53 protein-coding genes and 1 tRNA gene (2 of these 54 cut by a window edge) are annotated in these 57,671 nt (G+C 31.2%); 21 read left to right on the forward strand and 33 right to left on the reverse strand.

The window, feature by feature from the left end:
- From tssO to GFV01_RS08650, 13 genes are all read right to left on the reverse strand, one after another.
- A protein-coding gene (gene tssO / locus GFV01_RS08590) for a type VI secretion system TssO (RefSeq protein ID WP_160557350.1) crosses the window boundary here: on the reverse strand, positions 1-435 show its 5' portion. It extends 81 nt beyond the left edge of the window; 435 of the gene's 516 nt are visible here — the first part of the coding sequence; the start codon lies at positions 433-435; its stop codon lies beyond the left edge, outside the window.
- An 11-nt stretch (positions 436-446) separates the two neighbouring features.
- On the reverse strand, positions 447-1,607 hold the full coding sequence (locus GFV01_RS08595; RefSeq protein WP_160566525.1) for a hypothetical protein: 1,161 nt from the start codon (positions 1,605-1,607) through the stop codon (positions 447-449).
- A gap of 15 nt (positions 1,608-1,622) precedes the next feature.
- The gene (locus GFV01_RS08600) at positions 1,623-2,597 is read right to left on the reverse strand and encodes a TssN family type VI secretion system protein (RefSeq protein WP_160557352.1); all 975 of its coding nucleotides are present in this window, start codon (positions 2,595-2,597) and stop codon (positions 1,623-1,625) included.
- Complete coding sequence (locus GFV01_RS08605) at positions 2,594-3,541, reverse strand: type VI secretion system baseplate subunit TssG (RefSeq protein WP_160566527.1); 948 nt, start codon at positions 3,539-3,541, stop codon at positions 2,594-2,596. The genes GFV01_RS08600 and GFV01_RS08605 overlap by 4 nt, the downstream gene beginning before the upstream one ends.
- A gap of 2 nt (positions 3,542-3,543) precedes the next feature.
- Entirely contained in the window at positions 3,544-4,194 is a 651-nt protein-coding gene (locus GFV01_RS08610; protein WP_160557354.1) for a C40 family peptidase, read from the reverse strand.
- Positions 4,191-6,041 carry a type VI secretion system baseplate subunit TssF gene (locus GFV01_RS08615; protein ID WP_160566530.1) on the reverse strand — a complete coding sequence of 617 codons (1,851 nt, stop codon included), beginning with the start codon at positions 6,039-6,041 and terminating at the stop codon, positions 4,191-4,193. The genes GFV01_RS08610 and GFV01_RS08615 overlap by 4 nt, the downstream gene beginning before the upstream one ends.
- 3 nt (positions 6,042-6,044) lie before the next feature.
- Complete coding sequence (locus GFV01_RS08620; protein WP_160557356.1) at positions 6,045-6,479, reverse strand: GPW/gp25 family protein; 435 nt, start codon at positions 6,477-6,479, stop codon at positions 6,045-6,047.
- Positions 6,480-6,492: 13 nt separating this feature from the next.
- Positions 6,493-7,206, reverse strand: a complete 714-nt coding sequence (locus tag GFV01_RS08625) for a hypothetical protein (RefSeq protein WP_160557357.1) — start codon at positions 7,204-7,206, stop codon at positions 6,493-6,495.
- A complete protein-coding gene (locus GFV01_RS08630; protein ID WP_160566533.1) occupies positions 7,207-7,701 on the reverse strand; it encodes a hypothetical protein in 495 nt (164 codons plus the stop codon).
- Positions 7,702-7,847: 146 nt separating this feature from the next.
- Positions 7,848-9,221, reverse strand: coding sequence for a DUF5458 family protein (locus GFV01_RS08635; protein ID WP_160557359.1), 1,374 nt, complete (start codon positions 9,219-9,221; stop codon positions 7,848-7,850).
- Positions 9,222-9,223: 2 nt separating this feature from the next.
- The gene (locus GFV01_RS08640) at positions 9,224-9,670 is read right to left on the reverse strand and encodes a hypothetical protein (RefSeq protein WP_160566536.1); all 447 of its coding nucleotides are present in this window, start codon (positions 9,668-9,670) and stop codon (positions 9,224-9,226) included.
- A 29-nt stretch (positions 9,671-9,699) separates the two neighbouring features.
- Positions 9,700-12,138 carry an ATP-dependent Clp protease ATP-binding subunit gene (locus GFV01_RS08645; RefSeq protein WP_160566539.1) on the reverse strand — a complete coding sequence of 813 codons (2,439 nt, stop codon included), beginning with the start codon at positions 12,136-12,138 and terminating at the stop codon, positions 9,700-9,702.
- Positions 12,139-12,192: 54 nt separating this feature from the next.
- Positions 12,193-13,284 carry a PKD domain-containing protein gene (locus GFV01_RS08650; protein ID WP_160566542.1) on the reverse strand — a complete coding sequence of 364 codons (1,092 nt, stop codon included), beginning with the start codon at positions 13,282-13,284 and terminating at the stop codon, positions 12,193-12,195.
- Positions 13,285-14,215: 931 nt separating this feature from the next.
- On the opposite strand from GFV01_RS08650, the gene GFV01_RS08655 reads away from it, so the two are divergent.
- The 6 genes from GFV01_RS08655 to GFV01_RS08680 all read left to right on the forward strand — a co-directional run bounded on the left by GFV01_RS08655 (position 14,216) and on the right by GFV01_RS08680 (position 20,788).
- Positions 14,216-15,058 (forward strand): hypothetical protein, encoded by an 843-nt coding sequence (locus GFV01_RS08655; RefSeq protein ID WP_160566545.1) that lies wholly within the window; start codon positions 14,216-14,218, stop codon positions 15,056-15,058.
- Positions 15,059-15,755: 697 nt separating this feature from the next.
- Positions 15,756-16,112, forward strand: a complete 357-nt coding sequence (locus GFV01_RS08660; RefSeq protein ID WP_160566548.1) for a YciI family protein — start codon at positions 15,756-15,758, stop codon at positions 16,110-16,112.
- Positions 16,102-17,307: a sigma-70 family RNA polymerase sigma factor gene (locus tag GFV01_RS08665; RefSeq protein ID WP_160566551.1), complete on the forward strand. Its 1,206-nt coding sequence runs from the start codon at positions 16,102-16,104 to the stop codon at positions 17,305-17,307. Before GFV01_RS08660 ends, GFV01_RS08665 begins: the two co-directional genes overlap by 11 nt.
- A 26-nt stretch (positions 17,308-17,333) precedes the next feature.
- Complete coding sequence (locus GFV01_RS08670; protein WP_160566554.1) at positions 17,334-17,537, forward strand: hypothetical protein; 204 nt, start codon at positions 17,334-17,336, stop codon at positions 17,535-17,537.
- Between the two features lie 645 nt (positions 17,538-18,182).
- Complete coding sequence (locus tag GFV01_RS08675; protein WP_160566557.1) at positions 18,183-20,615, forward strand: excinuclease ABC subunit UvrA; 2,433 nt, start codon at positions 18,183-18,185, stop codon at positions 20,613-20,615.
- Positions 20,612-20,788 carry a hypothetical protein gene (locus GFV01_RS08680; RefSeq protein ID WP_160566559.1) on the forward strand — a complete coding sequence of 59 codons (177 nt, stop codon included), beginning with the start codon at positions 20,612-20,614 and terminating at the stop codon, positions 20,786-20,788. The genes GFV01_RS08675 and GFV01_RS08680 overlap by 4 nt, the downstream gene beginning before the upstream one ends.
- Positions 20,789-20,873: 85 nt before the next feature.
- Here the strand turns inward: GFV01_RS08680 and GFV01_RS08685 are convergent, their stop codons facing one another.
- The 6 genes from GFV01_RS08685 to GFV01_RS08710 form a co-directional block, all read right to left on the reverse strand.
- Positions 20,874-21,122, reverse strand: coding sequence for a hypothetical protein (locus tag GFV01_RS08685; protein ID WP_160566562.1), 249 nt, complete (start codon positions 21,120-21,122; stop codon positions 20,874-20,876).
- Positions 21,100-22,740, reverse strand: coding sequence for a phospholipase effector Tle1 domain-containing protein (locus tag GFV01_RS08690; protein WP_160566565.1), 1,641 nt, complete (start codon positions 22,738-22,740; stop codon positions 21,100-21,102). Before GFV01_RS08690 ends, GFV01_RS08685 begins: the two co-directional genes overlap by 23 nt.
- A gap of 1 nt (position 22,741) precedes the next feature.
- Complete coding sequence (locus GFV01_RS08695) at positions 22,742-23,851, reverse strand: DUF2931 family protein (RefSeq protein WP_160566568.1); 1,110 nt, start codon at positions 23,849-23,851, stop codon at positions 22,742-22,744.
- Positions 23,852-23,887: 36 nt separating this feature from the next.
- Positions 23,888-24,595, reverse strand: coding sequence for a DUF2931 family protein (locus GFV01_RS08700; RefSeq protein ID WP_160566736.1), 708 nt, complete (start codon positions 24,593-24,595; stop codon positions 23,888-23,890).
- Between the two features lie 71 nt (positions 24,596-24,666).
- Positions 24,667-24,912 carry a type VI secretion system tube protein TssD gene (gene tssD, locus GFV01_RS10300; RefSeq protein WP_370513742.1) on the reverse strand — a complete coding sequence of 82 codons (246 nt, stop codon included), beginning with the start codon at positions 24,910-24,912 and terminating at the stop codon, positions 24,667-24,669.
- Between the two features lie 743 nt (positions 24,913-25,655).
- Positions 25,656-25,729: transfer RNA gene (locus tag GFV01_RS08710), tRNA-Asn, on the reverse strand.
- A 190-nt stretch (positions 25,730-25,919) separates the two neighbouring features.
- Here GFV01_RS08710 and GFV01_RS08715 point away from each other — a divergent pair.
- Genes GFV01_RS08715 through GFV01_RS08730 form a run of 4 tightly spaced genes read left to right on the forward strand, consistent with a single transcriptional unit; the run spans position 25,920 to position 29,292 of the window.
- Positions 25,920-26,429 carry a hypothetical protein gene (locus GFV01_RS08715; protein ID WP_160566575.1) on the forward strand — a complete coding sequence of 170 codons (510 nt, stop codon included), beginning with the start codon at positions 25,920-25,922 and terminating at the stop codon, positions 26,427-26,429.
- Between the two features lie 12 nt (positions 26,430-26,441).
- Positions 26,442-27,119, forward strand: coding sequence for a DNA repair protein RadC (gene radC, locus GFV01_RS08720; RefSeq protein ID WP_160566578.1), 678 nt, complete (start codon positions 26,442-26,444; stop codon positions 27,117-27,119).
- A 15-nt stretch (positions 27,120-27,134) separates the two neighbouring features.
- Entirely contained in the window at positions 27,135-28,391 is a 1,257-nt protein-coding gene (locus GFV01_RS08725; protein ID WP_160566581.1) for a polysaccharide deacetylase family protein, read from the forward strand.
- A complete protein-coding gene (locus tag GFV01_RS08730; RefSeq protein WP_160566584.1) occupies positions 28,375-29,292 on the forward strand; it encodes a hypothetical protein in 918 nt (305 codons plus the stop codon). The genes GFV01_RS08725 and GFV01_RS08730 overlap by 17 nt, the downstream gene beginning before the upstream one ends.
- Before the next feature lie 135 nt (positions 29,293-29,427).
- Here GFV01_RS08730 and GFV01_RS08735 read toward each other — a convergent pair whose 3' ends face one another.
- A complete protein-coding gene (locus tag GFV01_RS08735; RefSeq protein WP_160566587.1) occupies positions 29,428-31,464 on the reverse strand; it encodes a M3 family metallopeptidase in 2,037 nt (678 codons plus the stop codon).
- Positions 31,465-31,543: 79 nt separating this feature from the next.
- Positions 31,544-32,236, reverse strand: a complete 693-nt coding sequence (locus GFV01_RS08740; RefSeq protein WP_160566590.1) for a metal-dependent hydrolase — start codon at positions 32,234-32,236, stop codon at positions 31,544-31,546.
- A gap of 84 nt (positions 32,237-32,320) precedes the next feature.
- Between GFV01_RS08740 and GFV01_RS08745 the strand changes: the two genes are divergently transcribed.
- Together GFV01_RS08745 and GFV01_RS08750 are read left to right on the forward strand one after the other, a co-directional pair.
- Complete coding sequence (locus GFV01_RS08745) at positions 32,321-32,923, forward strand: outer membrane beta-barrel protein (protein WP_160566593.1); 603 nt, start codon at positions 32,321-32,323, stop codon at positions 32,921-32,923.
- Positions 32,924-32,975: 52 nt separating this feature from the next.
- The gene (locus GFV01_RS08750; protein ID WP_160566596.1) at positions 32,976-34,382 is read left to right on the forward strand and encodes a hypothetical protein; all 1,407 of its coding nucleotides are present in this window, start codon (positions 32,976-32,978) and stop codon (positions 34,380-34,382) included.
- A gap of 124 nt (positions 34,383-34,506) precedes the next feature.
- On the opposite strand, the gene GFV01_RS08755 is transcribed toward GFV01_RS08750, so the two are convergent.
- Positions 34,507-35,823, reverse strand: a complete 1,317-nt coding sequence (locus GFV01_RS08755; protein WP_160542655.1) for a YihY/virulence factor BrkB family protein — start codon at positions 35,821-35,823, stop codon at positions 34,507-34,509.
- Positions 35,824-35,922: 99 nt separating this feature from the next.
- Positions 35,923-37,212, reverse strand: coding sequence for a tRNA lysidine(34) synthetase TilS (tilS, locus tag GFV01_RS08760; protein WP_160566598.1), 1,290 nt, complete (start codon positions 37,210-37,212; stop codon positions 35,923-35,925).
- 215 nt (positions 37,213-37,427) lie between these two features.
- Here tilS and GFV01_RS08765 point away from each other — a divergent pair, with 215 nt between their 5' ends.
- The 3 genes from GFV01_RS08765 to GFV01_RS08775 are packed head-to-tail and all read left to right on the forward strand — an operon-like array spanning position 37,428 to position 40,155.
- On the forward strand, positions 37,428-38,174 hold the full coding sequence (locus GFV01_RS08765; RefSeq protein ID WP_160542657.1) for a (Fe-S)-binding protein: 747 nt from the start codon (positions 37,428-37,430) through the stop codon (positions 38,172-38,174).
- Positions 38,175-38,183: 9 nt separating this feature from the next.
- Positions 38,184-39,581 (forward strand): lactate utilization protein B, encoded by a 1,398-nt coding sequence (locus GFV01_RS08770; RefSeq protein WP_160566601.1) that lies wholly within the window; start codon positions 38,184-38,186, stop codon positions 39,579-39,581.
- Positions 39,568-40,155 carry an LUD domain-containing protein gene (locus GFV01_RS08775; RefSeq protein WP_185150342.1) on the forward strand — a complete coding sequence of 196 codons (588 nt, stop codon included), beginning with the start codon at positions 39,568-39,570 and terminating at the stop codon, positions 40,153-40,155. The genes GFV01_RS08770 and GFV01_RS08775 overlap by 14 nt, the downstream gene beginning before the upstream one ends.
- An 85-nt stretch (positions 40,156-40,240) precedes the next feature.
- Here the strand turns inward: GFV01_RS08775 and GFV01_RS08780 are convergent, their stop codons facing one another.
- Entirely contained in the window at positions 40,241-41,368 is a 1,128-nt protein-coding gene (locus GFV01_RS08780) for an endonuclease (RefSeq protein WP_160566604.1), read from the reverse strand.
- Between the two features lie 101 nt (positions 41,369-41,469).
- On the opposite strand from GFV01_RS08780, the gene GFV01_RS08785 reads away from it, so the two are divergent.
- Both GFV01_RS08785 and GFV01_RS08790 read left to right on the forward strand, forming a co-directional pair.
- Positions 41,470-42,477, forward strand: coding sequence for an o-succinylbenzoate synthase (locus GFV01_RS08785; protein ID WP_160566741.1), 1,008 nt, complete (start codon positions 41,470-41,472; stop codon positions 42,475-42,477).
- An 81-nt stretch (positions 42,478-42,558) separates the two neighbouring features.
- Positions 42,559-43,554: an AMP-binding protein gene (locus GFV01_RS08790; RefSeq protein WP_160566607.1), complete on the forward strand. Its 996-nt coding sequence runs from the start codon at positions 42,559-42,561 to the stop codon at positions 43,552-43,554.
- Between the two features lie 148 nt (positions 43,555-43,702).
- Here the strand turns inward: GFV01_RS08790 and GFV01_RS08795 are convergent, their stop codons facing one another.
- The 6 genes from GFV01_RS08795 to GFV01_RS08820 all read right to left on the reverse strand — a co-directional run bounded on the left by GFV01_RS08795 (position 43,703) and on the right by GFV01_RS08820 (position 52,346).
- A complete protein-coding gene (locus GFV01_RS08795) occupies positions 43,703-44,839 on the reverse strand; it encodes a porin (protein WP_160566610.1) in 1,137 nt (378 codons plus the stop codon).
- Between the two features lie 6 nt (positions 44,840-44,845).
- Entirely contained in the window at positions 44,846-45,907 is a 1,062-nt protein-coding gene (locus GFV01_RS08800; protein WP_105297285.1) for a type II asparaginase, read from the reverse strand.
- A gap of 29 nt (positions 45,908-45,936) precedes the next feature.
- Positions 45,937-47,577: an aspartate 4-decarboxylase gene (gene aspD, locus GFV01_RS08805; protein WP_160542661.1), complete on the reverse strand. Its 1,641-nt coding sequence runs from the start codon at positions 47,575-47,577 to the stop codon at positions 45,937-45,939.
- 47 nt (positions 47,578-47,624) lie between these two features.
- A complete protein-coding gene (gene aspT / locus GFV01_RS08810; protein ID WP_160566613.1) occupies positions 47,625-49,328 on the reverse strand; it encodes an aspartate-alanine antiporter in 1,704 nt (567 codons plus the stop codon).
- Between the two features lie 268 nt (positions 49,329-49,596).
- The gene (gene aspA / locus GFV01_RS08815) at positions 49,597-50,997 is read right to left on the reverse strand and encodes an aspartate ammonia-lyase (protein ID WP_160566616.1); all 1,401 of its coding nucleotides are present in this window, start codon (positions 50,995-50,997) and stop codon (positions 49,597-49,599) included.
- 41 nt (positions 50,998-51,038) lie between these two features.
- Positions 51,039-52,346 carry an anaerobic C4-dicarboxylate transporter family protein gene (locus tag GFV01_RS08820; protein WP_160566744.1) on the reverse strand — a complete coding sequence of 436 codons (1,308 nt, stop codon included), beginning with the start codon at positions 52,344-52,346 and terminating at the stop codon, positions 51,039-51,041.
- 208 nt (positions 52,347-52,554) lie between these two features.
- Between GFV01_RS08820 and GFV01_RS08825 the strand changes: the two genes are divergently transcribed.
- From GFV01_RS08825 to GFV01_RS08835, 3 genes are all read left to right on the forward strand, one after another.
- On the forward strand, positions 52,555-53,205 hold the full coding sequence (locus GFV01_RS08825) for a Crp/Fnr family transcriptional regulator (protein ID WP_160566619.1): 651 nt from the start codon (positions 52,555-52,557) through the stop codon (positions 53,203-53,205).
- Between the two features lie 90 nt (positions 53,206-53,295).
- Positions 53,296-54,960, forward strand: a complete 1,665-nt coding sequence (locus GFV01_RS08830) for a DEAD/DEAH box helicase (protein WP_160566622.1) — start codon at positions 53,296-53,298, stop codon at positions 54,958-54,960.
- Positions 54,961-55,025: 65 nt separating this feature from the next.
- Entirely contained in the window at positions 55,026-55,361 is a 336-nt protein-coding gene (locus GFV01_RS08835) for a heavy-metal-associated domain-containing protein (protein WP_160566625.1), read from the forward strand.
- Positions 55,362-55,569: 208 nt separating this feature from the next.
- Here the strand turns inward: GFV01_RS08835 and GFV01_RS08840 are convergent, their stop codons facing one another.
- From GFV01_RS08840 to mnmD, 3 genes are all read right to left on the reverse strand, one after another.
- Positions 55,570-55,773, reverse strand: a complete 204-nt coding sequence (locus tag GFV01_RS08840) for a hypothetical protein (protein ID WP_146105565.1) — start codon at positions 55,771-55,773, stop codon at positions 55,570-55,572.
- A gap of 179 nt (positions 55,774-55,952) precedes the next feature.
- The gene (locus GFV01_RS08845; RefSeq protein WP_160557390.1) at positions 55,953-56,378 is read right to left on the reverse strand and encodes an NUDIX domain-containing protein; all 426 of its coding nucleotides are present in this window, start codon (positions 56,376-56,378) and stop codon (positions 55,953-55,955) included.
- Positions 56,366-57,037, reverse strand: a complete 672-nt coding sequence (gene mnmD / locus GFV01_RS08850; RefSeq protein ID WP_160566627.1) for a tRNA (5-methylaminomethyl-2-thiouridine)(34)-methyltransferase MnmD — start codon at positions 57,035-57,037, stop codon at positions 56,366-56,368. Before mnmD ends, GFV01_RS08845 begins: the two co-directional genes overlap by 13 nt.
- A 100-nt stretch (positions 57,038-57,137) precedes the next feature.
- On the opposite strand from mnmD, the gene GFV01_RS08855 reads away from it, so the two are divergent.
- On the forward strand, positions 57,138-57,671 hold the 5' portion of the coding sequence (locus GFV01_RS08855; RefSeq protein ID WP_160566631.1) for a branched-chain amino acid aminotransferase. 516 nt of this gene lie beyond the right edge of the window; the window shows 534 of its 1,050 coding nt (coding positions 1-534); the start codon lies at positions 57,138-57,140; the stop codon falls past the right edge of the window.

Genomic DNA, 57,671 nt, shown 5'->3' on the forward strand with positions numbered 1-57,671 from the left:
AGCAAGTAAGGTATCAATTTCTGCTTTACTTTTTCCATACGTTTTTATAGTCTTTTTAGATTCGATAAGGGCTCGACTTGTCAACAAAAAATTCTTATATAACAAACCTCTTCGTACGCTATCTTTACCCGGGATATTTTGTTCCATTTTTATAACCATATCAATGGCTTTTTGTTGATAATAATACATATCATGGTTGGGCATGTCAATGGAATCTATATATTTTTTCAAAATTTCCATTTGATTTTCAAACTTTTCCTGATATCTAAATTCATTAATAATTGCAGTATTTTCTTTCCTGAGTTCATAATTTTCTCTCCAAGGTAACTGATAATTAAAGAATATTGATGTAACAATAATTATTATTGTTAAAGTAAATAAAGATATAAAAAGTAGAAAAGCTATCCATCTATCTTTTTTATTTAATACTTCCATATTATAAATTTTTAATCGTCAAAAAATCTGCTTTTTTTTGTTTTTTCAATTGGATTATTTTCCAATCTTTCTTTAATGAATATTCCGGTATCATTTCTTTTTCCGATGTAATCTAATCTATTTAATGCGGCAAACAATTGATCTAGCGTTCGCATAAAAACATTTACCTTTTTAATAGTTTTATCAACTTGTGAATGATTGTAGCCGGCATTAACCAGATCCGTAAACAAAACTTCAAAATCACCTTGTGATAATCCACACCATTCTGCCAAATAATTCAATAGTTCTTCTTTACCTGCTCCAGATCTGGCATCAACAAAGTTTTTCATGATTCTGGCTAATCGAACTACTTTATCCAACATGTAAGCCGGTGTAGTATACAACCCAAGCCATCTTAAAGAATTGATTTCATTACCCAAATAGGTAATCACCAACTCCGAAAGCTTTAATACCATAATAGCTAATTCATTTGTTTGATTTTTCCTGTTAATTTTTTGAGCTATTTGAACTGCATATAATTCCAATTGCCCCATAAATTTATCAATTTGAGTATGTACATCAATCAATTCTTTATGACTATTCGTTGAGGTACACGGAGGTATATAACCCGGTTGTAAATACGTTTCCTCCTTAGTTACAACAATTTTTCCAACTGTTAGCTGATAACCAATGTTAGAAGTTTGTTCTGATATTTGTCCCTCTTGAACTAAATGCAATTTATAAGTAGGAGTTAGATATGGATACCTTGGTGGGTTTTCATCAGAATTTAAAACTCCAAAAGGTATTTGTTCAAACGGATTAACCACTATATTGGCTAATAAAATGATTTCTTGTTCCTCATCTAAATTGTATACGGCTTCCGGATAAGGCATCTGTATATCAATCGAATTATTTAAAGGGGTAATTTCTATTCTTGCTCCGTTAGGAGTAACTGCATGACATTCTTCAATTTTTACTCGCAATAATTTATGATTATCTATAATTAAAGAAATTTTTATTGATTCCATCGTGTTATGCACCGGTAGAAGACCATAGCTTATGGGGGTTACATGACTACCAATGGCATCACGCATCATATCAACAAAATTATCTTGCATGGCTATGAAGTGGGATTTGTTTATCTTCATCCCATCAATCCAATTAACTGGAAAATAATTTAACTTTTCTAACATAGCGAAAGATTTATTTTAAAAATTATCATTATTTTTTTCATTTATATTTTCATATTCATCATTTTGATCATTATCAAAATTATATTTCAACTCTTCTTCAGAATTGATTAATGGCGGAGTACGTTGACATATGATGACACTATTCTCTTCAATTGAATTTACATACAATGGATAATCAGGCTTAATAAATTTTGGTAAGCCTAAATATTTAGATTTTAAATAAAATACCCAATGTTGTTTTTCACCGTTTATATCCATCAAATTAATAGTTGAATCAGGATTTCTTAAGTTATAATCATTTACAAAATGATAAAATAACCTTCCAAAATCCATACGTATTGGAGCTTTTGCTCTAAATTCCGTTCGTATATCTGAATTAGGATCTCTATGGAAAATAAAAGTAATGACTACCATGTCTCTATATTCGCTGTCCGGTGGATCAGGATAGGCATGTTCTTCCGGAAATTGCCAAGTTTTATAAATTTTCGGAGGAATTGAAATAGATGCTTGAAAAGTTAAAAATATAGATGTCGGAATGATAAAAACTAATGATGAAAACATCATGTTATATACAAACGTATTACCTTTTACCAGTGTATACACGAATAGAAATGGTATAAGAATGTATATCACCATTGTTATACTAAAAAGTAATTCAATCCAGGGAGATTTAGAATCAAACTTATCAAAGTAATTTCTGTATACGAAACAATGGATAATTCCTAGTACAAAAAAAACTACTTGATAAAAAATAAAAATACTAAATATCTGATTGTTAAAAACTTCCGAAGAACCTATAAAAACCACTAATGCAGTTACTAAAACTAATATAATGGTGTATGCTATAAATTTGTTTTTATATTTTTGTTTGAACCCTTCTACTTTTGAGCTAAAAAAAATATAGACAATTATAGATACAGCCAATATTATCAATACTCCTGTTATAATTGAAGGATCTATTAAATCCTTAAGATATGTTTTAAATTTCATATTCTCGATGTTATTCCTAAAATTGTATTTTCAGTTAAATTAAAAACTTCTGTTTCTTTTTCTAATAATATGGTTGTTTTTACATCTACTTCCATAGGTAGAAAATATTCATAAAATAATTCTATAAATTTCTTTAGCTTACCTTGATGTATATAATCTAAAAATGAAGTCTTTTGTAACGGTCCGATTTTAAATTCTAAGTATAATGAGTAATCCATATAGGCACTTCCTGAAATCATATCTAATCCAAGTCTGCAATTTCCCAGATTTATTTCTTCCTCAGAACTGGATTGTTCTTTATATCCTTGCTCTGCTATTTCCACTTCTTCTTCCAACAAATAGCTTAAGCAATGCACGGTCATATCAAGATTTCCAACAATTTTATGGAGATAAGGCAAGATTCTAATTAATTTAGAAACTAATACGGGGGGCAATTTTCGATCAATATGCCAAAAATCGTAAAAGAAATCCAGTGGTTTAGATCCATTAAGTTCCAGTAAAATTTCTTTCTCAATATTTTCTCTTTCTATAGCTTTAAGAAAAAATTCATTTTCAAAAGGAAAGAAAAATTTCCTTGCATATTCTTCTTCCTTTTTATGGATTTTATATTCTTTGGTCATATCAGAGACCATTTTTTGGGGTTTATCGGCACCCAGTTGGTGAGTTATTCCTTCGGGAAGAGTATCATAAATACCATCTCTAGATAAATTAACTTTTACATACTCTGTTACGTCATAATTATAATTAACAATTTCCGCCCCTAAAACATCCTTCCTAAAGGGTCTTTTAAATTGTCCTTTGTGATCTACTAAAATGTTTTGTTCTTTACTATCTACTTGCTCGAGTATTTCTGAAATAATTACTTCGGCTTTTAGATCAAATTTAAAATTGTTTATCCTATTTTTTATTTCATCCGATAGGATATTTGTTTCTATAGCTTCCATATTTATTCAGTCTCTTTATCAATAATTAGTCTTCCGGCACTGACATATCTAAGTTGAAAGTAATCTAAATTAAAATCACTTATTATTAAACCTTTACTCCTGGTACTCACCAATATTCTATTATTTCTTAAATATATTCCTATATCGCCAACCGGTATATCTTTTTGATATCTAAAAAAGAGAATATCACCTTCTTTAAGGAAATTTCGTCCCGTAAAGAGATTAATTTCCGGAGAATTAAAAATTCCCAGAGGGGTGGAAGGTATTTTTCTCTTATAAGTTAATTGAAACAAAGCACTTGTAAACGCTGCAATATTCAAACTATCAATGGTAAAACCTTTAGTTGCATAAGGTGTTCCGATCCATTTATCTATAAAATCATAAAACTTATAATTGGTTAATTCCTCAGGCTTAATACCTAAGGTTATTGAATATTTTTCTTTAAGATAAATTTGTCTATCTGTTAAATTTTTTTCATATTGTTGATCTAAAGTATCTAAGATAGGCAGGTAATTAGTTGTGATTCCTAATTTTAATTTTATATCATCTTCATTGTATTTGAACTTATAAGGTATTTCATTATAATACTTATTTTGACATGCATAGAACAAAAAAAACGTCAATACAGATAGTGCAAGTATATTCTTTTTCATTTTATTAATAATCTATAAGGATAAATATTAGAGGAAACTTTATCTAATTTATAAAGCATGTTATCACATAAATATTGCCATTCAAAATCAGTGATTGTAGAGTCCGGTGTTAAATTTCTTTCTAAAATTATATCAATGGTTCGGACAAATCCTTTATTTGTGGAAGTATCGATTTTGGTACCTTTTCTTATTTCCACCCCGGTAATAGTAAACTTAAAATGGTTTTGACAAAAAGTTTTTATATCAGCAAAAGTTACTATTCTTCCTCGAGTTAAAAGGGCTTCTCTATAAGAATCAATCTTACCTTTAGTATCCATCCTGGACTTGCCTCCTACTGATGTATTAATCAGCATGATAGAATCTTGCTTGAAATCACTAGTACCTATCCCGTCCAAATGAGTTCCTACTTTCATATCGTTGGCTTCCTCCCCATTTGTAACCCAATAACTTATAGTAAAGAAATCATTATCATTTTTTATAGCTGCAGATTTTGGACGAATAATGGCATAAGGAAAATTAGATTTTGTGAATTTCTTTTCTTTTATGTGCTGCTCCAATGTTGCAATCGATTTGTTGATCTCTTTAATCGTCCCGTCAATAAAATCGCCACCAATAACGGTAAAGGAAGCACTTTCATCTTTTAATAATTCAATCAGATATTGTATCAATTCGGAAGCATTCCGTTCATCAAATCGAGTAACACCAGTATGTCTCAACGTGGCATCTCCTATATCTAAATTTCCTTCCGAAAATTCCTTAATATGATATTGGTAACCTCTCGAATCATTTATGCTGTCTAAATCTAAAAATATATCTTCAGAAGCTAAAGGAATATAATTAATAAAAGAACCAATGGTTTGATTTTGAGTAAGTAATCTTTTATTAATAACAGGAATCGCATTAATGTAAAACATTACATTCTCAAAAGCATCATTGATAACAACCTCCGGAAATTGAATCTGAATCCAAATTACATTTTCAGCATCATTAATTTTTGTGACATTGCTACCAAATAAATCCATTAATTCATCCGGGACTTTAAATACTTCATCTTTGATGATAATATCTTGAGTAAAATGGAAAAATTTATCTGAATAAAAATTATTTACATCTGTATACAATTGATTGATTTTATTATAGTTCTTATTTACAACTGCATCAATATCAATTGTATAATTTTCGACATTAAATCCTTCTTTGTAAGGTATTTCTTGATTGTTAATATAAAATTTTGCTTGTTTTAAATAATTATAAAAAATTTCCCTTTGAGATATATTCCTTACATCCGTAAAAAACATAAGCTTTTCCAGTTTATCAATCCCATCCGGACAAGTTAATCCTAACCATAAGTATCCCGGTTTCATAAATCTAGTTTCTTTTGCAATAGGATCTTTGTGAATAGTTCTTTTTAAAGAATATAATGAATTGCCAAAAGCGATATAGTCTAATTTAGCTTTTGTTAAAATAAAGGGTAAAGTTGTTCCAAAATAAATATCTTTAACAATAGGTTGTAACGGGTCATAAATATTTTGTATTGTCTTTTTACATCTAAATTGATGTTCCAAGGATATGGTAAAATTATTTTCAATAGGCTCTAAATGAAGAATTGATCTGGCAGGTATAATTCCAGTATTAATCTCAGGAGACATTATTTCCAATAATCTTTCAATAATACGTGATCTGGAATTATTTAATTCAGCAGATATTTTTTCTAATTCTGATGCGCAAGCTTCTAATAGCAGAGCAACTATAGGATCAAAGGATGTTTCTAGTTCACTATCCGTATAACCCCACGTTTGGGCAGCCCTTCTAAGTATTCTGTCTTTTATTTTTTCTTGAGTATCCATTTTCTAAATTTGTGAAAGGGGTCCAATAAAAAAATATCCTTGAAAATTGAAGGGTCTATTTGTTTTCTTAATCAGTCCATCGATTTTCATCGTTACTTTTTTCTTTAATCGTATTGAATTATTATAAGAAGGATTCTGACCTACGCCAATCGCAACATCTACTTCTAATAAATTTAATCTACTCTCATTCATCATTATAGCATCTTTAATATCATTTTTGAATTTGTCTCTTAAACTATTGGTGTCTGATAATAAATCAAAATCCATCTCCCAAATTTTACATCCTAACATCTCATTGAATTTACATTCACCAAAGGAAGAGGTTACAATCAAATTAATATATTTAGCTATTGATTGATCTAAATTTGTTTTTTCAACATCTTTTTTTTCAATGAGATGTTGAAAATTTATGGGAATATTATAATAAATTCCATACATATCAATTTCTTATTTATAAATAAATGATTTTATTTATTTTACCTGATTTGTCTAATTCATACTCTTTAATATTATTTAGACGTTTAATAAGGTGTATTTCAACTTTAGGAATAGTTTTTATAAATTTTTCTCTATATGAAATATCTCCTATGAATTTTTGCCCTTGATGGTGATCCTCAATATAAAAAAAATGTTCACAGCTTGTAGAATTAATAAAGCTTTCCGGAGGTAAACCTGAAACTAATAGTGCTTTTTCATTATTTCTGTGTAGAGTATAATATAAATAATTATCTTTTTTTGTACGGTATTTGGAAACTTCAAATACTTCTTTAACGGATTTTAATGGCTCAAAAGCGACTACAGGTAACATATAAACTGTTTTTTTTAAAATATTTAATCCTAAAAATGAAAATCCACCTGTTTTATTAATTTTTAATTCATTGAGCAATAAAGAGTCACGAGTTACTTCATAATAAGTTTTTTCTTCTGTTTTGTCATCAGTTACCATCATTTTATAGGTAGGTAACATAATTTTATGTAAGTTTTTATCACTTACATTCAGTTCAATTTCATTGACTTTTTCATCAGTAATAACAATTGTAATAGTATGTTGTCGTATAGCCGAATCAAAATCAGACATCTTCTCCCTCTCACCTTTTCCAGAATACATAGGTGACCCGGGATTATCTGTTATAGATAACGATAAACCTAATTGAGGTAATGGCATTTATTTGAATTTAAAACGTTTACTTTTCAAGCATTGAAATTCATCTTTTATTTGATCGGCCTCGGCGGATTCGAGATGAAATTCATAATCTCTATCAAAAGTTATTATTTTAATACTGCTTATATCACTTCTGGTTAGATTTTTAATATCTTTTCTCCTTATTTTTCCTATTAAATATCCGTCGCAGTTTGGTTTATAACTATTTTTTATTCTATATCTATAACCGTTATTTGTAATAAATTCCATAATCTCATCTTTTTTAAGACAGGTATTAAATCTAAAAATTTTAACAAATAACAGAGGGCGCCTTCCTTTTCTTTTAATCGTTTGAAATACTGCAAAATCTTTTTTATTATTAAAAACTCTTTCATAATAAGGTTCGGTATAGATATAAGGTTTACCACCTATTAAGTCAACTTTTCTATTATTGAGTGTAAACAAGGCATTGCAATCAACTATTTTTGTTAGCAAAGTGTCTTCTGTTATTTTTTTCATTGGTAAACTTGACTGTCCATATGACATATTATATCCAAAGAGGATGCATCCGCTTATAAAAAATAATTTAAAGATTTTGCTTTTTATATTCATATTATAATTTTTAAAAAGAGAGGTAAAATATTTCCCTCTCTTGGTACTATCAATTATTTTTGTTCATATTCAGTATCCCAATCATTTCCTTCATCTCCTTTATGTCCATCCATTTTTATAAGAAAGTTCTTAGCCGGAAAATAAGGTTTTAAATGTATATCTAAATAAATTCGATCTTTCTGCACTGCATCTTGTTCGAATCTTCTTACTTCAAAATTTTCAATTAATTTATCCGGACCGGTAATACCATCTAAAAAGCGTACAATTTGATTCATAATTTCTTTTCGTGTTTTTGCTGTAAAATTTTCAAATGCTCTACGATTTAAAAAATCCATTAATACCTTAGTAACATAGTCAAATACTCTCACCACTGAATAGGTCTGAAGCCCTAAATTATCTCCATTGAATAAGGTTTTACCTGAGAAAGCCATTACTTTACCGTATTCATTAACCATTGGTATTAAACCCATATTCTCTAAATTAGCTATTTCGCTTTTTTTAAGATCGAATTTAACTCCTTCTATTTCATTAATTCCTCCAAATTTTTTACCTGCAGTAACTTGCGACATTAAAGTACCGTATATCTTACCGGCTAATGCAGCGGATGGAGGTATGTACAGATCGTTTTCTTCTTGAATTTCATCAAATTTTCCTCTACCTACTAACCAATTACATGTCATTAGTACATTGGAACGATAAATGTCTCCACCAGTAAGATATGCTTCATCAAACATCTCCATTACATCATCCGGTTCATCAAGGTGAGCAAAATCTGTTACCAACATTACTTTATTTTCATGAGCAATTTTTGCCCATTTTTCAACCACTCTATTACTACCTAAATAACCGGGTATAACTAATAACCCATAATTATTTTTTAAATCCAGTCGATCATAATTATCTACTAATTCTGTATGTATAGCATCTATAAATCGAGTGTTATCTAAATCAGTTAATTGGTCTAGTTCTGCATTAATTATTGAAACATTTTTTACCTTATCTTGATCTGTATTTTTATAAAATAAAGCTACGGTACGATAGGCCTTTTCTAGCTCTTCAGTCTCTCTTACCGCATTAGCTAAATTCTTTTTTAATGTTTTATCGGCAAGTTTACTCTTATCTTCACTAAGTGCCACCATATCTGTAAGACTGGTATTATTCTTCAATACATTAAGCCAAAGTTCTAACGTTTTCTTAAGTGCATTGCGTTCATTTTCTTTATTGGAATCTCCTAAAAATATTTGTCGTCTGGCCTTACGTTCCGGATTTAAATTTTGAACATTTTCTATAGAGGCTTCTAATAAATCAAATCCACCAAATTTGGCTAATTTATCTAAACCACTTTTAATATCATTTTTTTTATTAGCTTGTTCTGATACCGCAACATCTACCGGCTGGATTTGCGCTTTTACATTTTCTTTAGCCATAATTATTTTTGATTTAATTCGTTAATAAGCCCTTCTATACTATCCATTAAAGCTTCTCTGGCTTCCGGATCTTCAAGTGCTGCTTTTAAAATTTTATTGGTTTTAAGCTGTTTAATAATTTTTTGGTATTGGTCTTTTTCAACCCGTAAATCAGTTAAAAACTTACTTTGAGCTGTAATCCCTTTTATTCCAAAATCCCCAAGATTTTTAAATTTTAGCTCTTCAAATTGAGTTACTCCGTCTGCATCTTCAAAATTCACTTTTACTTCCGGTTTAAAGTGTTCGAAAACTTGTTCAACGGTTGTTAACCCTTCGATTATTTCAGGTCTGATTGGAGTTTGACCTGTTAATTTTTGAGCTATTAAAGTTCGGTTTTGTGCAATTTCCAGTATTGCTTCATTTGCATCTAAAGGAACTTCGTTTCCTCCAATGCCATAATTTGATAACATATTATTTAAATTTTAATTAATAATTTATTTTAATTGATTATCCATTGTAATTTATCATCCAGCATATCTACAGTAACCTTATTCCCTTCTTTAATTTCTCCGGAAATTATTTTTTTAGCCATAGGTCTTCGTAAAGCTGAACGAATTATTCCTTTTAAAGGTCTTGCTCCATACGTTGCATTAAATCCGTTATCAACTAAAAAGGACTTAGCATTTTGCGACAAGCTTAGATCGATATTTAAATCTTTAACTAGATCTATTAATTCTTTTTTCAAGTGAATTTCAAATATTCCCATCGCATTATCTTTAGTTATAGGACTAAAAGGAATTATTTCAGTAAGTCTACCTAAAAATTCCGGTCTAAAATTACCTGACATAATTTCCATTAATTGATTAGAAGAGGGCAGCCCTTTACCTGTATTAACAGAATCCACAATAAAATGTGCCCCGATGTTAGAGGTAAATAAGATTAAAGCATTGGAAAAATCTCCTTCTTTACCTAAGCGATCATGAAGTTTACCTTCATCCATAATTTGTAAAAAGACATCAAATACAGATGAATGTGCTTTTTCAATCTCATCAAATAATACTATAGAATAAGGTTTTTGTCTGATTTTATTGACCAATAATCCCCCTTCTTCATATCCTACATAACCCGGAGGAGCTCCATATAATAATGCAGCCGAATGTTCTTCTTTAAATTCCGACATATCAAAACGAATAATCGCCTGTTCATCCTGAAAAAGGAAATCTGCTAATGATTTTGCTAATTCTGTCTTTCCTGTTCCTGTGGGTCCTAGAAAAAAGAATGATCCTATGGGTTGACCTGCTTTGCTTAAACCTGAGCGAGATTCTAAAACTGCTTCTGTTATTACTTCAATGGCATAATTCTGTCCTACTACTCTTTTTTTTAGTATCTCATCCATATTTTGTAACCGATCTTTTTCTTCAGAATGAAGCTTACCTAATGGAATTCCTGTTTTTTGCGCCACTACTGCAGCTAGATCAATTGGATCTATATGTTCTTTTTTGGATTGTGCTACTTGAGATAATCTTTCTAATAAAGATTTTAAATATTCGTATAAAGAATCTTCAGATAATAATTCTATATCATCCCTAATTAAATTTTCTTGAACCAATAAATATTGAGCCTTCTTTTTTAAATCTTCATAAAACCATTTTAATTCAAGTTTTTTATTTCCTTCTCCCTCTTGTATTTTCATCAACTTATCTTGCAATGCATCTTTTTCTTTCAGAAAAGAAATACCTGCAGTTTTAATTACAGACATGGTTCGATCTAATAAATTTAACGCTGACTCGGGTAAGCTTTTTTCTTTTAAATATCTTTGAGATAGCCTTATGGATTCTGTAATCGATTCATCCGTAACCTTAATAGTATGATGAGTTAAATAAGAAGGCAAAGCTGATTTTAATATTCGAAATGCCTGTTCTTCATTAGGTTCTTCAACTTTTATCACTTCAAACATGCTGGAAAGTCCTTCATCTTTTTCAATTTTTTTAGTATATTCATCTACCGTTGTAGTCACGATAAGTGTTAGTCCACTATTTCCGGACAATTCACTTTTTAAAATGCTGGAAATTCCTGAATTATCACTGTTTTTATCCAAAAGAACATGTATTCCATCTATTACAAGTATTGATTGAGAAAAAGATTTTAATTCTTGTAATATCTTTTTTAAGCGATCTTCTATTTCTCCTTTATATGAGGCCCCTGCTATTAATGTCCCTAAATCTAATTCATATACTTTAGTTTTTAACAATTCATCAGGTGCTTGTTTATGAACAATTTGGTTTACAAATCCTTCGATTAATACCGTTTTACCTACACCCGGATAGCCTTGCAAAAGAACATTTGGTTTAGAAAAACGGCTTATAATTTCTACTATTTCCTTAATCTCTTTTTCTCTGGCCACAATTTGTTTAGGATTTTTTTTAGCTCTAGCTAATAGATCCTTGCAATATTTATATAAGTACTTTATCGAAGCATTTATGCTATTATTTTTTTCTGATATTTTTGAATTACTTTCATCACCAATATCGTTTAATAATTCTCCTCTAACAATAGGAAAACTCTTCATTTGATCAAAGCTGAAACCCACACCTGGAGTTGCCATTGCTACCATTATACAATACAAGTCTACCTCTTCTCTACCTAGTATATCTCTTATTTCATCTGCTTCTTTTATAATTTTATCAATACTATCATCAGCTTCCGGTTTTATATTTCTGCTTGCTCGTGGAAAATCATCTATCCTCACATCTGCCCATTCCTCTATAAAAAAAACATCTTTTTTCATAGCTTCTAATTCTTTTAAAAGAGATAAATCTCTATGAAGAATTGCTTTAAGAAAGTGTGGCGCACCAAAATGTGCATTTTTCTTTTCCATTGCATATTTTCTAGCTATATCTAAAGCCGAGTAAATTTCTTCTGTAAATGTCGCTTCCATTATAAGTATATAGTGAATATTTTATTTTATATTTAAAATCATTTATTTGAATATTTATTCATAAACCCAAATAAGTCTTTTTTTAATTTTATATTTTATAGTCAAACCTTCAATGCAGTTTCTATTATTTTTGGTAAGTCGTATGGATTCAATTTTTATTTTTTTATTTTGGATTTTATCACAAAATTCTGAAAACGGTATAATAACTTTTTCGTTTTTAATTACTGGAAAATCATAGTTATCGCAAGTATATTTACCAAAGTCTTCCTTAGCTTTATTCTGCTTAGCAACATCAATTAATAATAATTCAAACTGATTTTCAGATATGGAAGGAGCTAAGTTTTCTTCTATTTTAGAAATTTTCTCTTCTACCGGAGTCTCCATAGGTATAGCAGGTATATATCTTAAAAATTCTTCCATGGGATCTTTTTGCGGATTACCTGGAGGCAAATAATAGACAATGGTATCTTTTTCCGGAATATATCTTTTAAGAGTATCAATTTTAGACACATTTAATTTTCTAGGCTTGACATATATATCTTTACTGGCAATATGCGTTATATCTCCATTGATTGCTAATGTCAATCTTTTTTTACCTGGCGAACTATAACTATAAACCGGATATTCAGAAGTATTGTCCATTTGTCCAGATTCTCCAAAACTCCATTCCCATGAAAAAGCCTCCCCTAAATATTTATAATAAACTTCAACTGGTTGCCCAACAGTAACTACCGTTGGAGCAATAATTTTAGGAATTTTCATGGAATCTATTATTTTCCCCATACTCCTTATTTCTAATGTTTTTTGAAATGTACAAGAACCATTAACCTGCAAGGTTACGATATACATTCCTGATTTATCATATTTATGTAATGGAGATCGGTCGTATACTTTCGCAGAATTATCTCCAAAATCCCACACCCAACTTTTAGCATTAGGTGTTAAATCTTTAAATCCGATTATTTCTCCGACCTGTTTTTTTTCAGCTTCAATAGTAAAATCGACTTGCCCACAATCTATATACCTAGAATATTTATAGAATAATATAAACAACCCAATCAGAATAAATACAATAAATATCAAAACTATTCTGAAATCAACTTTTTTAAAAAACTTATTTAAAGAATATTTTAATTTATAGTTCATTACAACAAATAATATTAAAGGTATATACCATTTGCTAACTTAAGCAAAATATTTATATATATAAAATAAATTAATATTTTTTTTATAGTATATGTTTACATATATACAAATATTTATTTTGTGTAATTAATTTGTTTTTATTTATAAAGTCTTAAATTTTAAATAATTTTTATCCTGTATTAAAGCCATTACTAGAAAAGCATATTTATATCCATAATACAATCAATACTTGTAACGTATTGATAATTAATTATTTAAAAATTTTTTACGGATAATTACTTATAAATTTAATTTTATTTATAATTATTTATGGATATGTATAAATTATTAAGTGTATATTGATTATTTTTATATTCTTAAAAGATCTAAGAATAATTATAATTTATATTTTATTTAAACACACATTGTTTATCACATATTTAAATGTATTTAAAAATTTTAAAATTTATAAATTAAAATAAAAGTCAATTAAATTACTCTATAAAATTTTATTTCTCATACAACCAAATAAACTAGCATCATATTTTTTTAAAGATTAATTAGATCGACAAACAATATTTTATTTTATAAAAAGATTACTATTCTTACTTATAAATATTATCTTACTTAATAAAATTAATTTATTTTTATTTTGTTTTACCAAAACCCCATAATTAATCAATAGATATAAATAAAATATATATTTAAATATAATTTTGAATTTGAAAAGTGTTGTTAAATAGATATTCATTTAAAAATTTAATATTTATGATAATTTTAATTTAATACCAATTAATTTACTTAAACTTTAAAATATTTATAAAAAAAAAAACATATTATATCATATTTATTATACAAACCAATCATTTTTGCCATATATTTAATAAATTTAAATGTTATCTTTAAAAATTAACTTTATTATATTTTATTTATAATTAAAAAATACAAAAAAATGAAAAATAAATTTCAACTGCTTAAGACTTTATTTATTACTATTAGCGGATTACTATTAATTAATAGTTGTAATAACGACAATGATATCAACCCAATATCGAATAAGAATGAAAGTATTACTACTTTCGAAAAAAATTATATAAGGTATATTTATCCGGAATCAAATAATGATTCAATTAAATTAATTGGATTTAAAACGGTCTATTTCAACAAAGATGAAGCACAAGAAATCAAGAACGCACAAGAACTATACAAAAAAGAATTAATTGAAATTAACAAATCAATTTATTATCCTGAAGATTATTCTTTTATTCGAGTATATTTCCCGATGAGTGATGCTATAGTAAACTATAATGGAAAAACGTATGAAGCAAGTAATCGAGGAAGCTTTATTACAGATGCGTTTGTAAATTTAAAAACTACTTCTTGGATACGAGTGATTGGAAGAAAAGCATCCGAACACATTACGGGAACAGATTTTAATTGCATTGGAGGAAATCAGATATTGCTAGCCGAAAAATTAGAAAAGGCAATGAAAGATCATACTACTGAAAATACCTATGTATTTAATTTAGGAGAAAGAAGCTTTACTCATCACTCCTTAGAAAATAAAACTGTTACTGCACGTTCCATTTCCTGTTATCAAAATCATGGAAATTTAAATTGCAGCACAGCTTTCGGTTATAATGGAAAATGTGATAGAGAATTTACAAATTGCATGGATTATAATGGATGGCCTGCAAGATGCTTTGATAAAAGCAAAATTGGTTTTATTGGTAGTGATTGCCAAAGAGCAATGGCTGCCGGAAAATGTTGGAATGAGATTATGAATCGTAATTAAAAATCTCTATATATTACAAATCAATTAGTTAACTAAAAGATTTTGTTAAGTTAGTTTGTCAAAAATATTACCATATAGATAATTTCAGATAAATTATGTGATTATTATTATTTGTTAAATAAAATATTAAAAAAACTGTTTAATTGTATAAATCTATAATGTATCTGATCATCTATTATATTCTTTGTCTCTTGAATTATCACAGTTAATATTTTCTAACTTATTATTTCTAGATTTTATTTTTTTACTTTTTTATATATTTTCATTCATATAGTTAATTAAATAAAAATCTTTTTAATTATTTAAGTTTTTAATTTCTTTAATTCGTTAGTTTATCTATATTTTTGATATGTCTGAATGAATTTCCCTTAAAAACACTACTTTAGACGCAATATTAATCCTCCCAATTATCAAATTTCCTTCTTATCAAACAGAAATTTAGTACATAATAAATATTATTAAAAATCTATTATAACTTTCATATAAAATCATATAATCCGATAATTCATCTAAAACAGCCTTAAGGGTGGTTTAATTTATATAGCCATTTAAAACCAAATCCCCTTTATTAAACATCCTATTTTATTTTATCTTTGTATAGTATTTCGAATGTAAGTTTTTTTAATAATTTAAAATTTTTATTTAAAAAAATGTCCAAAAATAGCATAATAAAATGTCTTAAATTAAAACATTTAAAATGAAACAATTCCTATTATTATTACATGAAAACAATGAAAAACTAAGAGAATTATCTGAACAAGAAATGCAGACATTAGCTGATGCTCATATGAAATGGGCAACAAAATTAGCAAAAACAGGGCATTTAATTTCAGGGGATGGATTACATGAAAAAGGTGTACTTATTACGGGTAAAGACTGTGTTATTAAAGACGGGCCATACTTGGAATCCAAAGAAATAATTGGAGGCTATTATTTATTACAAAGCGAAAATCTGGAAACTATTATCGAGTTAGCTAAAAAGTGCCCGACACATTATTATGGGGGAACGACAGAAATCCGTCCCATCTTGAATATGGAAGATTATGATTCCTAATTTACCTTTTGAAGATAAAATAAATTACAGAACATTATACGGAAAGCTTTTTTCTATATTAGTGATTCGATTTGGTGCTACCCATATTTCTGAAATTGAAGATGCTATTCAAAATTCTTTTTTGAAGTATCTGAAAATCCAGAAACAAAATAATTTACCAAAAAATATAGAAAATTGGCTATTCATGGTAGCTCGTAATGATTTACTAAATATAATAAAACGCAAACAAAAAGAAGTTTATAATTTTTCAATAGAACTTACAGAAGATGAAAAAGTAGATCCATATGAAACCGATCTTCGTTTACAAACGATACTATTTATCTCTTCGTTAAACAACTTATCCACACAATCTAAAATTATTTTTATACTCAAAAATATATTTGGGTTAAGCATGCTTGAAATTCATGAATCCACTTTAATTAATCAAGAAGCTATTTATAAAAGCATTAACCGAACTAAAAAGAAACTTAATATTGATTTAAATTGCAAAAAAATCGAAATAAATTCCGTTACGGTTAATCAAAAAACAATATCAATTGTTGAAGAAATCCTTTATGCCGTTTTCAATATTGGCTTTGATTCTTTTAGTGAAAATACTGAAAATATTGTGAATAAAGATTTATGCTTAGAATCATTTGTTTTGACAAAGTTATTATATAATAAATGCAATTATACTTCAACCAGTAATTTACTAGCTATCTTATATTTTCACATATCAAGAATTCCTGCAAAAATTGATAATGGGAAATTAATTTCCTTTTTTAATCAAAATCGAGACAAATGGAATAAAGAACTACTTACTATGGCTTTCCATCATATTAAAAAACCCCAAAATAATAATAAATACTATATTGAAGCAATTATCATCAGCAAGTATATGTCTAAAAAAGATTTTAGCTTAAAAGATTGGACTGAAATATCATATTTATATGAAATGATGCTTGAAATCTCGCAATCACCAATACTAAGACTTAATTACTCATTTTGCTTAAGCAAAATTGGAAAAAAAGATAAAGCCATGAACATTCTTTCAGAAGTTCAAAATCAACTACCAGATCATCATCTATACTTTTCTTTAGTAAAAGCTATAATAATGAAAGAGTCCAACCCTAAAAAGTCACATGATATAATTCTTATGCTTAGTAATAAAATGAACCAAAAAATAAGAAAAGAATATTTAAAGTGTTTACCTTGATAATAAAATAGATATTTATTAGATTATTGATTTTCCAAAATAAAACGGGCATGATTAAACCTAATGATTATCCTTTTGATAGGGAATTACACGAAATACCAACGACAAAAAGTCGAAAACTCGCCTTAACCCTTGAAAAGATTAAACAAATTGCCAATTTTGATGAAGGAATGAAAGCAACCGCACAGTATCGTGATTTATGGTTATTCCAATCTATGCAATCAAATTAACTTTGTTTATATTTTGCTTTTAATCTTCAACTATATCGAGTAAGATGAGTTATTCTTTTACTGACATAAAAAATTACGGATTGCTAAAGATAAACATGAATTTTCTGTAACAATTTCATTCAAAATATATAAATTATCAATCGCTGGGACAGTATAGATAAAAAAGATTATAATTACCCTTTCCCTTATTTGATAGCACATGAAACACCTTTGTAAGAAAAAAAGAAAATCATTGCGAGTGTGATTAAGTTTTGCGGTAAAATAATGAAAAAAATTGCATGAGCATTAAAAATTAAACAGTTATTAGTACATACAAGCCAGGCACTCTTACGCAACAGTTCTTAAACCTTATGGTGCGAGTATTTCCTATTTTCGGAAAGTAATTGAATATTTAAAGCCTTTACTTATAGTAAAATAACTTTTAAAAAATCTTTAATCAACATTAATGAATTGATATAATAATAAAATTTAAAATAAATTTCATTCAATTAAATGTTGCAATTATAATATTTTTAATATTTTTTAAAATATTTTTATATTTATTTATCTATTACCAAATGATATTCTATATTTGTGCTATTGTTTGATCTTAACGATAAATAAATTAGTTGGAATTTCTTAATTAAAAAGACAAGGTTTGATTAGATGAAAAGTATAAAAATAACAGGAGCTCACATTCACAATCTTAAAGACGTTGATATTACTATTCCCAAAAACAAATTAACCGTTGCTACCGGTATAAGTGGATCAGGAAAGTCTAGTCTTATGTTTGATATTGTGTTTGAAGAAGGACGCAAAGGGTATCTTCAATCATTAGGAATATTTCCGGGACTTGAAAATGAGAGAAAATTTGCAAGCATAGAGGGTATTGGCCCGACAATTGCAGTTAAGCAAAGCGTTGTACGTCAGAATAACCCAAGATCAACAGTCGGTTCAAAAACAAACATATTCAACCTTCTCGCCCTACTGTATTCAAGTGAAGGGCAGGTTAAATGTTCAGAGTGCAACGAAACTATTGGACAAGATAAGGTCTGCGCTAAGTGTGGACATGAGGAAGAGCGCCTTGAATTAGGCTATTTTTCCTATAATAACCCTAACGGAATGTGTTTGAAATGCGCTGGCAGAGGCGCATATTATCACGTTAATATGGAAAAGCTTATTGCAAATCAAAATCCCACCGTTCGAGAGTTATTTAATTTTATCGGGGTAACCCCCGGTATACTTCGCGTCTTGGAAAGGAATTTCAAAGGCTATATGGATCAGCCTTATTTAGAAATACCGGATGAAATAAAAGAAGAAGTGGTAAACGGCCATTATGTCAGCAATAACAGTGCAAATCAAAGCTTCTGCTTATCAAGAATTTTGCAAGCTAAACACAAAAGAGGCGAATATTTAAATGGTCTGTACGAAATAACCCTCTGCTCAGAATGCCACGGATATCGCATAGGTGAAGAAGCTCGCAACATATTAATTAATGATAAACATATTGGTCAAGTCGGCAAAATGACTTTAGACGAGGCTAAAACGTTTTTTGAATCGGCATTAGAACTAAACGAAATAACGCAATTTGGGAAAAATCTTCTTAAAGATATTTTGGGTAAAACAAACTCATTAATTGCTTCTCGTTTAGGGCATTTATCACTTTATAGAGAAATGTCCTCACTAAGTGGCGGGGAAATACAACGACTCTTCCTTAACTCGCATTTGGAATCGAAACTTGAGTCACTTATCTATATTCTTGATGAACCCACAGTCGGACTACATGAATCAGAAAAACTTGAACTTTTACAATCTATAAAAGCGCTTAAAGATTTGGGCAACACGGTTATTGTTGTGGAACATGACAGAAGTACGATAGAAATAGCTGAACATATCATTGATATTGGCCCAAAAGCGGGAATTGAAGGCGGGGAAGTGATTTATGAAGGTGATTATGCCGGTCTGTTAAAATGCGATAAATCATTGACAGGACAATATCTTTCCGGTAAAGCAAAAATGCCGGTAAGGATGTTAAAACAAAATATCGATGATTCTGCTATTCCCCGTTTAGTCATTCGACACGCCAAAACCAACAATTTAAAAGATATTTCAGTCGCATTTCCATTAGGCGTTCTTATTGGGGTTTCGGGCGTTTCCGGAAGTGGTAAAAGCTCCTTGATATCGAACACGCTAACGCCCCTGTTAAAAAGTTATTTTCGCTTAGACGCCAATAAGAACAATACCGATGGAGAAGAAAACGAAGTAGATATTGAAGAAGAATCACTATCAATTGAAACAATAGCAGAAAGGCTTGATGGCGCAGAAAATATTTCTGGCTTTGCTGAAGTATCGCAGGCACCAATAGGAAGAAATATAAATTCGAATCCTGTTACTTTTACCAAAATATGGGACAAGATACGTAGATTATTTGCAGAACAACCCGAAGCAAAACGATTAAATTTAACGGCGGGACACTTTTCCTTCAATTCCGAGGGCGCTTGCCGAGAGTGTCATGGTAGTGGACGTAAAGCTATTTTTCCTGAAGGTAGTTTAAAGATGTACGCAACATGCGAAAAATGTAAAGGTAAAAGATATAACAACGAAGCTTTAACTGTCATGTATAAAGGGAAAAATATTTCAGAAATTCTTGATTTGCAGATTTCGGAAGCGATAGCCCTATTTAGTGATAATGATTTCATCGTTCGTCCGTTACAGATAATGGAACGGATTGGTATGGGATATATAAAGCTTGGGCAACCCACTTCAACAATGAGCGGAGGGGAAACCCAAAGACTAAAACTCGCGAAGGAATTAGGACAGCAACGAAAAGGTCATATCTTGTATATCATGGATGAACCCACTACTGGTTTAAGCCTTTATGATACAGCTCAGCTGATAAAACTGTTGGATGAATTAATCAAAAGCGGAAACTCTGTGATTGTTGTTGAACATAATCATGAAGTTCTTGAATCGTGTGATTGGATTGTGGAACTTGGTCCTGAAGGAGGATTAAAAGGTGGTGAAATCATTGCCGAAGGAACGCCTAAAGACTTGGTGAAAAATCCAAAATCACTAATCGGAAAATACCTTACGATTTGAAAAGTGGATACTTGATTATGGCTTATATAAAAGAATTAGAAACCATTGATGCAGAATCGGTGGATATGAATCCAGATAAATTGAGAGAGCTGGATGTCGCCTTGAATTTTCAACTCGGCATTATTAAAGGAATCGCTATTTTGAGAAAAGGCGGCATTGTTTTACAAGAATAAAATATTTAAGTATAGTCTGAAGATTTGCGATTCTCTACCTCAGCAAAAATTACATAAATCAATTATCAGTATATTTTACGGTGATTTAAAGAAAAACCCGAAGCAAATTATATTGCGGTATGGCTTTTTCCAACTTTACTTCCGTGCGAAAACACAGAATTTGAAAGTGAAAGTGTTCACGGGTTTTTCCGGTAAATAAGATTCCGACATTTCTGGTCCAAAGTTTTTCCTTACCTTTTCCATGATTCATTTGATCCATAAAACTTGTAGTGAGTCGGTAGTAGTACGTTTTTCCCGGCTGCATTTTTATTTCAATTGGTGTCAACGGTTCCATCGGCATTATAATATTCTCTTTTTCTGCTTTTATTTGGCGTATTGCCCAATTCTCCCCAACGGGAAGACCAATGCAAGTAGTAGTTTCTTATTTTCTTTAGCAATCGATCGGAATCGGTGACGTATATTTCTTCTAATTCTTTTTCGATTGGTTGGTGGTTAGTTTCTGTTTTTTCTTCTGTTGGTATCTTCTTGTCTGCTTGATTCAAGTGATTTTCCTTGATTTCTTTTGTTGAAGTGGCTTGATTGAGTTTTTTTTCTTCTTCTTCTTCTTTTTCGCTTTTCAATACCCAGTCTTCATTCCATTTCATGGTATAAAGCTGTAGATACTCTTTGGCCTGTTGCAGGGTCTTGTTTCCCGAAAGACTGTATTTCTCCATTTCGCCGGGCATATAATACTTCCCCATATAGGGTTCTGATTCTTCCCGCATCAGGTGTAGAAAGATATAGCTGTATTCTTTCCTTAGGTTCCGTTCGCCTTTTAAGCTGTAATGGCTGTGCTTAGTTACCATTTTGGGTTCTATTTTTAATTGTTCCGGCCTATACCATCCGCCTTGGATCAATTCTGCTCGATAGTCTATCAGCTTTTCCAATTCATATTTTGACCTTTTTTCGATCAACAGGTTTTCGCTGCCGGTTTCGGTATAGTTGGAATAGCTTCCTCCTATATCACTGTGAACTCCCGGGAAATTGCGTTCTATTCGATTGGTCCCCGGCTTAATGCGGGTAAGTGGAAAATATTCCCGATGCTCATCCAACGAGGTAAAATGAACGATTTTTTGTGGTCTTCCTAATTCATCTAAATGTAATTTAGATATTTTACTTTTGAAATTCGGTAAAAGCAAGGCATCCGGATCGTAAGAAACTACTGTATCGTAGATTCCTAAAAAACGTAAATGAATAAAGGTATTGTCGATCAGTTCATGACTAATTTTCTTTTTTAATAAGGCAGTTCCTAAATTACCCATTCGAGGCAGTTTTCCATTTTTAACCCAAGCTTGTGGCACTTCTTTTCCTTCATGATCATAATATCTCCCGTTTTTTACTTTCGCTGAATACGCTAATTTTTGAATGTTGTATGCAAAATACCGTGCGGCAGCGGCTCCTCTACTAAAGCCAAAGACATCTACGGTTATTATTATTTCGGATATTTTATCAGGTTCATCTATAAAATTTTTTAATAACTTTATTTTTTCAGCTAGAAAATCACATCCCTTACTAACTTTACCCTGTATTCCCGTTTCCCCCCTTCCGTAGGCATATCCGCTTAATGTATCTGATTTTTTATCTTCCGTTCCAATACCCTCCACATAAATAGCATAGTCATCATAACAACTCATGGATTTTCTACCTACATTGGTAAAATCATTTAAATAACTGGTGTTTTCTTTATCTACTCGTTGTCTGCTTAAAAATTTTTTTTTCCGTGCATTTTGCTCGAATATTTGTATTTCTTCCTCGGTGGGATTTCCATATCCGTCTATCCCTCGCACTTTTTTCCATATCCGGGTATTTTCTCGATTATTAAGTGTTCCGTCAAAAAACAATCCATAAGTTAGTTGAAGCTCTCCCGGTTCAGATCGGGCCTCTCCGCTGTTAAATACAAAGGTTTTTCCCATTTTAAAATATTTTTACCTCACTTTCATACAACCCGATGCTTTTTCCGTTTCCTTCCAACCATACCGAGGCATCATCTCCTGTATGGATAATTCGTACGGTTAATTGTATTGATTCTTCCGTATTTCCCTGTGTTAGTTCTTCAAAAGCCTTAAATATCTGGGCTTCATTAAAAGTTATTGCTCCTGATCTTAATTTATTTTCTTTTTCAATCCAACTAAATGATATTTTTCGAGGTATGGCTTTTTTTTCTGATTTGTTCCATCTTAATTCTTCCGGTATTTGATATAATTTTATCGGTTTATCTCCGAATAAGATTTCTTTTTCTCCATTAAAGTAAAAACAGGTTACTCTATTGGTTATTTCATCTGAATTCGGAAAATCAAAGTTAAATTTCCAATTATATTTTTTCCTGTACGTATCCCAAAGCCCAAAAGGAATAGGTTTGCCTTTATTAGCATCTTGCACATCTTGGGGGATGATCCCCGGATTTTTCATTATGGATTCTTGATATTCCGGACGTAGCATACTATAGACCGGTTCGTCTTTTAATTTATCAACTTGTTCTTTGGGTATTTCCGTTTTAATTCCTTGATATCTGCCCACTTCTATTTGACGACCTGTTCCCGCGACCCAAACTACGGCTACTCCTCCGGGGGCAAAGCCTACATTGATGGTTCCATAATTATCTTTTTCTGGTTCAGGAAATTCATTATTATATGATGGAATATAGTATCCTTTTCTAAAAAGTCGGGCTATTTTTTCGTAATCCAATTCGGCATCTACATGGTAAAAGGTTTTCTCGGCAAAAGATATCCATATCACATTAAGCCGCTTGGGAAGAGGTTTAATACCACTACCCATAATTCTTCCTAAACTCCCCCAACCCTCTCGTCCTGTATGTAAGCCAGAAAAGAGGCTGGCATATCCTCCATCAGTTAATTCAAGTCCTCCCATAAATACGTCTACCGGATAACCTAAAGGACAGGAGACAGATTCCTTCCATTCAAATTCTTCTTTCATAGTTTTTTTATTTTTATCCTGACAGCTTACCACCACAGAAAGAAGTTGTAGTAGCGCTATCAGATAATGATTTTTTATTTTTAGTTTCATTGTTAAATATTTATATATATAAATGGTTTCCCATTTTTAAAATATTTTTACCTCACTTTTATACAACCCGATGCTTTTTTCGTTTCCTTCCAACCATACTGAAGCATCATCTCCGGTATGGGTGATTCGTATGGTTATTTGTAGAGGTACCCCTTCCGCCTTATCCTGTGTAAGCTCTTCAAATGCCTTAAATATTTGATCTTCATTAAATTTGATATATCCTCCACAGTTCTCTTTTACTTTTTCCTTCCAACGAAAGCTTATTTGTTTGGGTATGGCTTTTTCCTCTTCATAGTTCCAGTGCAATTCCTTCGGGATTTCATATTTTTTTATTTGATAGTCTCCAAATAAATTTATTTCTTCTCCGTTATAAAAATCATATGTCATCTCATCCAATTCTGCCTCTTTGGGTAGTTCATAATTTATTTTCCAATTATATTTTTTCCTGTATGTATCCCATAGCCCGTAAGGAATGGGTTTGTTTTTATTGGCCTCTTGCACTTCTTGAGGGATGATCCCAGGATTTTTTATCACCGATTCTTGATATTCCGGCCGTAGCATGCTGTAGATCGGTTCGTCTTTTAATTTTTCGACTTGTTCTTTGGGTATTTCCGTTTTCACTCCCTGGTATCTGCCTATTTCTAATTGACGACCTATTCCCGCTGCCCAAACTACGGCTACTCCTCCCGGGGCAAAACCTACATTGATTGTTCTATAGTTTTCTTTAAACGGTTCCGGTTTGATGGGGTTTTTCTCCTTTTATAAGAATATAACCTTCTCCTTCATATACTTTTTTTCCATGCGCTTTTTTGTTTTTAGGTTGTGTGATAAAAAAACTTAACTAAACACCTATTTCTTTTTAATGAAAGAAAGCCATTAAAACTCAGGCTGAGTGCTAACAAGGTCATACTAACCTGTATCGGGGAAGTTCCAACGGAGCTGAATTTATCCCGGAATTTAATGCAGTAGACTTTTTCAAATGTTTTTTCCAATAGGCGGCTCATTCCATCCCGACTGAAGAAGATAATTTTTCTGATTTTGTCCCCGTCTGTAGAAAGAATCTAGCCTACAAATGGGTTTTCCCGGTTTTTCTATGCTTAGTTCTATTTCTCTGCTTTAATGTTTTTCAGGCAGGTTTAAGATGCTTTCGGTGTACTTTCAAAAATTGTACTTGCACTTTAGTACGGTGTAGCTTTCTCCGTCTATTGCTAATTTAACTAAAAAGAACTCATAGCTTTAAATTTTTTTAAAGAAAATAAATAGTGATTTTTCATAATAAATAAATTTTAACAAAGATAAATATTATTTTTTTAATGGATAAAACAGCTATAATAGATGTGATTCAAAATGCAAAAAACATAGCTATTATTCGTTAAAGATATATAACAGCCATTTTTTCTGATTTTATTTATATTTATTGAACTAGGCGTAATTAATCAAGAATATTGAATATAGATTATTTAGGTTGTTTTCCTCTTTTTCCCTTTTTTTACACAAAACTAATATGTCTTTTCACAAGTTCTTCTATACAGCAGGGTATGGTTTGTATGACTGCCTGAAGTCAAAATCAGATAACCACTAAGAATCTTTCATTAACATGTTATCCCCTGTTCAGGGTTACATTTCGCGCGCCCTAACCGAACAAAAAGAGTAAATAAAATGTAAAGTAATGAGGCGAAATATTAAAACAATAAAGATAATGACATTATAAAACAAAGAGATATATAAACAAAAATACCTTATGAGCAAATTGTGTGTACAGGGAATAAAAAAAGAGTTACAAATTATGTAACTCTTTTTTCAGCTCCTCCTGCTGGGCTCGAACCAGCGACCCTCTGATTAACAGTCAGATGCTCTAACCGACTGAGCTAAGGAGGAATTTTGTGAGTGCAAATGTAGAAGAATTTTATATATGCTCCAAATATTTTTTAATCTTTTTTTCATCTTAAAATCTAAGTACATAAGTATCAATAAAAAAAATTTTTATTTTTTTAATATATAGCTCATATAAGATACTTTTTCTAATATAAAATAGTATTTTTGTCTCTGTCTAACTTATATAATTATTATGGACATATCTATATTGCTTGTATTCTTATTGATTTTAGTGCTCTTTATGGGAGGTTTTCTGTTTATGTTAACCCGTTTTTTTCAATCAGAAAGAGAAAGAAGAAGTTTTGAGTTGCGTTTAAAATATTCTGAGAATATATTACCGAACAAATTACAAGCCTATGAACGTATGACTCTTTTTTTAGAAAGAATACGCCCTTCTTCTTTAATACGACGAGTAACCCCTACGGATGATAATAAATCTTATGAATTCACTTTAATAGAAACCATTCAAACAGAATTCGAACACAATTTAGCACAACAACTCTATATAAATCCGAATTCGTGGAAGATTATTTTATCGGCAAAGAATGCAACCCAATTGCTTATAAAAAATACTATTGAAGCTATGAAAGATTCTTCAATACAAGAAATTCAAGAGGAAATCATTAAACAATCGATGGAAGACGCTTCTCCTTCGTCTGCGGCAATTTTGTATTTACAAAAAGATATTCAAGACGGAATCTAAAAAATTTTCACTATGAACATCAAATCATTAGCTGAAGAAGAAAGACCCAGAGAAAAATTACTACTGAGAGGGAAACAATCCTTATCAGACGCAGAACTTCTTGCTATAATTTTAGGTAGTGGTTCGAAATCTGAAAGCAGCATTACCCTTGCTCAACGAATTTTATCATCCGTGAATCATAATTGGAATGAATTGGCAAAGCTAACCATACGAGATTTATGCAAATTTAACGGAGTAGGTAAAGTTAAAGCAATTGAAATTATCACTTCTCTTGAAATTGGAAGACGAAAATCCTTACAGCAAGCCTTAAAAAAAGAAAAAATTTCTTCTTCGAAAGATGCCTATAATATTCTTCAACCCATTATTGGTGATTTGATGATAGAGGAATTTTGGGTAATTTATTTAAGCAGATCCAATAAAATATTAAGTAAAGAAAAAATTTCTCAAGGAGGAATAACCGGTACAATGGTAGATAATCGACTAATATTTAAACATGCTATAGAACTTAATGCAGTTTCATTAATCATATCCCATAATCATCCCTCAGGAAATATTCAACCCAGCAATTCTGATATACAAATTACTCATGAAATAAAAAAAGCAGGAAACTTATTAAATATAACTTTGATGGATCATTTAATTATTACGCAAACCTCTTTTTTCAGTTTTGCCGATGAAAATTTACTGTGAAAGACCATTTTACCTATGATTCTTATATATGTTCCTGAAATCAATGAAAGAATTAAGTATATTTTTACTTTTATTTTCGAACAAATTTTGGGAATTTCTTTCCGGCTCACAGATTGCGCTATTCTCTTCGATAAAGAAACATCGCCTAAATTTTCTTACTCATTTTCAATAGTAAAAAACGAAATTCATTTTTCAGCTTGTAATTTATTATTCGAAATGGATATTAAAACACAAAATCTAAGGGAAGTTTTAAAAGACCCTTTTGCAACTGCTTTTTTTTTACTTTCAAGATATGAAGAATATTTGCTATATCAAGAAGATATTCATCATAGATTCTCATACAAAGCATCATCAATTAAAGATAAGATTGATCCGTTAGTTCCATGGATTGATACCTTTGCTTATAAACTATTTGATCAGTTAAAAAAAAATTTTTCTTCACTCAATTATAAAGCTCGTAAATTTACCCATATAAATACCATAGACATAGATCATGCTTGGTTATATAAAAATAAATCTTGGTTAAAAAAATGTAAAGCATTAGGAAAAAATATTTTAACTTTTCGATGGAAAGATTTTCATCAACAAATTTTAGTTATATCAGGATTAAAACCAGATCCTTATTACATTTATCCTTATATACAAAAATTAAAAATACCTACCATTTATTTTATTTCTTTTGGATTAGGAAGTCAATGGGATACTAATCATAACCCTAAAAATTCTTCTTACCAAGAATTGATAGTACAATTATATAATCAAGATTATACTACTATAGGTCTTCATCCCAGCTATTTTTCCAATAAGGATTTCACAATCTTGAATAAGGAAAAATTAGCATTGGAAAAACTTGTAAAACAAAAAATTACCATTTCCAGACAGCATTTTATAAAGCTTCATTTACCCGAAACTTACAACAACCTGATCCGATTAAATATTAAAGCAGATTTTTCTATGGGTTTTCAAGATCATATCGGTTTCAGAGCAGGGACTTGTACCCCTTTTTATTGGTTTGATTTGAAAAATAATCAAATTACCCAATTAAAAGTTTATCCTTTCTGCGTGATGGATGTTACGCTTAAAAATTACATGCAATTATCTATTGAGGAAGCTGAAAATAAGCTACTAAATTTATTGCATGCCGTAAAAAAAGTAAACGGAATTTTTATATCTATTTTCCATAATGACAGTTTATCTAATCATGGAGAATGGAAGCTGTGGAAAAACGTATATGAAAAATTGATTAATAAAGCCAATGATTTTAAAGTATAATCATAAAACCATTGATAAAACAAAATATTCCGCATGTTTGGATCAATGCCTCAATTACAGAATTTATGCAGAACTGTGGTATTTAAACGTTGTTTCTCCCGATGGCTATGATATTTTGGTATTAAACGATTATGAAGCAGTGATGCCTATACCTTATCAGAAAAAATGGGGATTTAAATTAGTTATTCAACCTATTTTTTGCCAACAATTAGGCATATTTTATAAAAAAATCATATCCGCTGAAACCTTTCATCTTTTTATATCTTTCTTAAAAAAATATAAAGTCAGAAGCTATTGCTTTAACGAAGAAAACACCCCATATTTACCTTCCCACTATATAAAGAGAGATAATCAAGTATTGAATTTAGATCGTGAATATTCAACTCTTGTAACTAATTATAATGCAAACAAAAAAAGGGTCCTTAAAAATTGTTTATTATCCAATAGCAAAATTGAAGAAAAATATACAGGTTCAATTGTGTCAGAAAAACCAAGTGATCTGCTCAATCGAATTTTATCAGCTTCACAACTCAATATTTTAAACACTCTTTTAGAAGAATTAAATCGACAAAAAGTGTTAAAACAATATACCCTTTATAATAGAGATAATATTCCTACAGTCTATCTATGGCTCATTTTTTCGAAAGAAAGGATTATAAATTTACTGTCAGTAAGAGACAAAGATTTAGAAATTAAAAATTCGTATGCTTATCTGATAGACTTATTGATTAAAAATTATTCCGATCAAAAATTAATTTTAGATTTTGAAGGTTCTATGATACCGGGAATAGCCCATTTCAATAAAAGTTTCGGAGCTGCGACTAATCATTATGTGTTATACAAAAATTTAAAATGGATGGATAATTTAAGCAGCTTAACTATTTTTAAAACTTCTCGTTAACTTTCCTTTTATTAGTGTATTCATTAACCTATTTTTGATAGAGTTGATTTCTCTAAACTTAAAAATAACACCATAAAAAAATGGTTTGAAATTTCAAACCATTCATTATATTATACTATCTAAAAACTTTTTTATTTAATTGGTATTGGCTAGTAAACCGGCACGTTTAAGTAAGGCCTCCGATTGAGGTCTTCTACCCCGAAAACTTATATATAATTCCATAGGGTCTTCTGTCCCGCCTTTACTTAATAAACTTTCAAATTTAGATGCTGTTTCTTTATCAAAAATTCCTCTTTCTTTAAAGTAATCAAAAGCATCAGCGTCTAAAACTTCAGCCCATTTATAGGAATAATAACCTGCAGCATATCCCCCTTGAAATATATGTGAAAAAGATGTACTTATACATGTATTTTTGATATGAGGATACAATTGGGTTTCTTTAATCTTTTCTACTTCAAAATCTTCAATCCCTTGATCTGATGTCAACTCATCAGTATGATAGGCCATATCCAAAAGACCTAAGCCAATTTGTCGAAGAGTTTGATATCCTTGCATAAAGTTAGCAGATGCAACTATTTTATCAATTTTCTCCTCATCCAGCATATCCCCTTTTTGGTAATGAAGTGCAAAAGTTTTTAAAAATTCCTTTTCAAAAACATAGTTTTCCATAAATTGAGACGGTAGTTCAACAAAGTCCCAATAAACATTCGTTCCTGATAATGATTCAAAAGTTGTATTAGCTAAAATACCGTGTAATGCATGGCCAAATTCATGAAATAACGTGGTAACTTCACTAAATGTCAATAAAGAAGGTATTTCTCCGTTAGGACGTGAAAAATTACAAACTATCGAAATATGCGGTCTGATATTATCACTTAAAGTTTTAAATTGCCCCTTATAAGAAGTCATCCATGCTCCTGCCCTTTTCCCTTCTCTGGAAAAAAAGTCGGTATATAACAATGCCTGATGTTTTCCCTTATCATTGATGACTTCATACACTTTAACTTCCGAATGATATTTTTGTATATCTTCTCTTTCAATAAAAGTTAATCCATATAATTTTTTAGCTACATCAAAAGCAGCATTCAAAACCTGATGTAACGGAAAATAAGGTTTTAATTCTTCTTCAGAAAACGAAAATTTTTCTTGTCTTAATTTTTCAGCATAAAAGGCATGATCATAAGGCATCATTTCAGTTATTCCGTCTCGTGAAGCTATATTTTTTAAGTCTTGAATTTCTTTTTGAGCAAATGGCTTAGCTTTATGCAACAAATCATATAAAAAATCATATACAAGTTTAGGTGCAGAAGCCATTCTCTCTTGCAAAATCAAATCGGCATAAGTTTTAAAACCTAATAATTTAGCTTTCTTGCTCCGTAATTCAACAATTTTATGAATAATATCTTCATTATTATACTCATTATCTTTACATGCTCGTTGCATATAAGCAGTATAAATTTCCTTACGTAACTCTCGATTTGCCGAATACGTTATAAAAGGCACATAGCTGGGATAATGTAACGTGAAAACCCAACCTTTCAAATTTCTATTTTCCGCTTCTTGTTTTGCCATTTCTTTAATGGATTCCGGAATTCCTTCCATATCCTTACTTTCAGATATATGAAGAAAGTAATCGTTGGTTTCCTTTAAAACGTTTTGACCAAACTTAACGGATAAAATTGCTAATTCATTAGATATTTGTCGGAGATTATTTTTATCCTCCGAGGATAACAAGGCTCCATTTTTTGAGAAATCCTTATACGTTTTATCTAAAAGTCGTACTTCTTCTTGGCTTAACTTTGATTTTAAAGTTGTATCGTAAACGATTTTTATTTTTTCAAATAATTGTTCATTCAGTATGATATCATTTGCATATTCAGTTAGCATAGGAGATATTTCCTCCGCTAAACTTTGCAAATAATCATTAGTTTCCGCTGAATTTAAATTAAAAAAAGTAGAGGAAATTATGGTAAGTTTTTTTCCGACATTTTCTAAAGCAACTATGGTATTTACAAAATTAGGTGGATCTGTATTTTGAACTATTTTGTTAATTTCGTTCTTAGCATCTTCAATTGCCTGTTCTATCGCTGGTTTAAAATCTTCTTGTTTAATGTTTTCGAAAGGAATGCTTTCGTAAGGCGTATTAAATTTTTCCACTAAATTATTACTCATAATTTTTTTGTAAGTATATACTATCGAATAAAGTTTCCCCTATATACAGTCTATATAATTAATTTATATGTGATTAAAATTATTCAAATTTACTAATATCCACTGATTCTCCAATGGACAAAAAAGTTAACCGTTTTTCTTCGGCTAAGAATAAATGTTTAATCTTATCTTTATTAACTTTTATGGCAGGAAAAGTATCATAATGAGAAGCTATAGCATTTTTTGTTTTAACAAATTTTGCTGCAATAACAGCATCATATCCACCCATCGTATAGGTATTACCAATAGGTAATATTGCCACGTTAATATATCCATAGATAAATGGTAGCAATTTCATGTCAGTAGTAAGGGCAGTATCACCTGCTACATAAATTACTTTTCCATCCATTTTCATCAGGAAACCACAAGCTAATCCGCCATAGGAACCATCGGGAAAAGAAGAACTGTGGGACGCCGATACCATTTTAATTTTTCCAAAATCAAATTTCTTAACTCCTCCTATATTCATGGGTATAACATTTAAACCCAATTTTTCATAGTGAGCAGTAATTTCCGGATTAGCCAATATTTGGGAATTATTGTTTTTAGCAATAGTTTCAACATCCAAAATATGATCATAATGGGCGTGAGTCAAAAAAATATAATCTGCTTTAATTCCATTTATATCTATATCTTTTGCTAGTTCATTCCCTGAAATAAATGGATCAATTAAGACCGTTGATGATGAGGTTTTAAAACCAAAACATGCATGTCCGTAATATATAATTTCCATGACTTTATCCTTTAATATTTAATGTTCTTCAAATGTAATAAATAATAATTATCTTTGAAAAAAATTAAGCAAAAATCATTATATATGAAAAGACTCTTTCCGATATTATTTTTACTTTTTATTTCAACCGTTACTTATGCACAACAAGTTGAATTTGGAGCCAAAGCCGGAATGGCTTTCGGTTATAAAGGAACCTTAAAGCAAACCGTAACTAATATTAAAGAAAGTAAAGCCACAGATAATATTGGATGGCATGCGGGTTTTTTTAGTCGAATAAAATTTTTGGAATGGTTTATCCAACCCGAGATTTATTTTTCTTCCATGAAAACTAATTTCGATTATAGGAACGATGGTGAATTTACAGCACATTCCAACCGATTGGATATCCCTATTTTGTTTGGATCAAAATTTTTAGAAGTTACCCGATTGTATGCCGGCCCTGTTTTTTCCACTTCTTTAAATGAAGATATTTCTTTAAAAGGAATAAGAAAAACAAAAACAGATGATTTTTCACTTGCCGGTCAAGTAGGAGGAGGTTTTGACTTAGCTAAGCTAACTTTTGATGTGCGATATGAATTCGGATTTAATAAAAGTCAAACAAATTTTATAAAGAAGCGTACCGGTGAAGCATTTAAATTGGAGAAAAGACAAAATTCTCTGGTATTAAGTGTCGGATATAAATTTTAAGGCAAAACGTATTTCTTATTTTAGTGCCCATTCTTATTATGATTAAACTGATATGAAAAAATTATCACTTTTATTATTTTTATCTTTTTTAGCTCTTTCAATTTTTTCATGCAGAGATGATTATAATTATGATTCTGCTACTAAACCGCTTCGTTTTTCTAAAGATACGGTTATGCTGGATACTGTATTTTCAACGGTTCGATCAGAAACCTATGTACTTAAAGTTTATAACCAACAAAACGATGATGTTGTAATTCCGAGGATTTATCTTGAAAAAGGCTCGTCCTCTCAATTTAAAATTAATGTAGACGGAACTCCCGGCAATGCAACCAATCAAAATAGTTTTCAAAACATACCTATACGGTCTAAAGATAGTTTATTCATTTTTATTGAAGTTGCTCCTCAAGCCATTAATGCATCCAATGCGTTAGCAGATGAGGACTTATTGTTTACCACCGTCGGATCTACACAAAAAGTTAAGTTACTTTCTTTAATTGAAGATGCAGAATTTTACTATTCTAAATCAGGGACTAAAGAAATAGCAAAAGATTTGGCTTGGAACAATACTAAATCCAAAGTTATTTATGGAAATTTAAAAATTACAAATGGTGCCAATTTATCCGTGTCGGAAGGTACCAAAATATACCTTCATAAGAATGCAAATATAATTATTGATTCGGGCAGCCAACTTACAATAGACGGTTCTTTGGAACATGAAGTATTAATTCGAGGAGATCGACACGAAACCAAATACGATTCACTTCCGGGTAATTGGAATCAAATTCATCTCGCTACCAATGCCTCCGCAAAAATTAACCACTTAGTTATAAAAGGGGGTAATAATGCATTTTATTTAGAGGAAAATGCTCATTTGAACATCTTCAATTCCAAAATTTATAATTTTTTGTATGGAGGAATCTACTCTGTGGGAGGAAATGTGGAGGGTAAGAATCTTGCCATAAATAATTGTGGCACTTCCGATCTTATAGCAGAATATGGTGGAAACTATGATTTCACTCATTGTACTTTTGCCAATTATTGGAATTTAAATGCTGGTGCAGGATATTCTGCCTATTTATCTAATGCTTATCAGAAATCAGGACAAACAAAATACAATTCGCTTACGGCTTCTTTTAAAAATTGTATTTTCTGGGTTAAAAATTATAACAGCTTATATTTAGATAAAAATGAGCATGCCCCTTTTAATTATATTTTTGATACTAATCTGATTAAAAATACTTCCAATAATTTATCTATAGAAACGGACAAACATTTTGTAAATACTATTCTTAATAAAGATCCTCAATTTTATAAAACAGGATATTCGGATTGTTTACTTCTTCTTAACATAGGATCTCCAGCTTTAGGTAAAGGCAATTTAAGTTATGCAAAGGAGGTTCCTGAAGATATGAACGGTATATCGAGAATTAAAGATCCTGCTTTAGGAGCATATCAATGATTATAAATTATATTTAAATTAGAATTTTTAAATCAATGGAATGGCCGGATTATTTTTCAAAATAATTTTACATGGAAACCTTCAGGAAAATTTAAAAAGGCTTAATAAAACTATCGATTAGCTTTTAGATATCTTTAAGTAAAACTCCGCTTTCATGCTCATAAATCATATTTCGTATTTCTAAAGTTTTATCCCAAATATTTTTAATATCTCCTTCCATATCGATCTTGAAGTTTTCAGATCCATATTGATCCAATTTATTGAAAAAATAATTTATCGTAATGTGATTGATATCGATTCCGGGAATATATGCAACCACCATGTCATTTTCTGTTAGTGTTTCTACAATTAATCCTACTTGTAATAAATAGTATAAAGAATCACTAGTTAATCGGGTGGGTATTTTATACGTTTCAGATAATTCATCTGCCGTGTAGGGCTTTTCGCCAGCTTCAAATCGTTTTATGATGAGTGTAGTGATCATTAAAAGTATAAAATCCTTATATCTTCTGCTTATGTTGCTAATATCTTTTTCGAAGCTAAACTTATTTACATTTTGATAGGAAAAAGATAATTGAACCCCGAACAAGCAAATAAACCAGCTCAATTGCAGCCACAACATTAACAAAGGCAATGCGGCAAAACTCCCATAAATAGCATTATATTTTGCTATCCAAAATTGTCCGGATATATAAAGCATTTGAAAAATTTGGAAACAACTCCCGCTCACTATACCTGCTAAAAAGGCAGCACTAAATTTGACTTTTGTATTAGGAATGTAAATATATATAAATGTAAAAAGTAAGATGATTATAACGTAGGGAATAAACTTTATGATCGGACTAATGACCATACCGATGATATTGATATTGGTAGTTGAGTTCAAAAAAATTGACAATCCGGCATTGCAAATTAAAAATAAGGGAGCTATAAGAATTAAGGCTAAATAATCCGTAAATTGTCGAGAAAATTTCCTTCCTTTTTTAATTCTCCAAATAGTATTAAAATTATCTTCAATACTTACTAATAAAGTTATAACCGTGTAAAAGAGAATGATTATTCCTAAACCTAAAAATACGCCACCTTGAGCATAATCAATCGAACCGTCTATAAATTGCATAGCCTTGGAAAGAGCAACTTTCTGTCCCGTAAAATATTGAAACAGTTGTGTTTCCACTAAATTTTGAAAACCAAATCCACGGGCTATAGCAAATAATACTGCCAATAAAGGCACTATAGACAAAAGAGAATTATATGTTAAGGCGGCTGCACGAGTATTGATCTGTGAGCCGTTACTATTTCTAAAAGTTAATAAAAAAGCTTTGGTAATATTAATGAAAAAAGTTTTTATATGAGGACCATCGCTTCCGTTTACCCGCCATATATCATAGGTTAAAAAATGTATAATATTTTTGATTTTTTCCTTTATCTTAGAATACATAAGATATTTTTCAAATTATTATTAAAAGATACAAACATGATACCTACTAGCTTCAAATAAGAAAAAATTTACTTTATAAAAGTTTATTATCCTTAACTCTTATGCTTTATAATTTAAATGAAGAAATTTTTGAGTGGAAGGTGATATTTTGAAACGATCATCTAAACGAAACCCCACCAACCAAATAATTTCTCCTGAATTATTACATAAAACCAATACTTTCTCTTTTTGAAAATTAGATACCTTATGATCCTTTAAAAATTTACTTACCTTCTTTTTACCTAATCCATTAATAGGGTAAAAATAATCCCCTTCCTTCCAATTTCTTAAAACTAAAGGAAATTCAACTTTTTCAAAATCAATACTTTCTCCTTCCTTAAATATAGCATTATCAACTACACAACAAGTAAATTCAAACGGTTGCTTACATATCCACGGAACCGATGGAATTAAAAAATTAACAGTTGAAAATTCCGTTTTACTTCTATTAGCTAACAACAATGTTCCCCTATCCACCCAAGCTTTATACTCATGTGATTCAAATAAACTTCCTGTATGAGCATTTAGTATATTTTCACAATCTTTTTTATTAGTAAATCCATATTTGGAAAGTAAATGGTAAGACAAAAGAAAATCAGCTTGTAGGAGTTTCTCTAATGAATAAGCCTTCACCCCTGTCTCAGCAAAAACTTCTGCTTTTATTTGTAATTCTTGCACCTGTGATTCTAAAAAAGATTGAGTTTCATGTAAAATACTCATACTTTTTTCTACTTGATGTAAAAAACCGGATGAAATATTTTGAAATTCAGGAATAATCTGATGACGAATTTTATTTCTTAAATAATCCAACGTTTGATTCGAAGCATCTTCTCTCCAAGTGATTGAATGATTCAGAGCAAAATTAACGATTTCATTTCGGGTAAAAGTCAATAAAGGTCTTACAATATAATTTGCAATCATTTGCATTCCCGATAATCCCTTAATGCCTGAACCTCTCAATAGATTTATAAAAAAAGTTTCTACATTATCATTAAGATGGTGTGCAGTAACAAGATAATCAAAAGAGTGCTTTTTTATTAATTCTTGAAAATAATTATACCTTAAGTTCCTGGCAACCATTTCAATAGATTCTCTATTTTTCTTAATTTTTAAGGTATCAAAGGTTTTAATGAATAGCTCAATATCATGATCATCACAAAAGTCCTTTACTAATTTTTCGTCTAAATCTGAATCCTCCCCTCTTAGCCGAAAATTACAATGAACTACACTAAAACGGTAAGGAGAAGTATAAAATAAATGCAACAATACCATACTATCGACTCCTCCACTAACTGCTAATAAATATTTTTTTTCAACAGGTAAGCTATTCAATGAATCCGTTAACCTCATACGTTTTATTTATCCGAAAAAATTGGTAAATATCAGAATTTTAATTTTTAACAAAGATAACTGAAAAAATTTTTGAGTAAAACCTTTCATTAAGCACAATCTTTGCTATCACTATAAATTGTACAATAAAATGCTAAAATAATATAAATACCTAGATTTATTTACTTTAGAATGATTATAAATAACAAAATTATCTATAAAATTAAAAATCTATTATGAAAATTGGTTTATTTATTCCATGTTATATTGATGCTATTTACCCGGAAGTAGGAATAGCAACTTTGGAATTATTAGAAAAATTAGGGTTGGATGTAGAATATCCAATGGAGCAAACTTGTTGCGGCCAACCCATGTCCAATGAGGGCGATTACAAAAGTGCAGAAACTGCACAAAAATTATTTATTCAAAATTTTAAGGATTATGAGTACATCGTTGGTCCTGCCGGAAGTTGTGTAAAGCAAGTCCGTTTACATTTTGATAATTTAGAGCAAACCGATGAGGTAAAGCAAGTGAGAAAAAATACCTATGAATTGGTTGAGTTTTTACACGACATCTTACAAGTAAAAAGTTTTCCGGGTGTTGAATTCAAACATAAAGTTGCTCTACACAATAGTTGCAGCTCCATCCGAGGATTAGGAATTGCCAAACCTTCGGAAATCATAGGAACTCCCTATAATAAATCTGCTGATTTATTAAAAATGATTGATGGACTGGAAATAGCAGAGATGAGCAGACCGGACGAATGTTGCGGTTTTGGAGGCACTTTTTGTGTAACTGATGAAGTAGTGAGCGGAAAAATGGGTAAAGACAAAATTTCAGATTACGTAACCAGTGGAGCAGAATATGTAGTTTCACCCGATATGTCTTGCTTAATGCACCAAAAGGGAGTTGCTTTAAAAAATGGCATCACCCATTTACCTTTTCTTCATATTGCCCAAGTTCTTAACGGAGGTCCATTTTAAACTTTGAAAATGAAAAAGAAGATTGTCAACATTGAAAAAAATTCTGCTGATTTTATAAATCAAGATAACATACACGAAAAGGAACATGATAAAAACCTTTGGAATGCCCGAGTAAAAAGAGATCGAATTGCCCAATCCATACCGGAATGGGAAGAACTTAAGGATTTAGCATCTAAAATAAAGGAACACACTTTGTCTAACCTGGACGAATATGTATCCACTTTTGCAGAAAATGCCTCCAAAAGGGGTGCAGTGGTTCACTGGGCTAGAGACGCGCAGGAACATAACGAAATCGTTTATAACATCTTACAAGAAAGAAAAGTAACTGAAATTATAAAAAGCAAATCCATGCTTCAAGAAGAGTGTGAAATGACAAGCTTTTTAGAATCTAAGGGAATTGAGGTTACCGAATCTGATTTGGGCGAAAGAATACAGCAGCTTTCACATCAACCACCGGCTCATATTGTTATGCCCGCCATTGAAAAAACCACGGAAGATATCGCCCAGCTCTTTGCGAAAACCATAGGCACTGATCCTAATGATACGGATCCACATTCTTTAAACGAAGCGATGAGAAATAATGCAAGGCCTAAATTTTTACGAGCAGGTGCGGGAATGACCGGTGCCAATTTCGCGATAGCTGAAACAGGAACTTTTGTTGTCTGCACTAATGAAGGTAATGCGGATATTGGAGCAGCCGTACCTCCTCTTCATATTGCTAGTATAGGTATTGAAAAAATAATTCCAAAGGTGGAAGATTTAGGAATTTTTATACGTCTCTTATCCAGGAGTGCATTAGGAACACCGGCAACCCAATATACTTCGCATTTCACCGGACCTCGAAAAAATGGAGAACTTCATATTATTATAACTGATAATGGAAGATCTACCCGTTTAGGCATGGAAGATTTTTGGACTTCTCTTAAATGTATCCGTTGCGGCGCATGTATGAATACTTGTCCGGTTTACAGAAGAAGTGGTGGTTTATCTTATGAATCAACCTATTCCGGTCCGATAGGAATTATATTAAGCCCGACTTTCGATCTAGAAAAATATAAAGAGCTTCCGTATCATTCCACTTTATGCGGCTCTTGTTCAGATGTTTGTCCGGTAAAAATTGACATTTCCGATCAAATCTATAAATGGAGGAAATTGGTTGTCGACAAAGGATACATGCCTTCAAATCGAAAATATGCGCTGAAAGCAGCCGGTGCTGTTTTAGGTCATCCGCATCTATTTAGAACAACGGAAGCTTTTGCAGAAAAAGCACTGCCCATAGTGCCCGATTTTCTTATATACAGCAGTTTAAATCCATGGACTCAAGAACGTAAAATGTTTTCCATGGCAAAAAATACATTTAGAGATTGGTATATTAAAAACAGAAAAGAAAAAAATGATAAGTACTAAAGAACATATATTAGAAGCTATTCGTAAAAATAAGCCTCAAGGAATACAATATCCCTATCCTGTAATTCCTTCATTTCCCAAAAGCACAAAAGATATTGTGGAAGAATTTAAGGAAAATTTAATCTTAAATGCCGGTACTTGCTTCACCATAAATTCCATTGAGGAGGGCGAAAACAAAATTAAAGAATTACATCCGCAAGCTAAAGTAATTTGTTCTTCTGCCATCGAATTTCCAGGAAATAAAGATTTATCCAAAGTAACTGATCCTCATCAATTGGATGATGTGGATGTTGGAATTATTCGTGCGGAATTTGGTGTTTCAGAAAACGGTATGGTCTGGTTGACGGAAAAAGGTATGATGGTTACTTCTTTAGGTTTTCTTTCTCAACATTTAATTATTTTGTTAAAGCCGCAAGATATAGTCAGAGACATGTATGAAGCGTATGCGAGAATAAATCTTCGTGATAATAATTACGGTTGTTTTATGTTAGGTCCTTCTGCTACAGCTGATATAGGGGCTGTTATGGTTAGAGGAGCACAAGGAGCCAGAAGCTTATCGGTATTTTTTATGTAGTTTTATACGTTAACGAAATATAAACAAGTAAAAAGTAAAAAAGAGGAGAAAATTAATTTCTCCTCTTTTAAATTCTATCCTATTTTTATTGGATTATAACTTTTCTGTTTACTTCAAAATCATTTCCCATTACTTTTATTATGTAACTACCTGATTTTTGAATAGTAATCGTCAATAAATCGCTGTTATAGGAATTGACAACGGTTTGTAATAAAATTCCGTTTAAAGAAAAAACCATCACTTTTTTAATTGCGGATTTATAATCGTTGGATTTTATATAAACAGTTCCCGAAGAAAGAGTAGGATAAATTTCTAAAAAATCTCTGGGTTGATATTCGAAACTTTCCACTTTTAAATTATTTCCCCAAACCATTTCCACCCACTCGGGATGGTCTATATAGGGATTACGATTTTTCTGTTTACTATAAATAGCTTCATTCATGGCTATTTCTCGGTCACTGACAGGATCCATCACATGCCAAGTCAGCAATATATTTCTAAAGGTATCGGTAAACACTTGATTTTTTGTTCTATTAAACATATCAAAACTCCAAGAACTGATTTCATCTTCATATCGGGTTGCAAAATAAAAGAATGCTCGAGCTATATCCCCCTTAAATTCATCAATGGGTTCAAAAACGACTCCTTTATACCCTTTTGAATACCCGGAATTAGCATTGTTACCCAATTGAGATCCGTTTTTGGATACCCATTTGCTGTTACCTACTCTACCAAACGGATAATCGCTTCTCATGGCATTCACTTTTCCGTCCGTAGGCCAAATATGAAAGGCATCAGACAGCATGGGATTTTTTTTATAAAATACAGATTGCGGTATCAGGTGCTCTCTATTATAACAATCTCCTTCTTTAGTATAATTTCCGCACTGATCTACTCCAAACCGATAATTGTAAGGATCCGCACCGTTAGGTATCTCAGAATAAATATCCAAAACAGTTCCATCGTTTTCATACCATTGATCACTAAAAGCACTCATAGACTTATATAAATTCCACAAACCTTTATATCCAATGGGTACATGTCCCTGTTTGATAATTTCTTTCAAACGTGTTTTTAAGTCATATCCCGTACCGTATGCATCCGCATAATAGTTGAGAGGTATTGACTTACTTTCTATAAACGGTATCTCAGCTTGCTGAGAATAAAAAAAACAGGTGGATAGTACAATCCAAAATAATAAAATTTTCTTCATATTATTTGTAATTTTAGCGTTGGTAATAACTTTGATAAAGTTTTTAACTTTTGTTCAAGTTAAGATAAATATCTCACTAATTATAATTATTTTTTTATATGATACAGGCAAATTTCACCTCATATGAATTACAATTTAAGCGTCCGGCAGGAACTTCTCGCGGAACATTAAATTCTAAGCTAACTTATCTTTTAAAAGTTCAAAATTCAGATACGGAATATGTTGGCGAATGTAGTTTTTTTAGGGGTTTAAGTGCTGATTCCGAAACGGAATATGAGCCTAAACTGCAATGGGTATGTGATCATATCAATGAAGGTAAAGAATTTTTGCTAACGAATTGTCAAGAATTTCCTTCCATACAATTCGGTATTGAACAGATTTTTGCTCAAATTGAAAACAGGAAAGACGGGATGTTTTTTCCTTCTGAATTTACCGAAGGAAAACAAGGAATTAAAATCAACGGATTAATTTGGATGGGAAACTTGGACTTTATGCGTGAGCAAATCCAACAAAAACTCGAACAAAATTATAGTTGTATAAAACTTAAAATTGGTGTTAACTGGCAAGAAGAATATAAAATATTACAAAACTTACGCAAAGAATTTTCTGCTTCTCAATTGGAATTGAGAGTGGATGCTAATGGCGGATTTTCCTTTGAGGAAGCAAAAAAGGTATTAGAGCAACTGGCTCAACTTGACATTCATTCCATTGAACAACCTATTAAAGCCGGAAATGAAAACCAAATGGCTGAATTATGCAAATATACTCCCACTCCTATTGCTTTGGACGAAGAATTAATTGGTAAGTTTTATAAAGATGAAAAAGAAAAAACGTTAGAAATTATAAAACCTCAATATATAATTTTAAAACCTTCTTTAATTGGCGGATGGAAAGGATCGGAAGAATGGATTGAAATAGCCGAATCTAAAAATATAGATTGGTGGGTCACTTCAGCCTTAGAGTCCAATATTGGATTAAATGCTATAGCGCAATGGACTGCTTTATTTCATAAAGATATGCCGCAAGGTTTGGGTACAGGAAGTTTATATACTAATAATTTCCCTTCTAAACTTTCCGTAAGGGGTGAATATCTATTTTATAATCCATAAATTGAAAAAAGTATTCTATATTACTGAAATATATAGTCTCATTGATAGTAATCATTATCGTATAAAGATAAAAAATTTCTTATGATTCATCTGAATTTTTCAAAACCTATAGACGTGAATGCAATACCTTGTCAAGAAAAATGGCAAATAGACCTTGTTGATTTTTTAAAAGATTGGTATTCTGCTTCACCCACTATAATCACAAAGACATCCGGTTCCACCGGAACTCCAAAAAATATTGAACTGACTAAAAAAGCTATGGCTGAAAGCGCAAAGATGACGGGTACTTTTTTAAATCTTAAAGCCAATGACAGCGCTCTCCTTTGTATGCCTTCTTCCTATATAGCAGGTAAGATGATGTTAGTAAGAGCTATCGTTTGGAAATTAGATCTTTATTGCATTAAGCCCGTATCTCATCCCCTTGAGAATGTTAACAGAGAGTTTTCCTTTTCTGCAATGACGCCTATGCAAGTTGAAAATTCATTGGATAAGCTTTACCTTATAAAAAGGTTGATTGTAGGAGGCGCTCAGCCTTCCGCTCAATTGGTATCCGAATTAAAAAAACAAACTACCGATATATATGAATCTTTTGGAATGACGGAAACGATATCACATATTGCACTAAAAAAAATATCGGGTCATGCGGTAAATTCGGCTTTTAAAGTTATGCCCAACACTAAAATTCGTGTGGATGAAAGAGGTTGTTTGTGTATTCTTCCTCCATTTTTGGATGAAGAAATTGTAACTAATGATCTGGTTTCGCTCATTTCTGACAATGAATTTGAATGGAAAGGAAGAATGGACCATGTAATTAATTCCGGAGGAATTAAAATTTTTCCTGAACAAGTCGAAAAACAACTGAAATCTATTATTCAATCTGATTTTATCATTTCATCCGTACAAGATCCTTTACTAGGTAATAAAGTAGTGATTATTATAGCCGGAAAAAAAGATATCAATTTGGAAAAACAAATTCTAGATTTCAATTTTGAAAATAAATATGAAAAACCTAAAGAGTTTATTTATGTAGAAAGCTTCGCTAAAACTCCTACCGGAAAAATCATCCGAAAAATATAAGCTCTATTTTTATTTCGATTGTTTTTAAAATGATTTTTCATTTCTACTAAGTTTAAATTTTACATTGAAAAAATTAAGGTATAAAAAAGCCTTATAAATAAATTATAAGGCTTTTTTGTCAAAATATTTGAGTATAATCGTACAATTTCTATTTGATTTTCAAGAACCAACGCATACCTGCAATAATTTGATTTCCATTAATTCCATCTAAACCGTTATATATTCCGTTAAAATTGGTTCTGTTATACGCATACATAAGGTGGAATCTCAGGTCTTTAATAGCCGGATCTGTAAATGGATAATATTCAACTGCTGCTTGTACACCTCCATTAATATAGGAAGAAGAATTTATTTGATCTCTTCTTTTATTCCATACTCCTTTAATTAAAGGTTTTATCTTTCCTAAATCGTATTTAAAATTAACTGAAACAGAATTGTCTCTAACATGTCTTAATCCTAAATCTTCATTTTGAACGACATCCCCGTAATCCATATCACGATCTCCCATATACCAATCTAATTCAGCTGTAAATTTTTTAAGATTGATTTGGTTACCAATGGTTATCCAGTTATAATATTTGCTCGCATCATGTTGAAAGGCCCCGTATCCATATCGAGTTCTAAATACATTGTTGAAAAGGCTACCTTCCCATAAGAATAAACCTGCTAACGATTTATTTTTATATTTATCGGTTGCAAATTGAGGAGCATCCGAATTTACCACTTCAAAATTTAAGGTTTGTCCTGCTACTCTATAAGCTAAATTTACCCCCGTTTTATACGCATCCAGGTCATTATAGGTCATAGTATATAAGTAAACATCAGCAGCATTATAGTCAAATTCAAAAGTACCGAATTGTACTGCTTGTTTACCTACACGGAATGTTAAATTTTTTCCTGCATCAATTTCGAAATATGCTTGATCGGTTGCTGATGAATAGTTATCTCTGTACAATGCGTTTTGAGGGGTATTTAGTCTATGACGTACCCTGTAACGAAACCCGGGAATTATTTCACCTTCAAACCATACTTTTACAGTATTTCCTCTGAAACTGCTTTGATCCGTTTTACTTCCTTTAAAAGTAGCTTGATAATCCACACGAGTATCAAACATAATGTTTAACATTTTGTCATCTTTCAATAACTTATCCAGAACGGATTTGAAAGATGGTTCATTAACAGTGTTTTCTCCTGTACTTGGATTGGTTTGCTGTCCGAACATGGACAAACAAAATAAACAATTAGCCGCTATGAGAATTTTTTTCGTAATACTTAATTTCTTCATAAATTTTTAATATTCTGTAAACATTCTTTGTATTTCCTTATAATTATTTGTTTTGGTTAAAGCAAGCATCAATAATACTCTGGATTTATACGGATTTAAGTACCAAGATGCTGTAAATCCATATTTATCGTCATCTACTTCATCATATTGAGCAGTTGGCCCCATTGAAATTCGGGAGGAGCGAACTACTGCAATCCCTCTTTTTACTGCATTTGCAAGTGCATTTTGTAGATCGGTGGTAATGTTTCCGTTACCTACTCCTGCAGTTACTATTCCTCTTACTCCGGCATTAACTGCAGCATCTACAAATAATGACTTAGCGTTGGAATAACTTAAAATTACTTCAACTCTAGGCAGTTTAGTTATGTTAGTTATGTCAAATTCTGAATTTATTGTATGTCTTTTAACAGATTCCCGGGTATAGATGGGTTTACCGTTATACACGATTCCCAAATTCCCATAATTTGGATCTTCAAAAGTTCCTACAGAAAGAGTATGCGTTTTGGTAATATCATCAGCCCCTATAATTTTATCATCCATTACTACCATTACTCCTTTACCTAAAGATTCCGGCGATCCAGCACATGCAACTGCATTGTAAATATTTCTAGGACCGTCTGCACTAATGGCAGTAGATGGACGCATGGAACCTACTAATACTACAGGCTTGTTGCTTTTTACGGTTAAGTTAAGAAAATATGCTGTTTCTTCTTGTGTATCGGTACCGTGGGTAATTACAATTCCGTCTACATCTTTTTGTTTAAGCAATTCATTAACTCTTTTCGATAATTTTAGCCAAACATCGTCATTCATATCCTGACTTCCGATATTTGCTACTTGCTCTGCTTTAATGTTAGCAATGTCTTTAATGGAAGGAACTGCTTTTAAAAGTTCATCTACTGTAATAGAACCGGCTGTATATGCCTGAGTTACAGAGGATGACCCTTGTCCTGCGATGGTTCCTCCTGTTGCTAAAATGTAAATAGTTGGTTTATACTGTGCGTTAACCGCCATAAAAATAAACAATACAAACAAACTGAACAAATTTTTTAAACTTTTTGTTTTCATAGTTAAATAATTATAATTAATATTTGAATTTATTTTTTTGAATTTTTCCATGCTTCTACGTATTCGTACATTGTTTCGGAAAGCTTTTTTCCTATAGTTTTATAATCATCGTCATCTAAATTTGCTAACGATACTCTTACTGACCATTCCGGACCGGCAAAACCTCCTCCATTTAACAATACAATGGAAGATTTTTCAGCTAATCTGAAAAGTATATCTACGGGTTCAAAATTCTTTTCCAAGAAAGTAACAAAATCTTTATCGTAATTTTTAGATGCCCATTCATGAATATCTATTTCACAATAGTAAGATGCTCTTTCCGGATCGGGTTTGATAGGTATATTCATTCCTTCCCAAAGTAGATTAAATCTATGTTTTACTAAATCTGTACATACTTTTTTATAGTGATTTTGCTTATCCAATAATGCAAACGATGCAAACAACATCATTTGTATTTGTTGAGGTAAGGATAATCCTGCAGTATGATTCAATGCAACTTGACGACTGTCTGCTACTAATCGATCAATAAATTTCAGTTTTTCAGGATATAAAGTCAAACTGGAATATAATTTTGCTGTTTTGGCTTTTTCTTTTTCAGGTATTGCTTTGAGCATTTTATCATAAATATTATCTTCATATAAAGCAATAGCCCCTAAACGCCATCCTGTGGCTCCGAAATATTTTGAAAATGAATAAACACAAAGTGTATTTTGTGGTAATTCGTTCATTAATGAGCTAAATTTGGGAACAAAAGTACCGTAAACGTCATCCGTCAATATCATTAAATTTGGATTGAGGTTTTTAACTACTTTTATGAGATATTTTCTACTCTTATCGCAAATTTCTACTGAGGTGGGATTACTTGGGTTAACAATGAAAAAGGCTTTGATGGTTTTGTCACCTAATTTATCTAATTCTTCATCCGGATATTGATAGTTGGAAGTTCCGTCGCTATTTTTTCCTGTACCATGCACGTAAGTAACCTTAAAATCATATCTTTTTAATTCAGGTATTTCTAAGTAAGGAGTAAAAACAGGAACTCCTAAAGCAATATGATCTCCTTTTCTTAATAAATAGTTTTCCATCAAAGAATCAAAAATATAACACATGGCAGCCGTTCCTCCTTCTACGGCAAAAATATCATATTTACCACTTCTTTGCGGATTATTCCCGCACATTTCTTGAATGAGGTAATCGTGAACTATGGGTTCTATGTGTTTTAACATCCTTACCGGACTTGGATATTGATCTCCGATAATTCCTTCCGCTAATTCGTGTGCCCAACTGTCGCGATCGTATTTATGTTTTTCTATACCGTATTTGTAGGTATTTTTTAAATGTTCAATACCGGGTTGGTCTTTATTTTTTTCCAAAAATGCTTCAAATCTTTTACCTATTCCTTTTTTTTCGGGTATCCCCGCCAATCCTTCGGGTTTATTTAAGGTTCTTTTACATTCTTCTATTCCGAACCTTCCTAAGGTAAAAAATGCTTCTCGAGGAACTGTTGCTATCCAATTGGGATTTCCGCGACCTGCATTTAACATGGTTCTGGTGGGTTTGGTTTGTTGATCTGAGGCCAATTTAATCAAATCATTTTTTAACTCAAAAGGGCTTAGTTGTTCTAATTGCTGCTCTTTACGACGAGAGGTTTTTAGTTTAGAAATATCCATTGTTATTTACTTTTTTCTTGTTTTACTAATTTTTATGTGTTCAATGGCTAGCTCATTAACAAAACAATTACTACTCCCCATATAATAAGTAGTGTATTACCAACGGCATAAGTAGTGGTATAAGACAGGGCCGGAACTTTACTTTGTAATGTATCTTCCAAGGCTCCCAATGCAGCGGTTGTAGTTCGGGCTCCTGCACAAGCCCCTAAGGTAATGGCTGGATTGAATTTAAATACATATCTTCCCAATAATATACCAATGAACATGGGTACGATGCTTACAAATATTCCTGCGATAAATAAGCTTACTCCGGCCGTTTTCAATCCTGAAATAAAATCGGGTCCTGCATTTATTCCCACTACGGCAATAAACATGTTTAAACCCAAATTATTCATCAACCAAACTGAGGGCGAAGGAATGTATCCAAAAGTAGGTCGCAAGGATCGTAACCATCCAAATATAATTCCCATAATTAAAACTCCTCCACTGGCACTTAAACTTAAGGGAATATTTCCTGTACGGATTGATAATGACCCTAATAATCCTCCTAAAAATATACCCAATCCTATATATAGAATATCAGTAACATTAGTGGGTCTTTCCGGATAACCTAAGTAGGAAGCAAATTTATCTACGTCTGTTTTCCTGCCTTCTATTTCCACAATATCTCCTCGTTGGATGGTTACATTTTTTAATAAAGGAATTGTTGTTTTTCCTCTATGTATTTTTAATATGATTACTCCGTGTCTGTTTTTATTGTATTTTAAGGTATGTAAACATTTTCCGATTATTTCTTTATTGGCAACCATTACCTTTAAACTTTCTACCTTAAAATCCAATAATTCCAAATCTGCTACTTCTTTACCAACCAGATTTTCATCGGATAAAATGGTATCTAACGGGCCATTTAAAACCATTCGATCTCCCCTATTGATAGTAGTATCGGGAGTGGGATCTGAAATAATTTCATTGTTGGAAGCTGAACGAATTTGTTCAACATAGACGGGCCATCCTTTGTTTACTAGTAAATTTTCAACCTCTTGAACGGAGCGTTTTTGATTAAAAAATGAACTTCCTGCTTCAATTACTCTAAAAGTTGCTCCATCGTAAGCATATTCTAAACTTGAATCATCATCTTGTATTTCTCCTCCTAATGATTCTTCATATTTTTTGGTTTGCCCTATAACATCTTTTCCTAAAAGCTTAGGTCCAATGGATGATAAAAACCATGCTGTTCCTGCTGTTCCAAATATATAAGTTACTGCATACGCAACGGGAATGTGATTTATTAATTGTTGTTTTTGAGAAGAGTCTATACTTAACTGATTTATTGTATCGGATGCAACTCCAATTACTGCTGATATGGTATTAGCTCCGGCTAATAATCCTGCTGCATTTCCTACATCAAAACCTGCAATAATTGCTGCAACCCATCCTACTAATAAACAAGATACACATACTAAGGCGGCAAATGCAATTTGCGGCAATCCTTCTTTTTTCAATCCGTGCACAAATTGAGGACCCACACTATATCCAACGGCAAATAAAAATATGAGAAAAAATGCTGATTTTACGGTAGGCGAAATGGAAATACCCAGCTGTCCGATTAATACTCCCATTAAAAGAACGCCCGTAACGGCGCCTAAACTAAATCCTTTAATTTTTATTTGTCCGATTGCAAAACCTAATGCTAAGGTGAGAAAAATAGCTAATTCAGGAGAACCTTGAATAGTTTTTAAAATCCATTCCATATATCTTGTTTTTTAATAAATATTTTTTAGGTTAATTAGAGATAAAAAAAGAAAATAATATTTTTTATCCCATAAAATAACTCTATATAAAATACAATTAATATGCCAACAAAATGAACTTATATTTTTTTGCTATTCCTATTAATGTCTAAAAAAATTCCCCCCTAAAAAATTTATATTATGTTCGATATTTCAATGAATTTCTGGATAGTATATATAACTAAAAAAGAAAAAGCAATTGAGAAATCAATTGCTTTTCAAGGTTATATTAGTCTTTATACTTATGAGGCCCCAGCATATTTTGCGGGTTCAATATTTCATCTAATTTTTCTTTTGATAAAAGCTTATTTTCGAGCACTAAGTCATAAACACTTAAATTTTTCTCTAAGGCTTCTTTAGCTATCTTAGTGCTGTTTTTGTATCCTATATAGGGATTTAATGCTGTAACAATTCCTATACTGTTTAATACCATATCTTTGCAATGTTGTTCATTAGCTGTTATACCGTCGATACAATTTACCCGTAAACAATCCATTGCGTTCATTAAGATATGAACTGATTCTAACAAGCTGTATGCGATTACAGGTTCCATTACATTTAATTGGAGTTGCCCGGATTCTGCCGCCATAGTTACTGTTAAATCATTTCCAATAACTTTAAAGCAAGTTTGGTTCATTGCTTCCGGAATAACGGGATTAACTTTTCCCGGCATAATGGAAGATCCCGGTTGCATAGCCGGTAGATTGATTTCGTTCAATCCACAACGAGGTCCGGATGATAATAGACGTAAATCGTTACAAATTTTTGAAAGCTTGATGGCTACTCTTTTCAAAGCTGACGAGTAAATAACATATGATCCGGTATCCGGGGTTGCTTCAACTAAATTTTTCGCAGATATAAACGGTAATTTTGTTATTTCCGCTAATTTTTTAGCACATAATTCAGCATATCCGGGAATTGCATTTAATCCGGTTCCGATGGCAGTAGCTCCCATATTGATTTCTAAAAATAAATTAGAATTTTGGGTCAACCGGTCCACATCTTCGCTTAATGTTTCTGCAAATGCTTCAAATTCTTGCCCTAAAGTCATAGGTACTGCATCTTGCAATTGGGTTCTTCCCATTTTTAAAACATGCATAAATTCTTTTCCTTTGTTGCGGAAAGATTCAATTAATTGTTTTAAATGATCAATTAAGATCATGTTCGAATTAATTGCTGCTAATTTTATAGAAGTTGGATAGGCATCATTAGTAGATTGGGAAAGGTTTACGTGATCGTGAGGGGAACAGTATTGGTATTCTCCTTTTTTATGTCCCATTATTTCTAATGCAATATTGGCTACCACTTCATTTATGTTCATGTTGGTTGAAGTTCCTGCTCCTCCTTGAATTACATCACTTGGAAATTCTTTGTCGTATTTACCGGTTATAATTTCCTGACATGCTTTTACAATTGCATTTTTGATATTTTCATCTAACACTCCTAATTCGCAATTAGTTTCTGCTGCCGCCCATTTTACATAAGCTAACGCTTTAATTAATTCCGGATAATTAGATAACTTTATACCTGTTATATGAAAATTGTTTACAGCCCTTTGAGTTTGAATTCCATAATATGCATTTTCAGGAACTTCTAAATCTCCTATCAAATCGTTTTCGACTCTGTACATAATTTTTTATTTATAATTTTTTTACGGTTGTTTTTTTATTTTTAAAATAGTAAATATGCTAACCCAAAACCTACACTTACGGCTACAATGGTTGCGATAAATCCCGATAATTGGAAAGAATGATTAACCACGTATTTTCCTATACGAGTAGTACCGGTACGATCAAAGTTTATTGCAGCTATTATGGTTGGATAATTTGGAATAAAGAAATATCCATTTACTGCCGGAAACATAGCTATCAAACTAGGGATAGGTATGCCCAGGGAAACCCCTAACGGCATAAGTGCTCGTACGGTTGCTGCTTGACTAAACAGCATGATGGACATAATAAATAAGGCTATTGCAAAGGTCCACGGATATTCTGTAACCATAGTGGTTAACAATCCTTTGAAGAAATCTAAATTTCCACCAAAAAAAGTATCACCCATCCAGGCTATACCAAAAATAGCTATTACTGCTTGCATTCCTGCAGAGAAAATGGAACCGGTTGCTATTTTTTCTACATTGGTTTTAGTAAATAGTAAGATACATCCTGCTGCTGCCAACATAAGTATTTCTATGATATGAGGCATAGCCATTGGTACACCATTAAAAGTGGGCTTCATTCCGTCTATGGAACCAAATACCACTATACCTACAACACTAACCAAAAAGATGATCACAGATAATTTTGCTCCAAAACTTACTTTGTTTTTGCTGCTTTTTTCTTTGATTTCTAATAAGCCTTCATTTATTCTTTTTTTATATTCAGGATCTTTTTCTAAATCAACTCCTATAAACATTTGTACAATTGCAGCAACTATGACTCCAATTAAAGTGGAAGGTACTGATATCATTAAAATATCCGTAAGTCTTAATTCCGGGTTTTTTACCATAACTACACTAAGTAAAGCTGCCGTAGCTGCAGAAATGGGACTTGCGGTTATGGCTTGTTGTGACGCGATGACCGAAATACTTAACGGTCTTTCAGGCCTAACCTTTGCATCGGTGGCTACTTCTGATATTATAGGCAACAGTGCATAGGCTATGTGTCCGGTACCTGCAATCATCGTAAAAATATAAGAAACAATAGGGGCTACTATGGTAATGGCAGGAGGATAAGCTCTTAAAAGCTTTTCAGCGATATTAACCATATAGTCTATACCCCCGGATGCTTGTAAAGTACTTGCTGCCGTAATTACGGCAACTATCATTAACATGACATCTATGGGCGGATTTTGCGGCTTTAGCTTAAAAACAAAAACTAATACAGCCAATCCCAGACCTCCGAAAATACCTAATCCTAAACCTCCTTTTCTCGCCCCGATAAATATGGCCGCCATTACAACCATAAATTCCAGCAAAATCATTAAAGTGTTACTCATCTAAAAATTAATTTTATTTAATTTAAAACTAATAATATGTATAATATTTATAACAAATCTTAGTTTTAATTATTTAATAATTGCAAATGTAAACAGATTATTAAGATTTTCATTATTTTTTGTAAGTGATGTTATTTGTATTTTAAAAACAATATAATTACCTTTGTAAGTGAAAAATCTTACTTTTTTGAACATGGAGAAGCTGATTACTACCATCCCTTTTTATGCTATATTAACTGAGGAGGAGAAAATGTTTCTCTCTCAAAATTGTAGTATTGTTGACTTTGATTCCAGAGAAGCCCTTTTTAAACAGGGCAGTTTTGCGGTTAATATATATTTTGTATTGGAAGGGTATTGTAAATTGACGTACCAATCCGGCAATAAAAGAAAAATTGTTTATATAGCCCGAAAGGGTGAAATTATAGGTAAGGATTATATATTATTGGAACATTATCCTTACAGTACTCACTCGCTTACCGCTTCTAAATTAATGGTTTTTCCCAAAAACTTGTTTCAAAAAATCTGTGAATTAAATAAATCATTTTATCTTAAAATAAGCAATAAATTAGAATTTAAACTACGGGAAACCATGGAATGGTTAATTAATCTTAGTTTTAAAAATGTGGAAGGAGCTGTGGCTATGTTTATTTTAAAATTTTGTAATAAAAATTTTAAGGACATTAGTTTAACTAGAACCGAAATTGCTGAAATTATAGGATATTCCAGAGAAAGCATTATTCATACCCTTACAAAGTTTGAACAAGAAATGCTGATCAAAACGAAGGGCAAAGACATTATTATAAAAGATATCGAAAAACTGGAAGAAATAATAAAATACGGATAAATTCTGTAATTATTAAAAAACATAAATCAATTCTTGAATTGTTAATTAACAAACAAATCATATCTTTGTATTGATTTTTAAAAATTATTGATGAATTTATTCAAAGAGTATGGCCTATCAGAAGATTTGTTAAAGGCCATAACAGAGTTGGGTTACACTCAACCCACTGAAATCCAAAAGCAAACCATTCCCTATTTATTATCCAAGGAAGAAGACTTAATAGCTTTAGCGCAAACCGGTACCGGTAAAACTGCTGCATTTTCATTACCTATATTGGAAATGATAGATCCCTATCAAAAACATGTTCAAGCCTTAATTCTTTGTCCAACTCGTGAACTGTGTTTACAAATTTCTAAAGATATTGCCAGTTATTCAAAATATTTATCCAAAATACGCTCATTGGCAGTATATGGCGGATCTAATATTTCTGAGCAAATCAGAGGTTTGAAAAATAATCCTCAAATTGTAATAGGTACACCGGGAAGGGTTAATGATATGCTTAAAAGAGGGGTTCTAAAAATTAATCAAATTCAATGGTTGATTTTAGACGAGGCAGATGAGATGTTATCTATGGGCTTTAAAGCCGAATTGGAAACAATTCTTAAAGAAACGCCTAAAGACAGACAAACTTTATTATTTTCAGCAACTATGTCTAAACAAGTAGAGGCTATTGCTAAAAATTATATGAAGGGTGCACAAAAAATATCAGCAGGAGGAATTAATGAAGTAAAGAAAAATATTACTCATAAATTCGTAATGGTGCGTGACCGTCAAAAAAATAACGGGTTACGAAGAGTATTGGATGCCAATCCCAATATATATTCAATTATTTTCTGCAGAACGAGAGTGGAAACTCAACATGTTGCAGATTTCTTAATGCACCAAGGATATGCAGCTGATGCTTTGCATGGAGATTTATCACAATCTCAACGAGATATGGTAATGAAAAAATTCCGATTAAAAAATTTACGAATCCTTGTTGCTACGGATGTGGCAGCCAGAGGATTGGATGTAAATGACCTTACTCATGTGATTCATTATTCATTACCTGATGATCCGGAAGTTTTCATTCATAGAAGCGGTAGAACGGGTAGAGCCGGTAAAGACGGAGAATCTATAGCTATTATTCGTCCTAGCGAAATGGTTAAATTTAATCGCATTAAAAAGGAAACTTCTATTAAGGTAGAAGAAATGAAAATTCCTACTAAAGAGGATATTTTAAAAGCGAAAGAACTTTATTTATCGGATAAGCTGCTTAATTCCGATTTTGATTCCGAAGAATTTGAACTTTCCACTATTCCTGATCTGTCCAACATTTCTAAAGAAGAACTTTATAAAAGGGTAATGTTCCTTGAATTAAAATCAACTTGGGAATTCTATAAAAACGAGAAAGATATTGCTCCTATTGATAAGAACGAAAGAGCAGCCGAAAGAGGTAAAAAATCTTCTACAAGCCGAAACAGAAAGGATAGAAAAGACTCAAAAGACGGAAATAAAAGAAACAGAAAAAGTAAAAAAGGGAATTTCACTCGTTTTTTCTTTAATTTAGGCAAAAGAGATAATCTTAACAAAGTAACGGTTATTGACTTAATTAATAAAAACACGAAAGGTGCGAGAGCGGATATTGGCGAAATTGATATTAGAGATAAATTTACCTTTTTCGAAGTTGACGCCAATTATACTGATCAATTATTAAAGAAAATTAATCAGTTAAGTTTTAATGGTAAAAATATGTCATTGGAAATAGCTCAATAGAAGGTTTAGTTGAAATTTCTAAATTGTTTAAATTATTTTAAGCTACCTATTAAAATATACCATAAATGATGAAACTTATAAAAAAAATTTTTGTCATCCTATTGATATTCATTTCATTTACTGAAATAAATGCACAAATAAATAATCAAAAAGTTGAAAAAATAAAAGTTTACGGTAATTGCAATATGTGTAAGGAAACTATTGAAAAAGCCGGTTATGAAGCAAATATTTCTGCTGTATTATGGGATCCGGGCACTAAAATTGCAACTATAATTTATGATGATACGCAAACATCTTTGAATGCTATTTTGAAGAAAATAGCAAAATCGGGGTATAGCAATGAAAAATATAAGGCTAAAGATTCCGATTATAAAAAATTACCGATATGTTGTCAATATTAAAAAGATAGTAAAAATAGTTTTAAGCGTTCTTTTAGAGAATTTTTTTAATTCTCATAATTTAATACATTAATTTATCAATTTAGAGAACTCAATTTTATTGAGCTCTCTTTTTTGTTTTCAATTCTAAATTTACTCTGCAAAAAAAAAGGAACTGACTTAAAAAAAGCCAATTCCTTATATTAAAAAATTAATTTATTAGTTCAAAAATTTATGAGGCGGTCGCTCTTGGATACCATACCGTACACATAATACCTTCACTTGCTACCTTAGGATGGGCGCAATTTGATTTCTGAAATTTGGAACATTTCAAACAATCATCTTCTCTATGAGGAATCACTTTAAATTCGTATGAATTACAAACTTGATTTTGGCTTACAGCAATTTCTTTAATAGTACATAACTGCCCATTCAAAAAATGCTCACAATTACCACAGCATTTAGCTAACTTTAATTCCATATCAATTATTATTTTATTTAAAAACTTTGATACAAAATTATAAATTAAGATTCAAAGATTTATTCTAAATAACTGATTTAAAGCAATTTATATTTAGAATAAATTAATATAATCGATATAATCATTCTAAATACTCAGGTATTTTTATGAAGTAATTTTTTTACTACAATTTTATCGACCGGTAATGGGATGCTATCTAATGTAATTTGATCTAAAGGCATCCATTCTATTTGATTTATGGACTTTTCTATTATTTGAAGATTGGAAAGATCATTACATTCCACTTTATAGTACACGGTAAGTAATTGACTATCGGGAGTTAATTTAGATTCCAGGAAAAAATCTTGAGTATAGAAATGCTCTTTTACTGTAACTTCTAAATTTAATTCTTCTTTAAATTCTCTAATCAATGTATCCCGAGTTCCTTCTCCTAATTCCAATCCTCCACCGGGCAATTTAAGTAATGGTTTTCCCGCATACATTTCGTGTAGAAACATCAAACAATTATCTTTTATTAAAAGTCCATATACTCTTACATTTAATTTTGTTATCTTTTCCATGCATTAACCATTTCTCGTTTTCCTTTAGGTCCTGTTAATTTTTCTACGTCAAATCCTACCCTTTGCATGGCTCTTCTTGCACTTCCTTTACTGGAATAGGTAGTTAGCAATCCTTGTGGTGCCATCCGATCGAAGATTTGCTTAAAAATATCTTCTTCCCAAAGCTCGGGTTGAACTCTTGCTCCAAAAGCATCATAATAAACTACATTTATATCGGAAATAGGTAAATTTCTTAATTCAAGAAAATCTGCCTTAAATTTAATGATAGTAAAATTTTTATTAATTTGAGTTTCCTCCCCCCACTCTGCTTGATGTAATGATTGATAATATTCCTCTGCTTTTTCTTTATTTAGTAAAGTCCCGTATTGTAACTCTTTAATTTCTTCATGTGTTAGAGGATATTTTTCCAACGTATAATATCGAACTGTCAAATCCTTTTCTATTGCTTTATATAATGTTAAAAAAGCATTTAAACCCGTTCCAAAACCCATTTCCAAAATGGAAATCTCAGAAATTTTTAATTGATCTAATCCATGAGATATAAATACATGTTCTGCTTCTTGCATGATACCATGACGGGAATGATAAGTCTCATTCCATTCAGGAATATGTAAGGTTTTAGTACCTTCGGATGTGGTAATAATGGTTCTTTCTAACATAAAACGTAAATCCTTTCAAAATTACAACTCTTTTTAATCTATCAAATGATTTATTTATTAATTTTGAAATGTTCAATAAACAATTTTAGCAAGTTAAGTAATGAAAATAAATAAAATAGCAAACTCCAGATTAGATTCAATCGATCCTAATGACTCCCCTTTTGGAGCCAACATATCTGATCATATGCTCATATGTGAATACGAAAACGGTAAATGGGGAGAACCGGTTATTATGCCTTATGGTTCGATGAGCTATTCTCCTGCTTTGATGGCTCTTCATTATGGCCAAGCCATCTTTGAAGGAATGAAAGCATATAAGGATAAAAATAATGAGGTTTTTTTATTCCGACCTGAAAAAAACTTTGAAAGATTCAATAAATCTGCGGAACGTTTAGCTATGCCGCAAATACCTAAAGAAATTTTTCTTGATGGACTTTATGCTTTAATTGATTTGGATCGGGGTTGGATTCCTACTAAACCGGGTATTTCTCTATATATTCGTCCGGTTATGTTTGCTTCTGAAGAAATGTTTTCAGCAAGGATATCTAAAAAATATACTTTTGCTATTATGACTTCTCCTGCCGGACTTTATTATGATAAACCCTTAAAAATTAAAATTGAAGATTATTATACT

The sequence above is a fragment of the Apibacter sp. B2912 genome (assembly GCF_009827835.1).
In the GTDB taxonomy this organism is placed as follows: Bacteria; Bacteroidota; Bacteroidia; order Flavobacteriales; family Weeksellaceae; genus Apibacter.

Excerpts from the sequence above, each read along its gene's own strand:
- GFV01_RS08595 (WP_160566525.1), bottom strand. The coding sequence starts at position 1,607 with ATGTTAGAAAAGTTAAATTATTTTCCAGTTAATTGGATTGATGGGATG.
- GFV01_RS08600 (WP_160557352.1), bottom strand. The coding sequence starts at position 2,597 with ATGAAATTTAAAACATATCTTAAGGATTTAATAGATCCTTCAATTATA.
- GFV01_RS08605 (WP_160566527.1), bottom strand. The coding sequence starts at position 3,541 with ATGGAAGCTATAGAAACAAATATCCTATCGGATGAAATAAAAAATAGG.
- GFV01_RS08610 (WP_160557354.1), bottom strand. The coding sequence starts at position 4,194 with ATGAAAAAGAATATACTTGCACTATCTGTATTGACGTTTTTTTTGTTC.
- GFV01_RS08615 (WP_160566530.1), bottom strand. The coding sequence starts at position 6,041 with ATGGATACTCAAGAAAAAATAAAAGACAGAATACTTAGAAGGGCTGCC.
- GFV01_RS08620 (WP_160557356.1), bottom strand. The coding sequence starts at position 6,479 with ATGTATGGAATTTATTATAATATTCCCATAAATTTTCAACATCTCATT.
- GFV01_RS08625 (WP_160557357.1), bottom strand. The coding sequence starts at position 7,206 with ATGCCATTACCTCAATTAGGTTTATCGTTATCTATAACAGATAATCCC.
- GFV01_RS08630 (WP_160566533.1), bottom strand. The coding sequence starts at position 7,701 with ATGAAAAAAATAACAGAAGACACTTTGCTAACAAAAATAGTTGATTGC.
- GFV01_RS08635 (WP_160557359.1), bottom strand. The coding sequence starts at position 9,221 with ATGGCTAAAGAAAATGTAAAAGCGCAAATCCAGCCGGTAGATGTTGCG.
- GFV01_RS08640 (WP_160566536.1), bottom strand. The coding sequence starts at position 9,670 with ATGTTATCAAATTATGGCATTGGAGGAAACGAAGTTCCTTTAGATGCA.
- GFV01_RS08645 (WP_160566539.1), bottom strand. The coding sequence starts at position 12,138 with ATGGAAGCGACATTTACAGAAGAAATTTACTCGGCTTTAGATATAGCT.
- GFV01_RS08650 (WP_160566542.1), bottom strand. The coding sequence starts at position 13,284 with ATGAACTATAAATTAAAATATTCTTTAAATAAGTTTTTTAAAAAAGTT.
- GFV01_RS08655 (WP_160566545.1), top strand. The coding sequence starts at position 14,216 with ATGAAAAATAAATTTCAACTGCTTAAGACTTTATTTATTACTATTAGC.
- GFV01_RS08660 (WP_160566548.1), top strand. The coding sequence starts at position 15,756 with ATGAAACAATTCCTATTATTATTACATGAAAACAATGAAAAACTAAGA.
- GFV01_RS08665 (WP_160566551.1), top strand. The coding sequence starts at position 16,102 with ATGATTCCTAATTTACCTTTTGAAGATAAAATAAATTACAGAACATTA.
- GFV01_RS08675 (WP_160566557.1), top strand. The coding sequence starts at position 18,183 with ATGAAAAGTATAAAAATAACAGGAGCTCACATTCACAATCTTAAAGAC.
- GFV01_RS08685 (WP_160566562.1), bottom strand. The coding sequence starts at position 21,122 with ATGGAACCGTTGACACCAATTGAAATAAAAATGCAGCCGGGAAAAACG.
- GFV01_RS08690 (WP_160566565.1), bottom strand. The coding sequence starts at position 22,740 with ATGGGAAAAACCTTTGTATTTAACAGCGGAGAGGCCCGATCTGAACCG.
- GFV01_RS08695 (WP_160566568.1), bottom strand. The coding sequence starts at position 23,851 with ATGAAACTAAAAATAAAAAATCATTATCTGATAGCGCTACTACAACTT.
- GFV01_RS08715 (WP_160566575.1), top strand. The coding sequence starts at position 25,920 with ATGGACATATCTATATTGCTTGTATTCTTATTGATTTTAGTGCTCTTT.
- radC (WP_160566578.1), top strand. The coding sequence starts at position 26,442 with ATGAACATCAAATCATTAGCTGAAGAAGAAAGACCCAGAGAAAAATTA.
- GFV01_RS08725 (WP_160566581.1), top strand. The coding sequence starts at position 27,135 with ATGATTCTTATATATGTTCCTGAAATCAATGAAAGAATTAAGTATATT.
- GFV01_RS08730 (WP_160566584.1), top strand. The coding sequence starts at position 28,375 with ATGATTTTAAAGTATAATCATAAAACCATTGATAAAACAAAATATTCC.
- GFV01_RS08735 (WP_160566587.1), bottom strand. The coding sequence starts at position 31,464 with ATGAGTAATAATTTAGTGGAAAAATTTAATACGCCTTACGAAAGCATT.
- GFV01_RS08740 (WP_160566590.1), bottom strand. The coding sequence starts at position 32,236 with ATGGAAATTATATATTACGGACATGCATGTTTTGGTTTTAAAACCTCA.
- GFV01_RS08745 (WP_160566593.1), top strand. The coding sequence starts at position 32,321 with ATGAAAAGACTCTTTCCGATATTATTTTTACTTTTTATTTCAACCGTT.
- GFV01_RS08750 (WP_160566596.1), top strand. The coding sequence starts at position 32,976 with ATGAAAAAATTATCACTTTTATTATTTTTATCTTTTTTAGCTCTTTCA.
- GFV01_RS08755 (WP_160542655.1), bottom strand. The coding sequence starts at position 35,823 with ATGTATTCTAAGATAAAGGAAAAAATCAAAAATATTATACATTTTTTA.
- tilS (WP_160566598.1), bottom strand. The coding sequence starts at position 37,212 with ATGAGGTTAACGGATTCATTGAATAGCTTACCTGTTGAAAAAAAATAT.
- GFV01_RS08765 (WP_160542657.1), top strand. The coding sequence starts at position 37,428 with ATGAAAATTGGTTTATTTATTCCATGTTATATTGATGCTATTTACCCG.
- GFV01_RS08770 (WP_160566601.1), top strand. The coding sequence starts at position 38,184 with ATGAAAAAGAAGATTGTCAACATTGAAAAAAATTCTGCTGATTTTATA.
- GFV01_RS08775 (WP_185150342.1), top strand. The coding sequence starts at position 39,568 with ATGATAAGTACTAAAGAACATATATTAGAAGCTATTCGTAAAAATAAG.
- GFV01_RS08780 (WP_160566604.1), bottom strand. The coding sequence starts at position 41,368 with ATGAAGAAAATTTTATTATTTTGGATTGTACTATCCACCTGTTTTTTT.
- GFV01_RS08790 (WP_160566607.1), top strand. The coding sequence starts at position 42,559 with ATGATTCATCTGAATTTTTCAAAACCTATAGACGTGAATGCAATACCT.
- GFV01_RS08795 (WP_160566610.1), bottom strand. The coding sequence starts at position 44,839 with ATGAAGAAATTAAGTATTACGAAAAAAATTCTCATAGCGGCTAATTGT.
- GFV01_RS08800 (WP_105297285.1), bottom strand. The coding sequence starts at position 45,907 with ATGAAAACAAAAAGTTTAAAAAATTTGTTCAGTTTGTTTGTATTGTTT.
- aspD (WP_160542661.1), bottom strand. The coding sequence starts at position 47,577 with ATGGATATTTCTAAACTAAAAACCTCTCGTCGTAAAGAGCAGCAATTA.
- aspT (WP_160566613.1), bottom strand. The coding sequence starts at position 49,328 with ATGGAATGGATTTTAAAAACTATTCAAGGTTCTCCTGAATTAGCTATT.
- aspA (WP_160566616.1), bottom strand. The coding sequence starts at position 50,997 with ATGTACAGAGTCGAAAACGATTTGATAGGAGATTTAGAAGTTCCTGAA.
- GFV01_RS08820 (WP_160566744.1), bottom strand. The coding sequence starts at position 52,346 with ATGATTTTGCTGGAATTTATGGTTGTAATGGCGGCCATATTTATCGGG.
- GFV01_RS08825 (WP_160566619.1), top strand. The coding sequence starts at position 52,555 with ATGGAGAAGCTGATTACTACCATCCCTTTTTATGCTATATTAACTGAG.
- GFV01_RS08830 (WP_160566622.1), top strand. The coding sequence starts at position 53,296 with ATGAATTTATTCAAAGAGTATGGCCTATCAGAAGATTTGTTAAAGGCC.
- GFV01_RS08835 (WP_160566625.1), top strand. The coding sequence starts at position 55,026 with ATGATGAAACTTATAAAAAAAATTTTTGTCATCCTATTGATATTCATT.
- GFV01_RS08845 (WP_160557390.1), bottom strand. The coding sequence starts at position 56,378 with ATGGAAAAGATAACAAAATTAAATGTAAGAGTATATGGACTTTTAATA.
- mnmD (WP_160566627.1), bottom strand. The coding sequence starts at position 57,037 with ATGTTAGAAAGAACCATTATTACCACATCCGAAGGTACTAAAACCTTA.